We start from the raw sequence: 46,196 nt of genomic DNA on the forward strand, positions 1-46,196 counted from the left end.
GGCTCCACACCTACAATCACCACCGCGGACACACCGCGCTCAAGGGTCAACCACCCGCCAGCCGCGTCCCCAACCTCACGGGTCAGAACACCTAGGGCGGGCTGATGGACCCACTCGGTGCGGAAGACCTCGCGTAGCCGCTCGGCCTCCGGTTCGATGCCGCGCTGGCGGCCGGCCCGTCGGAGAGCCGCAGTGATCTGAGTGCGGGTCAGCCGGGCGGCCTGGGCAGGGGTGGGGGCGAGCTTGAGCAGCTCGCGGGCCTCAGGGCGGCACAGGCCGTTGGCCCACTTGGCGAAGGCCTCCAAAGCGGCCGGGTAGTACTCGCGCAGCAGGGAGCGGAGCTGGTTGGCGATCTGCTGCCGGTTCCAGACTGCGTCCTGTTGAGCGCGCGCGAGGACGGCGATGGCGCGGGCCAGGTCGCTGTCGTCGGGCAGCGGCCGGTGGGCGTGCATGTCGGTGCGCAGGATGTTCGCCAGGACCAGGGCGTCACCGCGGTCGGACTTCTTGCGGGAGACGGCGTGCCGGTCGCGGTAGCGGGCGGCGGCCAGCGGGTTGATCGCGAACACCTGGCGCCTGCCGGTCCGCAGCACGGCGACCAGCAACCCGCGGGAGGTCTCGATCGCGACCGGGATCGGGTTTTCGGCGGTGTCGCCGTACTCGGCGAGCAGGTCCAGCAGGATCTTGTAGCCGGCCGCGTCGTCGGTGATATGACGTTTAGCCAGCAACTGTGTGGGTGCCGATAAATCATCCGCCCAGGTTGTGGCCTTGACCGCCGCTTTCCGGCCTTGCCAGCCCGCCGTTTCAGAGTCTTCACGTGCACAGGGCGTTGGGAGCATCATGGTCGGTCGTGCTGCTGCGTCTGGCCTACCTCGCCGCTACCAACACCTTCGCCCTGTTGCGGCTGCTGCCGATGAGCGACAGGGAGAAAGACATCGAGATCCTGGCGCTGCGCCATCAACTGCTGCTCCTGCAGCGCCAGGTCGGCAAGCCCACCTTCATCGACACCGACCGCGCCGTCCTCGCCGGCCTGCTCCACCACCTCCCGACGGACAGATTGCGGCACCTCCTGCTGCTGGTCCGCCCCGATACCCTCCTGCGGTGGCATCGCGACCTGCTCAAGCAACGCCACGCCGCGAGCTGCGCACCGAAGCGGCGCGGGCGCCCGCCCACCGTCCGCTCGATCCGCGCCCTGATCCTGCGTCTGGCCCGCGAGAACAGTTCGTGGGGATACCGCAAGATCCACGGCGAACTCGCAGCCCTCGGCATCAAGGTCGCCGCGTCCACCGTCTGGGAGATCCTCAAGGAGCACGGCATCCCGCCCGCACCTCAGCGGCAGAGCACGACCTGGGCCGACTTCCTGCACAGCCAGGCTGAAGCCCTGCTCGCCTGCGACCTCTTCGAGACCCGCACCCTGACCGGGGCGCGCCTGTACGTCTTCGCCGTCATCGAGCACTCGACGAGGCGCATCCAAATCCTCGGTGCCACCGCACACCCGACCGTGGAGTGGATCGTGCGGCTCGGACGCAACCTCCTCATGGACCTCGAGGACGCGGGCAGCAAGGCCAGGTTTCTGATCCGGGACCGCGACTCCAAGTTCACGGCCGCTTTCGATGCCCTGATGGCCGACGCCGGGCTCGAGGTCGTCACCACCGGTGTCCGGATGCCGCGGATGAACTCCCTCATGGAGCGATGGATACAAACCTGCCGCAGGGAGCTCCTGGACCGCACCCTGGTCTGGAACCAGCGCCACCTCCTCCACGCACTCCGGGAATTCGAGACCCACTACAACGAGCACCGGCCGCACCGAGCCCTCCGACAGGCCGCACCGCTCCGCCCACTGCCCGAACCAATGGATGAACCAGCCCGGATCAGACGGCTGGAGGTCCGCCGGCGAGACCGACTCGGCGGCACCCTGCACGAGTACCAACATGCCGCGTGACCTGCATGGATGATTTATCGGCACCCGCAATGTCCGGCCCTCCGCACACGAGGTTCCCTTCCGCAGCTGCGGAAGGGAACCTCGTCGTATCCGGCCCCACTGACGCCGGACCGGATCACGGCCGTCCGGGAGGTCGTCCTACCGCACCACCCGCAGCGTGACCGACAGGCGGGCCGGGTGGTGGGGTGTGGCCGTCATCGGCCGGGTCAGGCGAGCGGTCTCCACGCAGACGAACTCCTGGTGGGCGCGCTCGCCCAGATGCGGCAGCCGTCCGTTGACGCGGGAGCCGGGATTCCACACGACCACGTCGCTGTGGTGGTCGTGGCGTGCTTCGATGGTGCGGTCGAGTCCTCGGTCCCATACCTGGTTGACCGGCGTCGGGCGGGTGTAGCGTCGGTCGATCGCCTCGCCTTCGGTCAGCGCGAGCGGACCGTCCTGGCGGCCTGGGGCATCATCGCGCAGCTCGTCCGTGTACTCGTCCCCCAGGCCCGTGATGCTCACCCGGCCCGGGCCCCCCACGCGCAGGTAGGTGTGCAGGGCCCCGACGCTCAGGTGGTAGCCGCGGGCTTCCAGTTCGACAGAGCACGTCCGTCCGATCGTGAACCGGGCGATCAGGGTGAAGGCGTGCGGCCAGAGGGCTAGGCTCTCAGGAGAACTGCGGAGCTCGAAGGTGAGTACGACGTTCTCGCTGGTCTCCGTGCACCGCGTGAGGTCCCACGGCATGGTGCGTGCGAAGCCGTGCATGGGTTCACGCCAGTCGCCGAACCAGGGCCAGCAGATGGGGATCCCGCCGCGGATGGCCACGCCCGGCGTCCATGTGTTCTCGTCGCTGAGCCAGAGGACGGAGTCCTCGCCCGCGGGTTGCCAGGCCAGCAACTGGGCGCCCAGCAGGCTTATGGCGCCGCGCGCCAAGGGGTGGGCGACCACGACGAGCGGTATCCCGCCGAGGGTGCGCAGGGTGACCATCTCGGACCGGGTCTCGCCGACGGGCAGCGTGAAGATCATTTCATCCACGCACGCACCCTAGACCCGTACTTCGCAGGTCGTTGAATCGGATCCCTCGGCCCGGGGTTGCTGGGACCGGCCGAAGAAAATCGCGCGCCCCGAACGGCTCCGCGCGGGCAGGATGCTTCGGCATGGAACGCTCCCTCATCAGCACCTTCGCCCACGTCGACCATCCAATCGCGGCGCCACTGTCCGACGGCTCCGTCCGTACGTTGCTCGACCGGGCGTTGCCCCGGGGGGACGAGCGGGTACTCGATCTCGGGTGTGCCGAGGCGGCCTGGCTGGTGTGTGCGCTGGCCGGGCGCCCCGGCCTGCGGGCGGACGGGGTCGACCTCAGCGAGTCCGCCCTGGCCAAGGGGCGCGCGGCGGCCGACGCGGCGGCCCTCGGCGACCGGCTGAGGCTGCACACCGGGGACGCGACGGCGTTCGAGGTGACGCAGCCGTACGACCAGGTGCTGTGCGTCGGGGCCACGCACGCGTTCGGCGGGCTGCTGCCGGCCCTGGAAGTGGCGCGCGGCCATCTCGCGCCCGGCGGCAGTGTGCTCGTAGGCGACGGTTTCTGGGAGCGCGAGCCGGGGCCGGGGACGCTGGCCACCGGGTTCGAGGCGGACGAGTACACCGACCTCGCCACGACCGTCGAGCGGGTCTCGGCGGCGGGTTGGACGCCGGTGTACGGGCATGTCAGCACGTTGGAGGAGTGGGACGCGTACGAGTGGTCATGGACCGGGTCGCTGTCGCGCTGGGCGCTCGACCACCCCGAACACCCGGACGCGGACGAGGCGTTGGGTATCGCCCGCACCCATCGGGACGAGTGGCTGCGCGGGTACCGGGGAACGCTCGGGTTCGTGACGTTGCAGGTCAGGGCAACGGCGTCCTAGTTCCGTACTTGGTCACCGATTCAGGTATGTGGCCAGCGGGTTTGTGTGACTTCGATGCCGAGGAGTTCGAGGAGGTGGAGTTGGACGCCTCGGGTGATCTGCACGGTCGGCGGGTCGGTGACGTTGCCGATCCGCAGGTTGAGCTCGCCGCGGTGGTAGAGGATCATCCGGCCGGTGGGCCGTACCCGGCGGTTGTCCGGGTAGAGCCCGGCCATGGTCTGCTCCGGCCCCAGGGCCCGTCTGACCTGGCGTTCGATCAGGCAGAAGACCAGCAGTGCCAGGCAAATGACCTGGATCAAGGCGGCGGCGCGGCGGTTGTGCTGAACGAAGACCGGGGTGACCGCGAGCGGGCCCTTGAAGTCAGCGTAGCGGCGCTCGACCGCGCCCTGGCCTTTGTACTGGATCAAAACCTGTGCGGGGTCGGCCTGCCCGGCCGGGAGCGGGGTGATCAGCACGTACCGGCCGTCGGCCTTGGCTTCGGCGTCGAGGACGTCCTGGTCGAAGCCCCATTCCAGGGACGGGATACCGACGTCGTCCTGGTGCACGTGCCAGCGCAGGCAGGCGGTCACGCGTCGTTTGGCGGCGATCTTCTCGGCGGTCTTGTAGTGCCGTCCGCCCGCGGCGCGGGCGAGCTTGTCCAGCTCCTCAGCCGCCTTGGCCAGGCGTTTGGCGCGGGCGGCCTGCTGGCCGGTGGCGTTCGCGGTGGAGTGGACCAGGATCCGCCGCAGCGTGGGGACCGGATCGCGCTTGCGCGGGCCCGCCAGGGTGTGGACGTCCTCAAGCACCCGGTAGACCTCCCGCTCGGCCGGGTCCTTGCCCGCATCCCGCTGCGGAACCCAGTCCACGACCACCGCCTGTTCCCGGTCAAGGGCGGCATAGACCCCGTCCTCGACCTGGGCGGCCGGCACCGGGGCAATGAACGGGACCCCGGCTTCGAGCAGGGCGGCGATGTTCGCATACGACACCAGCTTGGCGTCCGCGACCATCAAGAAATCCTGCCCGCCAGCGAGTTTCCGCAGGTCCTTCATCGCACCGACCACCTGGCGAACCTCGGCCGCCCCGCCGTCGAAGACCCGCGCGTGCACGGGGATCCCACCGTCGCCGCTGGCCGCGATCCCGGCCTGGATCTGCTTCAGGTCGGTACGGCGGTCCTTGGGATGCCCGTACTTGATGACCGGGAACTGGTCGTCCTGGTCCTCCTCCACATAGGCGCCGTGCACGGACATGCTGGTCATGTCCCAATGCAACCTGCTCACATCGATGCCGAACTCGGCGATCGCCGGCGCGCCGACCGTGCCGGCGAGCTGTTCCAGACGCGGGGCGATCGCGTCCAGGGCCCGCGCCAGCCGGTCGTCATTGAGCAGGGCCGGTTCTATCCCGAACACCTCCTCCACCGCCCAGACCCGGGCCCAGTCCCCGACCCGCAGCAGCGGCATCGGCGAGGTGAGCCGGTTCGCGACCAACGCCTCGATCACCTGCCCATGCGTCAGGTGCGCGCTCGCCGCGGAAGGGCACAGCCCGTCGACGATCCCAGCCACGTCAAGCCGGCGCAGAAACTCGGCAGCCACAGGCAGAGCGCCCAGACGCTTCTCCACCACGGACGTCACCACGCACTCCAGGCGCTGACGCTCAGACCGTGGCCGCGGGGACCGGGAAGTCATCGACACACCCAACCCAACGCGACCGGACCGGCTTCGGACACCGCTCCGACGACCAGATCATCCGAATCAACGACCCGCGAAGTACGGGCCTAGACCGGCCTGAACGCGCGGGCGTTCGTGCACCTGTGCACGCTTCCCGAGCGGGTCGGTCGCGTCAGAGCCATCCGCGGCGGGCGGCTTCGACACCTGCCTGGAAGCGGCTCTGGGAGTTCAGGCGCTTGAGGAGGTCCGCCATGAGCCGGCGGACGGTACGGATGGACACGCCCAGCTTGCGGCCGATGCCCTCGTCGGTGAGGCCGTCCTCCAGCATCTTCAGCAGCGCCAAGTCCCGCTCGCTGGGCCCGTCACCGTCGACGACGGGCGGTTCCCCCAGCGGGGCGGCACGTTCCCAGACGAGATCGAACAGCTCCTCCAGGGCCGCGACCACGCTCCCGAGCCGGATGATGAACGCGCCCTCCCGGCTCACCTGCTCGTTGACGGGGATCACGGCGACGGAGCGGTCGCACAGGATGAGCCGCATGGGCAGCGAGGGCACGGTGCGGATCTGGCCGCCCCGCGCGGTGAACCAGGTGGCGTAGTCGACCGTGGCGGCGTCGTTGCGGACGCTCTCCAGGTAGATCGTCTGCATCCGGACGCCCCGGTCCAGGTTGTGTTCATCGAGCGGGCGGCTGGCCTCGAGCGCCGCGCTGCTGAGCGCCCCTCCGGGCATGAAGGCGCGGACTTCGGAGGTCGCCTGCCGGGAGAGCTCGATCAGCCGTACCCGCACCGACTCCAGGCCGTTGAGCCGCTCCACGCCGTCGCCGCCCGCCTGGACGCGGGCGACGGTGTACTCGGTGGCCAGCGCCGCCACGGCGGCCTGGGTGCGCGAGAGCGCCGCCTGGCGCTCGACCAGCTCGACCCTGATCTCCTCGAGCATGGGCCCCAGGCTCACCTGGGGATTCATCGGTATGAGGTCCTGGGCTCGGGCGGAGGGAACCAGCAAGGACAGCTTGGTGAGCCGGTCGAGCGAGGCCCGTATCTCCTCCTCGGGCATTCCGACATGGTCCTGGATCTGCCCCAGGCCCCATTCCGGGTGGAGGAGGAGCGCCCGATATACGTCATGGTCAAGCTTTCCAAGCCCAATGCTCGAAAGCATCCCCCGGCTCCCCCTTGTACCTAGCCATCATGGTCGTTCAGCGACCAGAGCCAACCCATCATACTGAGTGGTTTGTGCAGGTCAACTGCCATGTGGGGGAGATAACGGACACGGGGACCGGGAATTCACGACGTCAGGCGACGGGCCGGAGTACGTCATCGAGGCCCCACTTGCGCAGCACCTCGGGCACGCGGACGCTGCCGTCCGGCTGCTGGCACTGCTCCAGGATCGCCGGGAGGAGCCGGCTCGTCGCCAGGCCGGAGCCGTTCAGGGTGTGCACGAAGGCGCCCTTGCCCTGCCGGGGCCGGTAGCGGATGTTGCCCCGACGAGCCTGATAGTCACGGGAGTTGGACACCGAGCTGACCTCCATGTAGGTACCGATGCTGGGCAGCCACACCTCCACGTCGACCGTCTTGGCCATCGCGCCGCTCATGTCCCCCGCGGCGAGCTTGGTCACTCGGTAGTGCAGGCCCAGGTCGGCGACCAGCCGTTCGGCCTTGGCCAGGAGCTCCTCGTGTGCGGCGTCCGAGTGGTCAGGGTGGGCGAACTGGACCATCTCCACTTTCTGGAACTGATGGCCGCGCAGTGTTCCGCGCTCCGTGGAGCGGTATCCGCCGATCTCGCTGCGGTAGCAGGGCGAGTAGGCGAAATAGCGCCGGGGAAGTTCGTCCTCGGTGAGGGTCTCGTCGCGGTGGAGACCGATCAGCGCGGTTTCCGACGTGGGAATCAAGAACCGGTCGGGGGCGTCACCGCCGGCGCCCACCGTGAAAACGTCTTCGGCGAACTTCGGGAACTGCCCTGCGGCGTAGCCGGCCTCCTGGCCGAGGATGTGCGGCGGCAGAATGAACTCGTACGAGTCCCGACGATGGGCTTCGACGAAATAGTTCAACAAGGCCCATTCCAGCATGGCGCCGTTGCCCGTATAGACCCAGAATCCGCTGCCGGACAGCTTCGTACCGCGCTCGTAATCCACGAGCCGCAGGCTCTGTGAAAGCTCCACGTGGTCCTTGGCCGGGAAGTCGAGCTGTGGTTTCTCACCGACGACACGGAGGGTCTCGTTCGCCTCTTTGCCCCCGGGCTTGACGTCCTCGTCCGGGAGGTTGGGCAGCGGATCGAGGAAGTCGTCGCGCGCGGCGGTGAGTGTGGCCAGACGGGCCTCGAGTTCCTTGATCCGTGCGCCGATTTCGAGCGACTTGGTACGCAATTCCAGCGCTTCGCTGTCCAGACCGGTGCGGGCGACCTGACCGGAGAGCTTCTTCCGTTCGGCGCGCAGCCCTTCGACCTCGCCACGCACCCTGAGGAACTCCGCGTCGAGCTCCAGGAAGGGGCCGAAGTCGACATCGACGTCCCGCTTTCGCAGGGCCTGCCGGACGGCTTCGGGGTCTTTGCGAATCAATGCGACATTCAGCATATGCGGTGAAACTCCGTACAGCACTGGCCGGATTCCGGCATCGTCCCTGGGGAGCGTGGGCGAGCAGGGAAACTCGCGGTGCCACCACGCTTTCACCGACGTAAGCGGTCTCGACTGGCCCTATGACGGGGGCGAGCCGTCAGGTCATTGGGCCGACCGGAGGCCGACCGTTCCTACCTGCACTCAGGAGTGGATTCGTCCCGGTGTACGAGGCCGCCTTCCCAGCGCCCGGCGGCTCTCTAAACTCGCATTTTCCAGGACTACTTGTCTCCGTCAACGCTTTCCAAAAGCATAGAACACGCCTTCTGGCGGGTCAACTGGCTTATGAGAGCGTGCCGTAACCGTCCGCTGCGGCCGCGAATCACCCTGCGGGCGGCTGCCCGGTCGGTAACAGGCCCGGCCGGGAAGCCGCGGCGGACGGCTCGCTACGCCGCCTCCGCCAGGTCCGCCCGCGGCCCCGTCGCCGGGGGCTCCGTCTCCGTGTCGGGGCCGGTGATGCGGCGTACCGACGGCAGCAGGCAGACCCACAGGCAGGGGACCGTGACCAGGACCGCTCCGCCGAGCAGGGTCCCGTCGGTGCCGACGGCTCCCGTGACCGGGCCGATCACGGCGTAGGCCAGCGGCATCGACATCATCGTGAGGAGGAAGTCGTAGGACGCGACCCTGGAGAGCAACTGGTCGGGGATGACCCGTTGCAAGGTGGCCTCCCACAGGGTGTTGAGCAGCACCACACAGCAGTCGGCGACCGCAGCGGCGAGCGCCAGCCACGGCGTCGCCCAGCCGGACCACAGCGCCAGCAGCGGCAGGCCGGAGACGATCAGGACCAGGTTGCCCGCCACGAGCGGCCGGCGTGGCTGCCAGCGAAGGGCCAACAGCCCTCCGGTGAACGAGCCGACGGCCATCCCCGCGCTGACCATGCCCCAGGCGGCCGACCCGCCGAAGCGCTTGTCCGTCAGTACCGGGCCGAGGACGAAGAAGACGGCCATGCCGAAGTTCCACAGGGCGTGCACGACGAGGTTCGCCGACACCCAGCGGCGCCGTACGATCTCGCTCCACCCCTGCACCAGGTCGGCGCGGAACGACTGACCGCCATCGCCGCGGGCCGCGCCGCCCGGCAGCCGCAGCAGAACGACGATGTTGACGGCGAAGGTGGCGGCGTCGATCATGTACACCGTCTGCGCGCCGGCCAGCGGGACGAGCATGCCCGCCACGGCGGGACCGACGATCATGCAGGTGCTCCGGGTGAGCGCCTGCAGAGCCACGCCCTGCTGGATCAGGTCCTTGCCCACGAGCGTCGGCATGAGGCCCTTAGACGCCGGTCCGAAGAACCCGGCGCCGATGCCGTAAAGGGCGTTGCCCACCGCGAGGACCAGCGCGGAGCCGTGGCCGGTGGCGAGCAGGACGCCCAGCGCGAACTGCACCGTGAAACGCATCGCGTCCGCAACCGCCATCAAGCGCAGCCGGGCCACCCGGTCGGCGAGCACTCCGCCGACCAGGGTGGTCACCAGCCGGCACAGCAGGCCGACGGCGAGCACGCCTCCGAGCTCGACCGCGCCGCCACCCTGGCCGATGACGGCGAAGGCGGTGACCACGGGGACCATCCCGTCTCCGAAGGAGGAGGCGGCCTGCCCGGTCCAGTACAGCCGGAAGGCGGGGATCCGCAGTGGGCGCAGATCCTTGCGCAGCAGCGTCGCCATGCTCACAGCAGCCACCTCCAAGCGTCCTCGTACTCGGCCATGAAGGCACGCTGCTGGACACCGGTGCCGAAGGTCGGTGCCACCAAGGACTGTTCGGCGAAGGCACGGCGTACGGCGTCCATCCTGTCCTCCAGCTCCGCAAGGGAGCCGGCGGAGACCAGACACATGCCCTGCCAGTGCGCCGTGGACCTGACCTCGGGCACGTCGTTCGCGCCCAGCAGGGCCGAGACCCGCACCTCGTGCACGCCGTCCGTCGCTGCGAACCGCTCCGGGTTCGGCAGCTTGACGATCGTCCCGCGGGGCAGGTGCAGCGACGTCGACGCCACGCAGCGGTCGTCGGCGGGGCCGGCCGGCCGCACCGGTTCGCCGAGGCACACGTCCACGGCCGCACCGGCCAGCGAGAAGCCGTGCTTGACCAGGACCGCCTCCTGGATCAGGCCGCCACCGACCCGGCCCGCGCACTCGCCGAAACAGAAGGTGTCGCTGTCCCGGTCCAGCAGCAACTCCATGTGGAAGACGCCGTCCTCGTAGCTGAGCGCCTGCAGTGCCTTGCCAGCGAAGGCCCGGGCCTGCTCGCACCGCTCCTCCTCACCGGTGCCGTCCGCCCGGTAGATGCACAACGGCTCGGTGTCGGTCGTGTAGGACAGGCACGGCTCGGCGTAGCGGCCCACCGAGGAGAAGACGACGGCACCGTCCTGCACCACTCCGTCGACGATCCACTCCTGCCGTACGTCGATGAGGTCCTCCACGACGAACGGGGAGGTCGCCGAGGCGGCAAGTCTCTCCAGCAGGGCCTGGTAGGCGGACTCGGTGCGCACCACCTCGGTGGCCGTCGTACCGCCCCCGGCCACCGGCTTGACGACGCAGGGGCCGGGGAACGGCGTGCTCACCAGCTCGCTGCCGGGCACCACCACGCGCGAGCGGGCCGCGGGCAGGCCCGCGGCGAGCACGGCCTGCTTCTGCAGGTGCTTGTCGCGCATGAGCACCGAGTGCGCCGGGCTGACGCCCGGCAGGTTCAGAAGCGAGGTGAGGGCCGCCACCGTGGAGACCGCGAACTCGTCGAAGGTGACGATGCCGCACACCCCGGCGTGCAGGTCGTCGCCGAGCAGCCGGGTGAGCCCGGCCCATACGTCTCCGACGTCGGTGATGTCCTCGACGACGACCTCTTCGGTCTCCGCAGGCAGCGGCACGGCGCCGCCTCGCAGGTGGGCGCGTACGTCCCGCACCATGATGGTGCGCAGACCGCGCCCGACACACGCCCGGACCAGCGGCGGGTCGTAGCCGATCACCACGACCGCACCGGTGCCATCACTCGAGACCACGGTCCCCGACCTCCCGCTCATTTGGTGTGTTTGCTTGCATGTGCCGGCTCCGCACGGGATCAGATGCGCTCGACGGCACGGTCGCGCAGCCGGTTTCGCGTGTCGAAGACATGCTGCGAGGCCGACGCGACCAGGTCGTAGTCGAAGCAGTCGTGGTCGGTGAGAAGCACCGTGATGTCGGCCGCCGCGAGCTCCTCCTCGGTGAGCGCGGCCAACTCGACATCGAGGCCGACGGGGGCGCTCGCCAGTCCAGGCTCCACGGCCCGCACGCGTGCCCCGGCCTCCACGAGCCTGTGCGCGACATCCAACGCCGGCGACTCGCGCATGTCGGAGGAATTGGCCTTGTACGACAGTCCGAGCAGCAGGACCCGGCTGTCGGCGAGCAGCCGGTCACGCTTCTTCAGCGCGTCGCCGAGGCGCTGCACCACGTAGTCGGGCATGCCGCGGTTGATGTCGTTGGCGAGGTTGACGAAGCCAAGCGAGCGACCGGTCCGTTCCCGGGACAGCCAGTCGAGGTAGATCGGGTCGATCGGCAGGCAATGGCCGCCGACACCGGGGCCGGGGGTGAAGGGCATGAAGCCGAAGGGCTTGGTGCCGGCGGCTCGGATGGCCTCCCAGATGTCGATGCCCAGGTCCGCCGCGAACATGGCGGTCTCGTTGACCAGCGCGATGTTGACGCTGCGGAAGGTGTTCTCCAAGAGCTTGGCGAGCTCGGCCTCGCGTGTGCCGCTGACGGCGACCGTGCGGTCGACGATGGCGTCGAAGAACTCCTGCACCGCGGCGCGCGAGGCGTCGTTCACGCCGGACACCAGCTTCGGAGTCTTCGCGAACGTCCAGGAGGCGTTGCCCGGGTCGATGCGCTCGGGGCTGTAGCCGAGGAGGAAGTCCACGCCGGCAGTGAGACCGGAGCCCTGCTCCAGCAGCGGGGCGACGACGTCCTCCGTGGTGCCCGGGTAGGTCGTGGACTCGAGGACGACCAGGGCTCCCGGCTTGATCAGGGGAGCCAGGGCGGCCGAGGCACCGACGACGGCCGAGAGGTCCGGCTCACCGTCGGTGAGTGGGGTCGGTACGCTGATGATCGCGACGTCGAATCCGGCCGCGTCCGCGAAGTCCGAGGTCACCCGGTAGCGACCCGAGTCGGATGCGTTCATGAGATCGAGGTCGGACACGTCCTCGACGTAGGAGTCGTTGCGGCGCAACCGCCTGACCCGCTCCTCGTCCACTTCGAGGCCGATGACCTGGAAGCCCGCCCGGACCGCTTGGAGGGCGAGCGGAAGTCCCACGTAGCCCTGGCCGATGACCGCGACGGTCCTGTGCGTTGCACGCATGATGGTCCCCCTGCCGTTTTCTCTTGATCAGACATTGGTTCGGAAGTTCGAACGATCTTGAAGGAGCGGGGCGCCCGCGCCCGGGGTGCTCACGGGTAGCTCTGCCGGGTCGGCCGGATGGAGATGTTGTCCAGGTGCACGTGGGCCGGTCGGGAGACGACGAAGTGCACGAGGTCGGCGATGTCCTCGGGCGACAGGATCGGACCGATCTCGGAGCTGAGCTTGGTGAACCAGTCCTCGTCGTAGCCGGCGTTGGCCTGGAAGGACGTTCCGACGACGCCCGGTTCGACCAGGGAGACGCGGATGCCCTGCGGGCCCAGCTCGCGGCGCAGCCCTTCCGCGGCCCCGTACACGGCGAACTTCGTCGCGCCGTACACGCTGTTGAACGGGGAGACGTTCCGGCCGACGTTGGAGCCGAGGATCACCAGGTCGAAGGCGCGAGCGGATCGATCCGCCTGGGCCTGGGCGAGCATCGCCCCCGCCAGGGTGCGCATCTGGCGCAGCGCGCCGAGGACGTTGGTCTCGAACAGCTCGGCCCACTGCGACTCGTCCGAGGTCATCACGGTGCCGGGCAGACCGCGACCCGCGTTGACCACACCGACCGTGGGAATGTCGCCGAGCTCGGCGACCGCCCTGTCGACGCACTCGGCGATGACCTCGAAGCGGCTGGCGTCACCGGCCACGGCGATCACCTGGCCCGAGAACGCCTTGAGTTCGGTGGTCACCTCGTGCAGCCGTTCGGGGTTGCGGGCGTTGACGACGAGGTCGTAGCCCTGGCCGGCCAGCTTGCGGGCGACGGCCAGCCCGATTCCGGACGTGGCGCCGGTGACGACCGCGACGCGCTGTGTTTCCTGTGACACGAAAGACCTCCGTGAAGGGAAGTAGGCGAAAGGAGCGGGAACCGCTCGGAAGGGGAATGGGGGCGGCGGGCCGGGGGCCGCGCCCCTCAGGAGGCGGCGCGGCGGACCATGGTGGCCGGGAAGAAGCCCGTGCCGGAGGCCCACGCCAGGGCGGTGTGCAGCCAGGTCTGCCGCGGTTCGGCGAAGTCGACTCCGAGCCGGTGCAGCTGGGAGACGGTCCGTGTGTGGTCGAAGGCGACGTTGCGGTCCGGCCGGTGTTCCCAGGCGCGGCTCATGTCGGCGCTCCGGGCGTCGGCGTCCGTCAGCCGGCCCAGGGCGCGGATGAACTCGCTGCGCTCCACGAGCCGCACCGGGTGGCCGAACGCGTTGATCCAGCGGACCACTTCGTCATGAGCGACGGAGTGGGGCGTCTCCACGTGGTAGACGTCCGGGAGCGCTTCCGCGTCGAGGACGAGCCGGCAGATGCCTGCGGCCACCGTGTCCACGTAGGAGAAGCCGAAGGACGACTGCGGGCTGCGGGGCGCGCATCCGGCCAGGATGTAGCCCTTGAGGGTCTGGTAGACGCGGTTGTCGCCGATGTTGCTCTGGAACGCGCCGGTCCGGCTGTGCGCGGCGACGTGGTTGGTGCGGTGGACGAAGCACCGCGTCCCCAGGTCACCGGCGGCCCGCACCAGCCGCTCCGCAGCGAACTTCGAGGCCTCATAGGGTGTGAGGAACCGCTGTCCGAGGTCGAAGTCGGCCTCCGCGAACCGGTGCGTCCCGCTCTCGTGGAAACCGGCGACGGCCAGGGTGGACACATGGTGCAACGGCAGGTCCGGCCGGGTCGTGCGGATGACGTCGAGGAGGTTGCGCACTCCTCCGACGTTCACCTTGGCGAGTTCCTCCGGGGGAGCGACGAGACGCACGTCAGCGGCCGCGTTGACGATGGCGGTCACCCCGTCGAAGGCACCCCGGGCCGCCATCTCGTGCAGGGCGGGACCGTCGGTCAGATCGCCCTCGACGATCCGTACCCGGTCCGTCGCCGCCAGCCGCTCGGCGGCGCCGCGCCCATTCGCGCCGCGGACCAGGCACACCACTTCGGCTCCCTGGCCCACGAACTGGTCGAGGAGGTGCGATCCGAGGAACCCGGTCGCGCCGGTCAGCAGCACCCGGGGCGTCTCCTTGACGAGGGCGCGTGTCCCGTTCGTGACGGGCGCGGTGCCGGTGTGTGCCGGGAGCCCGGACGTGGTCCGGTCGTGCTCATCGATCACCGGTTCCGCCCCGGTCGCCCCGGCGGCGCCCAGGACCTCTTCGACGAACCGCGCGAACACCTGCCGTGCGGCGGCGCCGGAACGCTGCGCCTCGGTGCACACGAGGTCCGCCACGAACCGGTCGTCTACCAGACGCGCCGTCAGCACCAGCGGATACAGCGGGTCGTGCTGCACGGCGCGGGCCGGCCCGCAGTACTCGGGCGCGAACATCCACGTGACCTTCCGGCCCTGCGGGGGCCGGAACCGCCCCAGGTAGTTGACCGCGATGGCCGACTCCCCGTCGGCGGTGTCCAGGCGCTGCGCGGCGGTCTGCGTCACCAGGCGCTCGACCTCGGTGACGGCGCCGTCCAGGTCGGCATGCCCGGCGTCGACCAGCAGCGGCTTGACCCCGGTGAACCATCCGACGGTGTCCAGGTAGGCGTTGCTGTCCGCTCCCTGGTCCCGGCCGTGGGTCTCCACGGTGACCCGCACCGGCCCGGCTTCCCCGCCGGCCCGGACGGCCCGCGCGGCCGACGCCACGGTCAGGGCCTCAAGCCGCAGTCCGGAGCCGAAGGCGTCGACCAGGCGCCGCGTCACGTCCGGGTCCGCGGCCCAGGTGTACGCCGCCCCGTACCGCGCCCCGCGCGCTCCGGCCGCGGGAGCGGCAGGCGCAGGCGGTTCCCCGAGGGCCGCTGCCCAGTCGTAGTACGACGGTGACGGCGGCAAGGCCGGAGCGGAACCCTCCACGGCCGCCTCGTAGGCGCGCACCAGGTCGTCCAGCAGGATGCGCCAGGAGATGGTGTCCACCACCAGGTGGTGACAGACAAGCAGGAGCCGGTCGGGCGAGTCCGGTCCGCCGCGGAACACGTGGCAGCGCAGCAGGCGGCCCGAGGCCGGGTCGAGGGAGCGGTGGAGCTCGGCGCTCGTACGGGCCACCGCGTCGGCGGCGAGCGCCGGCGTTTCGACGGACGACCAGGTGACGGCCATCGTGCCCGCCGTCGGGTAGAGGACGTCGAGCGCGCCCGTGGGACGGACACTGCCGCGCAGGGCCTCATGGCGGTCGAGTACGGCGCTCAGCGCGGTGCTCAGGGCGGCCAGGTCGAGTGCAGGGGTGCAGTGCAGCAGCATCGCCTGGTTCCAGTGCGCGCTTCCGCCGGGAACGGCGTCGAAGAACCAGCGCTGCGCGGGGCCCAGGGTGCCGCGCTGTGCCGGGCGGGCGCGTTCGGCCGGCACAGCGCTCGGGCCGTCGGCCCCGCGTGCGGCCGCCTCGGCGAGACGGGCGGCGGTCGGATGGTCGTACACGTCGGTGACGACGACCTCGTGGCCGCGCTCGCGCAGGAAGACGACGGTGCGCATGGCGAGGAGGGAGTCGCCGCCGAAGGCGAAGAGGTCCGCGTCGACGCCGAGCCCGCCGACACCGAGGCAAGTGGCCCAGTACTGCGCCAGGTCGTGCGCCAGTTCGCCGGCGGGTTCGCCGTCCGGTGCCCTGGAGGTCCGCGCGGCCTCCTCGTCGAGCCACTGGTCGACCAGCCGGTGCAGCGCGCGGTTGTCGCGCTTGCCGTTGGCGTCGACCGGCAGCGCGTCGAGGGGGACGATGGGGGCGGGGATCGCGTAGCGGGGCAGCTTGCGCGCCATGTGGCCGGGAAGGGCCGCCAGGACGGCGTCCGGTGCCAGGCGGGGCCATGGGCGGACCCCTGCCACGAGGCGCGTCTGTCCGCCCACGGTCCGGACGAGCACAGCGGCGTCCGCGACCCCGGGGCACTGCGCCAGTACCTGCTCGATCTCGGCGAGGTCCACGCGGTAGCCGTTCACCTTGGTCTGCCGGTCCGCGCGGCCGAGGAAGACGAGTGAGCCGTCGGGGCGTCTGCGGCACCGGTCGCCGGTGCGGTACACGGGACCCTCGTCCGTCGTCCGGAACCGACTTCCGGTGCCCGGTACGGCCCCGACGTAGCCGAGGGTGACCCCGGCGCCGCCGACGACCAGTTCACCCGTCTCCGCCGGGCCGTCCTCCAGCCCGTCCAGCGTGAGGATGTTGGCGCCGATGGCGGTGCCGATGGGCACGGACTGCTCGTCCCCGGGGAGATCGGTGGCGCTGGAGGCGACGAAGCAGGCCACGCCCACGGTGGTCTCGGTCGGGCCGTAGTGGTTGACGACCCGGCGCGTGACGCCGCCCTCGAACAGGGAGAGCGCGAACTGCCGGGACAGCAGTTCGCCGCCGACGATCACGGTGTCCAGCGCCGGCGCACCCGCTGGCCTGCCCGGCAGCAGTGCCGCCAGGTGGGAGGGGGTCGTCTTCAGCGCGGTCACCCCGTGGTCGGCCAGCTCCCGCCAGAAGGCATAGGGGGCGCGGGCCACTTCGTCGCCGACCACGTGCACCCGGCCCCCGGTCGCCAGCGCGAGCATCCAGGAGGTGTGGCCCAGGTCCGCGGCGAGGGTCGTCAGGTGGGCGAAGACGGGCGGCTCGTCCTCGGCGAGGTCCAGGCGCCGGGCGAGCGCACCGGCGTAGTGGGCGGCGTTGCGCTGGGCGACCGCCACGGCCTTCGGCTCACCGGACGAGCCGGAGGTGAAGGAGTAGTAGACGACGTCGTCCGGGTCCGGCTGCCAGCCCCACAGGCCGGTGACGGGGGCGGTGGCCATCATCGCGTCCACATCGACGTGGAGGGAGCGGATGCCGGAGGAATCCGCCGGGGCGCCGACGGTGTCCGTGGTCAGGACGGTGCGGGCGCCGACCGTGCGCAGTCGGCGCTCCCGGTCGCTCTCACTCCAGTCGGGGCTGACGGCGACCACCGGGTTGCCGCAGCCGAGCACGCCGTACAGCAGGGCCAGGAGCCGGGCGTCGCGCGGGCCGGCGATGGCCACCGGCTCGCCGGGGGAGATTCCCGTCAGCTTGAACTCCTCGACCAGATGGCCGACGAAGGCGCCCAGCGCGGTGTAGTTCCACGAGCGGTGTGCGTCGGAGAGGGCGAGGCGCTCGCCCGATGCGTGTACGTTCCGTTCGAGCAGGTCCCCGAGGCAGCGGTCCACGGGCTTCCTTTCTGTGAGGTCGGCGGTCCGGGTCATCCGTGTACGGCCTGAGTGCGCTGGACGAGCTGGTCCACCTTCGCGGCGTACGCGTCGAGCCAGCCGGCGACCTCGTCCTCGTGGTACCGGCTCGGGTCGAAGCCGAAGTTGACCGACAGCGCGCCGTCGAGCCGGTCGAAGACGACCACCTCCAGCTGGCGCAGCACCCGGCTGCGCGGCATCGGCAGGCCGTGCGGGCGGTCCAGTCCGGCGTCCTGGAAGTCGAGCTGGCGGTAGGTCCGGCCGTGGCCGGTGCTGGGCTGCGGCTGGTTCTGGTAGATGAAGTGGATGGCGAAGAGGTCGGCGAGGGACCTGCCGCGGAACGGCTCCACCGACTCGATGAGGTCCATGATCGGGTACAGGCGGTGTTCGGCGAAGTCCCGCATCCGCGTGCCGACCAGGGCGTGCAGCCGCTCCGGCGTGGGTGCCTCGGCCAGCGGCAGCCGCAGCGGCATGGGGCTGATGAACACACCGAGGCAGTCCTCGTCGCCGCCTTCCCGGCCGGCCGTGGAGGTGCCGATGAGGAGGTCGCCGCTGCCGGTGACCTCGGCGAGGACCTGGGCGAACGCGCTGAGCAGGACGTTGTAGACGGTAATCCGGTGGGCACTCGCGTAGGCGCGGACGGCGGCGGCGCGCTCGGGGTCGAGGACCAGGTTCGCGTAGCGGCTGGACTCTCCCGAGGCGGCGCTCGGCGGCAGGGTGGCGGGCAGCCGTGTGGGGGTGCCCGCGCCGCGGAAGACCGACCTCCAGTGGTCCCGGGCCTCCTCGATCGCGGGACCGGCCGCGTAGGCGCGCTGCCGCTCGGCGAATTCGGCGTACTGCGGGGCGGGTTCGAGGGCCGCCGGGTCCTCGCCCCGCTCCAGGGTGTGGTAGACGCGCTCCAGGTCGTCGATCAGCAGCGTGATCGACCAGCCGTCGGTGGCGATGTGATGCAGATGCCCGACGAGCAGGTGGTCCGTCGCCGACAGCGTGAGCAGTTCGAGTTCGAAGGGCACCTCGGACTCGAGGTCGAAGAAGCGCACCGACCGTGCGACCGCGGCGTGCACCGCGGCGCGCACCTCTGCCTCGTCCCGCCCGCGCAGGTCCTGCGTCCTGGTGCGGGGGCGGAAATCCGGGACGTTCTGCCGCAGGGGCGGCCGACCGGGCTCGTACGTGCTGCGCAGCACGTCGTGGCGCCGGCACACCTCCTTCAGGGCCGCCTGGAAGAGGCCGTGGTCGAGCTCGCCGGTCACCTCGAAGAACAGGTCGACGTTGCCGAGCTGCTCCTTGGCGAGCCCGAACCAGCGCTCCTGGAATAGGGAGGTGACGCCGGTTTCTGACGCGGTGGGGGCGGCGGCGGGGACCGCGGGCTTCTCGCCGCCCTCGCCGTGGGCCGCCTCGGCCCGCAGCAGTTCGCGGAAGGCGCCGAAGTCGGCCGCGTCGAACATGACGTGCGGGGAGAGCGATGTCCCGAGGGCGGCGTTGATCTCCGACAGCATCAGGATGGCCGAGATAGAGTCCCCGCCGAACTCGAAGAAGTTCGTGTCGTCGTCCACCTCGCAGCCGAGCGTCTTCTCCCAGCTCTCCTGTGCGATCTCGTCGATCCGGTCCACTGTCTTCATCCGAAGGTCCGTTTCTCGTGCCCGGCCGCCACAGCGGCCCGCGTGGGCACGTCGTCAGTGAGTCGAGTGCGTGAGGCCGGTGGTGGCACTGCCGTCGCAGCAGCGGTCCAGGGCGGCCTGGAAGTCCTTGCCGAGGTGGCGCAGCGTGTCTTCGGCGAAGAGGGCGGTCGCGTATTCGATCCGGCAGTCGTAGTCGTCGCCCGCCTCGTCCAGGTAGAGCGTGACGTCGACCTTCGAGGACCTGCTCCGGACGTCCAGCGGCACGACCCGGGTGCCGTGCAGCGAGAAGTCCGCGCCGTGGGCCTCGTCGTACGCCAGCATCACCAGCGGCGGCCGTTCGCCGTCCGCCAGGCGGGTGGCACTCGGAGCGTCATACGCCTGGTGGACCGCTTCACGTACGCCCGTGACGAGCTCGGCGAGGTCGGCGCCGGCGGGAACGTCGACATGGAGCGGGACGGTCCGCATGAAGCAGCCCACGACGTCGTCGCCTGTCTCGGGGCCGCGGCCGGAGACCGGGATGGAGATGGCGAATCGACGCCGACCGGTCCACTCGGCGAGCACCGTCGCGAACACCGCGCAGGCCACCGTGAAGGAAGTGGTGCGCAGTCGGCGTGCCTGTTCACGGACCCGCGCGGCCAGACCGGCTGGCAGATCGATCCGGAACGAGGCGCCGAGACCGTCGGCGCGCCGGGGACGGGGCCGGTCCGTGGGCAGTTGCAGCGGCGGGTACCTGCGTGCGGGCTGCCGCGTCCGCGTCTCGGGCACGGCCACGGGTGACCGGCTCGCGCGCACCCGCGGCACTTCGCCCGCCAGCCGGCTCGCGTACGCGGCGCGCAGCGACGCCAGCAGGGGACGCAGGGACTGCCCGTCGCAGACGGTGTGATGCACCGTCAGGCTGAGGACGTGGGTGTCCTCATCCGTCCTGAGCAGCAGGGCCCGCAGCAGGGCACCCTGGGCGAGGTCGAAGGGCCGGGCGCCCTCGTCGGCGAGCAGTGTGCCGATGCGGTCGGCGGTGGTCTCCACGATGTCCGGCTTCACCGAGCAGGCGCCGGGAGCACGCTCGCGCAACCGAAGGGCGCCGTCCCGGTGTTCGAATCCGATCCGCAGCGCCCGATGCCGGGTGACCACGTCGTCGAGTGCCTCCGCGAGCGCCCGGGTGTCCAGCGGACCGTGCACGCGGAACGCCAGTTGGATGTTGTACAGGCCGGGAGCCTGGGAGAACTTCTCGTGCAGCCACATCGCCTCCTGGGTGTGGGAGGCCAGGTCGATGCCCGTGCTCGTGCGCTCGGCGGTGTCGGCGGCACCGTCGTCCTCCGCCCGGCCGGCCGTCCGCCGCACGGCATGCGCCAGCGACTCGACGGTGAGGGACGGGCTGAGGTCACGGACCCACAGCCGTACCGCGAACTCGGCGTTCACGTGGGCGATCACCCGCATCAGCGCGAGGGAGTGGCCGCCCAGTTCGTAGAAGTCGTCCCGAAGTCCGACACGTCCTGTGCCCAGGACCTCGCGCCAGATCGCGGCGACGGCCTCCTCGGTCGCGTCGCGTGGTCCCTCCGTGCCGGACCGCGCCGGGCGCCGGTCCGGTTCGGGCAGAAGCTTGTAGTCGACCTTGCCGCTGGCCGTGCGCGGGAATGCGGGGAGCACGGTGAAGGAAGCCGGGATCGCGTGGGAGGGCAGGTGGTCGAGCATCCGGGCGCGCAGCTCGCCGACGTCGGGCGCACCGGCCGGCGTCCCCGGAACCACGTACGCGGCCAGTTCCGGCTCCTCGCCGCGTGACCACACACGGACCGCGGCGTCCCCCACTCCCGGGCACTCCTTGAGGACGGCCTCGACGCCCTCGGGTTCGACCCGGAAGCCACGGATCTTGACCTGCCGGTCGCGGCGCCCGAGGTGGTGCAGGACGCCGTCGGTGGTCTTCCTGACGAGGTCACCGGTGCGGAAGAACGTGACGCCGTCGCCCAGGACGTCCGCGAGGAACCGGTCATTCGTCAGCTCCGGGGCGTTCGCGTAGCCGTTGGCCAGCGCGGGACCGCCGAGGAGCAGTTCCCCCACCTCGCCGTCGGCCACCGGCCGCAGCTCCTCGTCGACGACGACGATCCGGGTGTCCCGGATCGGCCGGCCGACCGGGACCCGCGCGTCGTCGGCGCCGTCGGCGAGGTCGGCGGTGTCGTAGGTGGTGACGTCCGCGCAGGACTCGGTCAGCCCGTACTGGTTCAGCAGCCGCCGTCCGGGCATGGTGGTGTGGAAGGCCGTCGCCAGGTCGCGGTCGAGGGTCTCGCCGCTGCAGGTCCACGTCTTCAGGCGGGGCAGACGGTCGCCGAGATCAGCCAAGGCGCCGAGCAGGGCGCGCAGCAGGGAGGGCACCAAGCAGATCCGGGTGACCGCGTTCTCGCTCAGGATCTGCACGAGCAGGTCGAGGTCGAGTGACGCATGGGCGGGGGGCACCGTCACGGGCACGCCCTGGGCGAGGGCGCCCCACACCTCCCAGACGGAGTCGACGACCGAGGGCGCGGTGTTCTGGACACACACGTCCAGTTCGTCGAAGGGCTGTTCACGCCACATCCACCGGCACCGGTCAAGCGACGCCCCGTGCGAGCCGATCACGCCCTTCGGGCGCCCGGTGGAGCCGGAGGTGTACAGCACCCAGGCGGGGTCTGCGGGGGCGAGGGGCACGGAGGCGAAATCCGCGGCGGCCACCGAGCGCGCCCACTCCAGGTCGCCGACCAGGCAGACCCGGCGGCCTGTGGCGCGTCCAGCGGCCTCGTCGTCGGTGATCACCGTGCGGACGCCGCTGTTGTCCAGGACGAATGCGCGATGCTGCTCCGGTGCGTTCGGGTCCAGGGGGGTGTAGGCGGCTCCCGCTTTCCAGACGGCGAGGACGGCGACCACGAACTCGACGGAGCGCGGCAGCAGCAGGCCCACCACATCGCCCGGTCCGACGCCCTGCCGGGCCAGCCGACCGGCCAGGTCACCGGCCGCCCGGTCCAGCTGGCCGGTCGTCAGCCAGCCGACGCCGTCGCGCCCCACCGCGCGGGCATCCGGGTGGGACAGGGCGCGGGCTTCTACGAGATCCCGCAGACAAGCGGCAGTCTCGCGCATGACTAAACCTCGATTCGAGGACGTGTACGGTCAGGGGGTATCCGGGCACCGAGTCCGGGCGGATCGGCGGCGTCACGAGCGACTGCGCGGGCGAGTGGACCGCCGGGTCGGCCGGCCGCGCGGCGCCCGCTGCTCAGCGCAAGGGACTGTCGGCCGTGTCCAGGAGCGCTTCCAGGCTGCGTACGCAGGCGTCGACGCTTTCCCTGAGCGCCCTGCCTTCCTCGCACGTGATGCCCAGGTGTGGCTGGACCAGGAGATGCGGTTCGAGGCTCAGGGTCATGTCGGGCCAGGCCCGCAGGACGGTGGCGAGCGTGTCGGCGACCCGGCCGCTGCCCAGCCCCGGCAGACAGGGTTCGGCGCCGTCCGCGCGCGGCTCGGCGTCCTTGATGTGGACGTGGCGGATGTGGGGCAGGATCGCCTCCGCCATGGCGACGGAGTCGTAGCCGTACCAGACGCCGTTGCCCGTGTCCATGAGGAAGCCCAGGTGCTCGCCGCCGGCCTCGTGCATGAGCCGACGCGCCGACGCACCGTCACGGCCGCCCCAGCCGACGCAGTTCTCGTGCAGGAGCCGGCGGCCGTACCGGGCGGCCAGCTCGCTCAGGGCGAGCAGGCGCCGCACCGCCTCGGCGTGCCACGCGTCCTGCGGCAGGGCACCTTGCGCGTACGACATCACGCGCACCGAAGGGGAATCGAGGCGGCAGGCCAGCTCCAGCCACCGTTCGGCCGTGGCCAGGTCCTCCGCCAGGGTCGTGCCGTCGATGCGGCCGGCGGCGACGGGGCTGTCGAGAGCAACGACCGTCAGTCCCGCATCCGCGATTCCCCGGGCCATGGCCTCGACGTCCGGTTGCGGCAGTTCGCCCAGCGACCGCCCGGCGATCGAGCGCAGCTCGATGCCGGACAGACCCAGGGACCGGGTGTTGGCGACCTGTTCCTGCCAGGTGTAACCGCATTCGTCGCCTATGACGGCGAGCCGGTCACGCCAGCCGCCCGTACTGTTCACGCTCACGGCTGTGCTCCGTTCCTTGTTCGTCATGGATTACGGCACGCCCGCCTTGCTGCGCGCGGCGTCGAGGACATCGACGCAGTGCAGGTGCAGGTCCGTGCTGAACGCGGCCCGGGTCTCCGCGGCGCCCACCGCGCCGTAGGCGGCGACCAGGCACTCGGTCAGGGGGCGGTCCGGGATGACGGTGACCGCCCCGGATCCGTCCCGGTAGAGGCTCGACGTCTCGTCCTTGGATCGCGGCAGGCTCACCTCCAGGTCGCCGTCGGCGCACACGACCCGCAGTCGTCTGGTCCGGCGTTCCTTGTCGAGGTGACCGACCAGGGTGCCGAGCAGTCCGCTGCGGTGCCTGACCACGACATGGGCGCCGCCCGCGTGGGCGATCTCCCGTCCGGCGTGCCGCAAGGGTCTGGACTCGGCGTGCACCACGTCCTCGATGTCGCCGAACAGCCAGATCGCCGCGAGCACCTGGTGGGGCAGTTCCACCTCGAAGGCGCTGGTGTGAGCGGTGTTGCTCAACGTGCGGCCGATACGGTTCTTGGACTGCTCGAACTCGTAGTGCAGCACCCGGCGACCGGCCTCGATGTCCCGCTTGACGCGCTGGATGCCGGACGAGAAGTTCCAGACACCGACCGGGTAGAGCGCCGCCCCGGCGTCCGCGCAGGCCTTGAGGAGCCGACGGGCGCTCGGCCCGTCCGTCGCCGGGGGCTTCTCGACGATGATGTGCCGGCCGCCGGCCGCGATGACCTCCTCGACCACGCCGACGTGGTCGGCGGGCGGCACCGTCACATGGAACACGTCGGACGCGCTCACGTCGGGAAGCCCCCGGAGATCCGGGTAGACCGGCAGGTCCGCGTCCTCGGGGCACACCGGATCGACGGCCACCATGGCGTGGACGAGCTGCCCGACGACGGACTCCTCGATCGCCGCCCGGTGCAGGTTCCGCGCGGCATGGCCGTATCCGACCAGTACGGTCCTCATACGTCCGCCTCAGCCGGCCGGGCGCTCGCCGAGCGGCAGAGCGCAGAAGAAGCCGCCCACGTAACGCCGGCCGAGATCGGCCGCCGCGTCGCCCGCGGCCTTGGCCTCCATCTCTGCGGCGAACCGCTCGGCGTCGTCCTGCGGCACGTAGCCGATCTCCCTGCCCTCCTCGAGCGACCACCAGCGACGCGTGTTGTCGGACACGCCCCACACGATGCCGAATCCCCGGGCGTCGAGGGCCGCGTCGACCAGGCGTACGGCGTCCCCGGGAGAGAGCCAGGTGGACAGGCCTCGGACGTCGAACGGCTTCTCGTAGCAGGTTCCGATGCGCAGGCAGACGACGTTCATGCCGAACCTGTCGTGGTACAGGGCGCCGAGCGACTCCGAGGCGGCCTTGCTGAAGCCGTAGTAGGTGTCCGGCCGGGCCCGTACGTCGGCCGGCAGCTCGGCCGGACCCCTTTCCTGGAACCCCGCGGCGTGGTTGCTGGACGCCAGCACCACCTGTGTGACGCCCTCCAGACGGGCCGCCTCCAGCACGGTCCGCGTCCCGTTGACGTTGACGTTGACGATCCGCTCCCAGCTGTCCTCTTCGGTGATGCCCGCGAGGTGCACGACGGCGGTGGCTCCGCGCATCGCCGTGCGCATGGCGTCCAGATCGGTCACGGACGCCTGCGCACAGCCCTCGTCGGGCGCACTGTCGATCAGCCGCAGGGGACGCTGAAGACCGCGGCGCAGCATGCGGCCCATGTTCCCGGCGGCGCCGGTGACCAGCACCAGTTCAGCCATGCTTTCCAAACCCACTTCGCTGTGTCGGGTGAATGGCGATGAGGTGTACGGGGCGAAGGGGGGCCGCCCGCGCACCTGCCCTCAGTCCAGGACTGTGTGCGCCTGGAACCACTCGTTGATCTCGTGCAGCCTCTTGAGGACCTGGTCTTCGTCGGCGCCGCGCACCACGACCTCGCCCACGTGCACGTCAGAGGCCGCGGTGGGCGCCTCGACCGGGTAGCCCGGGCCGACCATGGGGCGCCCGAAGACGACCCCGTCCTGGGCCCGGATCTCCTCGGCACTCGGAATGCCGCGCACGGTGCCGGCTCCCGGCGCCATCAGCAGGGCGTAGCCGTGCACCTCATCGGACGGCACTGCGGTGACCGGGTCGGTCCCGCCGAACGCCGCCTTGGCCCACTCGAGGTGCAGGTCCACGCCGAAGTGCGCGCTGACCAGCTGGTCGATGGGACCGCCGCCCACCCGTCCCGCGCACTCGCTGAAGGTGACCCGGTCACCGTGGACGAACACTTCCATGTGGAAGACGCCGTCCCGGTGGCCGAGGGCGTCGAGCGAGGCCCGTGCGAGGGAGCGGACCTTCTCGTACAGCGGCGCGTACCGCGCCGGGTCGAGGGCGATGCTCCCGGACACGACGCCGGACCGCAGTTCGATCACATTCTGCAGGTACCGGCTGATGCCGAGGAAGGCGATGTCGCCGTCGCGCAGGATTCCGTCGACGTGGTGCTCGGCACCGGTGACGAACTCCTCCACGAGAAAAGGCCCGTTGAAGCCAGAGGCACGGTACTCGGTGACGGCAGCGTCGAACTCGACGCCGTCCCGGGCGACGAACGTGTGGGCGCACGAGGCACCCAGAATCGGCTTGATGACGACAGGGCAGTCGGCCCGGGCGCTCTGCAGCGCGTCAGCGTCCGGGAGGACCCGGCACCGGGCGACCGGCAGGCCGGCCTTCGCGATCCGCTCCTTCTGCAGGTATTTGTCGCGCAGCAGGACCGCGGTCTCGGGCCGGATCGGGCTGGCCTCCCCGCCGATGAGCGCGGTTGCCACCAGCGAGAACTCCTGCTGGCTGCAGACCGTGTCGAAGTCGGAGGGGCTGAGGCCTTCGCGCCGCAGCGCGCACAGGATCTCCTCCACGTCGGCGCAGTCCGACACCAGCACCGCCCGTTCGATGTCCGCCTGGCCGCCGAAGCGGGCGTGGACGTCCGGAGTGGTCACGCACCAGACCTGCGCGCCGAGCTCCCGCAGGGCGTTGAGTGTGGTGATCCTCCACCCGATGAGCAAGACCTTGCGGCGTGTTGCGGCTTCCATGTGTATTCCCCGGTGTGTGAGGTGTGTTGCCGTCTTCCGGTTTCGCCGGGACGGATCAGTCCCACGCCCAGTTGCTGAGCGTCTGCTCCTGCGCGGCCTGTGGGGCGGGCGTTGCCACGGGGGCTTGGAGTGCCGGAGCGGCAGATACCACGGAAAGGACCAGGAGTGCCGAGAAGAGCGTCGCTTGAATGATCTTCTTCATGCTGCGATATCCCCTGTTTCTCGTATCTTGAAAAAAGTCGCGCATACGGCTTTCCGCCTGTCGCCGTTCCCGGGGCGACGCCGTCAATCCTGGCCCGCCGCCAGGGACTCAGTCACCCGTTTTCGCTGGCCCCTCCCGGACATGGCCGCCAGATGCCAAACGCCGAAGCCGGCCGCCCTACGGTGCTGGCCCGTCCCTGCCATGGCCTATAAGTGCCACCCAAAACTGATGGATCTGCCCGCTGAAAGGGACAGGATCGGTGACCGATGAAATCGGCTGCCGAGTTTGGAGGCGCGCGGAGGAATTCCGTCCGGACATGTCCGGATGCCCCCCGTCCGCGGACTTCGAGATCTGCTGTGCGCCGCGGAAGCCGTTCAGCCCCACCGCACCGTTGATTTATCCCGTCCCGCCGAGGAGCCCCGCACAGGCTCCGACGGCCCCATCCCGTGAGGACGCCTCGTGAGCAACGTCCCTGAACTCGAACTGGCCGGCCAGGAATTCCCGCGGCAGATGGAGTTCTGGCAGCAGTGCCGGACCGCCTGGGCCGAGCCCACGGCCTTGGTCCGCGACCATCTGCGCGAGCACAACGGCAACCGTCCCGACGTCACCGTTTCGGTCCCGGAGCGCGTGGAACGGGCCGTCCGGTCCCTGACCGGCGGGTGCCCGCTGCACACGCGTGCACTCGGCGGCTCGGTGCTCGCCCTCCTGGCCGCCAAGGCCACGGACCGGGACCAGGTGACCGTGTTCCTGCCAGTGACCACCGAGGGGCGACCCCAGGACGGCGGCGCGGTCCCGGTCCCGGTCACCGCGACGATGTCGCACGAGGCCGGCGGACAGGACCTGCTCGACGCTGTCCGCGACGCCAGTCTGGCGGCTCGCGCGAACCTGGATGTGCCGCTGCACGCGCTGCTGGACGCGGAGGGGATCCGGCCCACCGATCTCATGCTGGCCGTCGACACGGATCTCACCGCCGCGGACGCGGAGGCGCGCGGCTGCCCGCTCCTCTTCGACCTGCGACTGGCCCCGGAGGGCGAGCCGGCACAGGTACGCCTGGCGTACGACGCCCGGCTGTTCTCACCGGCCACCGCCCGGCGCCTGGCCGAATCCTTCGTGGACCTGCTGGACCTGCTGCTGAAGGATCCGGCCCAGTCCCTCCGCTCGCTCCTCGCCGTGTCCGACGTCGAACGTTCCCGGGTCCTGGGCGAGTTCAATTCCACGGCGGCGGACTTCCCCGACGACACCCTGCACGGCTTCCTCGAGGAGCAGGCCGCGGTACGGCCCGGAGCGGTGGCCGTGACCGACAACGCAATGACCTACGCCGAGCTGAACGCCGCGGCCAACCGGCTGGCCCGAACCCTGCGCGCCCGGGGGGTCGGCGCAGGTGACGTGGTCGGCGTCTGCGTACCGCGTTCCCCGGACATGCTCGTGGCGGTCTATGCCGTGCTCAAGGCGGGCGGCGCGTACCTGCCGGTGGACCCGTCCCTGCCGGCCAACCGGATCGAGTACATCCTCGACCATAGTGGCACCCCGCTGGTCCTGGTCACCGACGACACCGCGCACGTGGCCGCGGGACGGCAGACCGTCAGTGTGACCGACCCGGAGAACTGGGCAGCGGACGGCACCGACCTGCCCGCCGTCAGCGGACCCGGGGATCTGGCCTACGTCATCTACACCTCCGGTTCCACGGGCCGCCCCAAGGGGGTCATGATCGAGCACCGTGCCATCGTGAACCGGCTGTGGTGGATGCAGCGTGCCTATCCGCTGGGGGAGGACGACGTCATCCTTCACAAGACGCCCTTCACCTTCGACGTGTCCGTCTGGGAGATCTTCTGGTGGTCGCTGGCCGGTGCCTCGGTCGCCACGCTGCCCAGCGGGGACGAGCGCGATCCCCAGCGGCTCGCCCGGCGGATCTCCGAGGCGGGAGTCACGACGATGCACTTCGTGCCGTCGATGCTGCACGCCTTCCTGCAGTACACAGCGGCGACGACCGATCCGGCGGACCTGTCCTCGCTGCGGCGGGTGTTCGCCAGCGGAGAGGCGCTCGCGGTGAACCACACCAGGACGTTCACGCAGCATCTTGGTTCCTTCGCCGAACTGGTCAACCTCTACGGCCCGACCGAGGCCGCCGTCGACGTCACGTACCACCCGTGCTCGGACGTCGACACCACGCGGTCCGTCCCGATCGGGCGCCCCATCGACAACATCCGCCTCTACGTCCGGACCCGGTCCGGCGCCCTGGCACCGGTGGGCACCCCAGGCGAACTGTGCATCGCCGGGACCGGTCTGGCCCGCGGCTACCTCAACGCACCCGACCTCACCCGGGAACGGTTCGTCCCGAACCCCTTCGAGCGCGGCGGGCTCCTGTACACGACCGGCGACCTGGCCCGGTGGCTGGACGACGGCACCATCGAATACCTCGGCCGGCTGGACACCCAGGTGAAGATCCGCGGCTACCGCATCGAACTGGGCGAGATCGAGCACGTCGCCGCCGCCTGCGCCGGCGTCACCGACTGCGCCGTCACGACCACCACCACGCGGGTGGGCCTCCAGACCCTCGTCGCCTACGTCGTCGCCGGCCCGGACTATGCGCGGAACCGGCTGCGCGAGGCACTCGCGGCGGAGCTGCCCTCCTACATGGTGCCGCAGCACATCATCGAGGTGGACGCGATTCCCACCACCCATAACGGCAAGCGGGACCTCAAGAGTCTGCCCGACCCGATGGCCCGCGCCCGCGCGGCCTCGCGTGGACGGAACTGACGACCGCGCAGCGGGTCACACAGCAGGAATGCCGCACCGCCGGGCCCCCAACGGGAGCCGGCGGTGCGGCACTTGTCGTACGCCGACAGTCAGCGGGGATTGCGTACCGGGCGCCGTTCCCCTTCGCCTGCGGATCGGGCACCCCGCCCGATCCGCAGCGCGATCCGCCGGCCTCACCGGCCTCTGTCCGGCCTCCCCTGGCGGACCCGTCAGGCGTCAGCGGCTAGACGCATCCGCGGGGTTGCCGGGATCGTCGTCCGGGAAGTACCACTCCATCGCGGCCAGGACCCCGAGTTGCAGGTCCCCCGCACACGAGACCAGCCGCCACTGCCTGGGCCATGCGCGTGTCAGCCAGCGGGCCCAGGCCGTCACGGCCGCGCGTTCCGCCGCCAGGAGATCGTCGGCCACGACGAACGTCATGGCCGTGACGCCCGGCGGTGTCGAGACGAGAGTGACGTGTTCCACCCCCGACTGAGGGCTGCGCAGTAGCCGGGGAGCCGTCACATCACAGAGGTTCTGCTCCATGCCTGGAACTCCTTCTTTCGGCTCCAGGACTACCTTGATGGCGTACACGCAAGCACCCTAGGGGTCCGACGGTCCACGGGCGCCCCGACAGACCGGGCAGTGTGCTGCCATGTCAGAAGGCGGCCAGCGAGGGTACCGGCGGAGCCCTCCAAGGGCCCGCCCAGACCGGGCCTCATCATCGGTCCTCCCGCCGGAAGACAAGCGTACCGGCGACGATGGTGTTCCGCACCCGGAAGTCTTCGTCGACGATCACCACATCCGCCGCGGCCCCGGCGCGCAGCGACCCGCGGTCGGCGAGCCCTGCGACGCGCGCGGGGTTCTCGGTGGCGAGGGCGACCACGTCCGCGTCGCCGAACGCGGTGGAGTCACGCGTGAAGCGGACGCAGTCCGCCAGCGACGCGCCGGAGCCGGCGAGCAGTCCGCTGTCCCCGAAAAGGAGCCGGCCGTCCTCGGCGACCGTGACCTCACCGCCCACATCGGTGGCGTACCGGCCGGGCACGGAACCGGCCAGCGTCACCGAGTCGCTGACCAGAAAGGACCGTGCCACTCCCTTGGCCCGGATCATCGCGGTGAGCGCGTCCGCCGGGAGGTGGTGGCCGTCCGCGATGAATCCCGCGGACAGGCGATCGTCCGCGAGTTGGGCCCAGATCTGGTTCGGATGACGGGGCAGCATCGGCTGGATGCCGTTGCCCAGATGCGTGCACAGCGAGGCGCCGGCGTCCGCCGCCCGGCGGATGTCCTCGGGCGCGGCCGCGCTGTGGCCGACGGACACCAGGACTCCGGCGCGCATGGCCGCCTCGACATAGGCGCCCGTACCCGGCAGTTCCGGCGCCAGGGTGACGATCCGCAGCAGTCCGCCGGAAGCCTCCAGCCAGCTCGCCAGTTCGGCCGGGTCGGGATGACGCAGATGCGCCGGGTCGTGGACCCCGCGAGCACCGTGCGCGGCGGACAGATACGGTCCCTCGACGTGGATACCGGCGATGGAGTGGGCGAGGAGCGGATCGTCGCGGACGGCCGTCGCGATGACCTCCAGCGCGTGGACGATCTTGCTCTGGGAGGCCGTGATCACCGTGGGGAAGTAGGTGGTCGTGCCCACGGCCCACAGCGCGCGCGTCAAGGCGCGGACGGTGTCCACGGAGACGTCGTCGGCGTTGATGTCGTACCCGGCGTAACCGTTGACCTGGAGATCCACCAGACCGGGGAGCAGCAGGGGGCCGTCGGCGGCCCCGGCCGGGGCGTGCGTGACGGTGCCGATGCTCGGCCCAGCCAGCAGGAGCCGGGCCGACCGCCCGTCAGGCGTCCGGCCCTCGATGACGCGGTTCTCTGTCACGGCCTCACCTCGGCACGGTCCGCGAGGTCCACAGGGTGCCCCGTGCGGGCGGACTCGTACACGGCCAGGACCACGGCGAGGGTGAGACGCCCGGCCTCCAGGGGTACGGCGGGACTCCGGCCGTCACGGACCGCCGTCACGAAGTCGCGGTACTGGGCGAGCTGCGCGTGGTCGACCGCGCTCCAGCCCGGCCGGTCGGGGTCGGCGGGCAGCGGCAGCAGGCCGGCGGCGTTCGGATCCGCCACCTCGGCGGACTGGAAGAAGGCCAGCCGGTCGTCCGCCATCACGGCAGTGCCCCTGTCGCCGTGGACCGTGAGCCTGATGGGCCGGTCGGGATAGGCCGCGGTGCTCGCCAGCAGCACGCCTATGGCGCCGTTCTCGAAGCGGATCGTGGCCGCGGCGACGTCCTCCACCTCGATCCCCTCGTGGGCCACCTGGCCGGTCTGGGCAGTGACCGTGACGGGCCGGCCCAGCATCCAGATCAGCAGGTCCAGGGCGTGGATGCCCTGGTTCATCAGGGCGCCACCGCCGTCGCACGCAAGCGTGCCGCGCCAGCCGCCGGAGTCGTAGTACGACTGCGGGCGGAAGAACGGGGATTCGGCGATACCCGAGGTGACACGGCCCAGTCGCCCGGACGTCACCGCTTCCTTGATGAAAGCGGCGGGGGGCTGGAAGCGGCGCTGACTGACGACCGCCACCGTGCGGCCGGCCGACCGTCGGGCTTCGGCGATGCTGTCCGCCGCCTCGAGGGAGATTTCCACCGGCTTCTCCACGAGCACGTGCTTTCCCGCCCGCAGGGCCTCGACCGTCACCTCGGAGTGCAGCCAGCTCGGAACGCACACGGAGACCGCGTCGATCTCCTCGTGGGCGTAGGCCTCGGCAGCGCTGGTGTAGGGACGGCCGCCGTATCGTTCGGTGATGAGCTTCGCCCGTTCGAGGTTCGTGTTCACCACCGCCGTGAGTCTCACCCCCTCATCGGCGAGCGCGCCGATCAGGCGGGCGTGCACGGCGCCGATGGTTCCGGCGCCGACTATGGCGAAGTGCATGGTGCTCCCAGGGATTCGGGGAAGGGGGCAGATGCGGAACGCCGCGGAAGCCGGGTCTGCGGCTCGAGTCCGGCGCCGCGGGAAACCGGCTGCGGCCCACCCTGGCCGGTCCGGGCCCGCACGTCACCCGGTGCCGGCTGGCATCTACCGGACATGACACTCACGGGCCACCGGACAGTCCGAACGACGGCGCACGGCGGGTCGGGGTCCCAGCAGGAGCGGAACAGAGAGCCGGAGCCAAGTGCTTTAATATTCAACTAGCATAATTCCTGAACCGGTGTCACCTCGATGGTGCTCAACGTTGTTGCTCACAAGGGAAGTTGAAAACGTCAGAAATGATCTGCGCTAGGGCGTCGCGCCGATCGCATCTAGCCGGACTGGCGCCAGACTTATGCAGCAGCGTCCGTTTTCACCCACGGGCGCTCATCGGCGCTCACGACGGCTGGTCCCCAAGTGGTCCCCAGGGCTACTGACTGCCTCCAGTCACGGCGAGTAGCAGCAATCTGACCCTGCTTCAGTCAGCACCGCCTGCGGCACCCCACATTCCCCCAGATGTCGGCCGCCCATCGCACCCATTCCGGCGCGCATCAGGCTCGACTACCCACCGACTACCGAACGTGATCTTCCCGGCGGCGTGTCGCCCCGAGCGTGTCCCGCCCGCCCGACCCCGACGTGCACCAGGCCCCGCCCCGCACGCTCTGCCGACACACCCGACCACCCCGCGACCCTTGGACCAAGAACCACTCACTCCAAGGAAGGGCCACCCATGGCGCAGCGTCTGAGTAGGGGCCGGGTGTATCGGCGGTGCGGATGCGTTGACGGGAGTAAGAAGCAGCTCGGTCCGTGGTGTCCGCGACTGATCACGGACACCAAGCACGGGAAGTGGACGTACTGCGTCGATCTCGCTCGTGAGGAAGGGCGGCGGCGTACCCGCCGGCGTGGCGGCTTCGCCAGCCGTGCCGAGGCGGCCCGTGAGATGGCGGCGGTCCTGGACGGGGAGCTGCGTGGCGTGTACGAGAACCGCCGGACGACCGTCGCGAGCTACCTGCGCGAGTGGCTCGCCGTGCAGAAGACGCGGCTGGCGCCGAACACCTACGCCGGCTACGCGGACTGCGTCGAGCGTGATCTCATCCCCGCCTTCGGTCGCCGCCGCCTCCTCGATCTGCGCCCCGAGCACATCGATGCCTGGATCATCGCCCAGCAGAACGCCGGGCGCGGCCGGGTGACCGTCTACCGTGTCGTGTCCACCCTGCGTATCGCGCTCAACGCCGCCGTGCGGTCCTGGCGGCTGCGCTACAACCCGGCCAAGCACTCCGTCCCACCCAAGCCCCGCGCCGCCGAGCGCACCTGCTGGACCCCCGATGAGGCCGCCGCGTTCCTGCGGCACAACGCCGAGCACTACGCCGACCGGCTCACCGACCTGTTCGAGGTCATGCTCGGCACCGGCCTGCGCCGCGGCGAGATCCTCGCCCTGCACTGGTCGGACGTCCACCTCATGGACCGCAAGCTCTTCGTCCGCTGGAACCTCGCCGCCGTCAACAACGGCAAACTCCACCTCGGCGAACCCAAAACCGAAGCCAGCCGCGCCTGGATCAGCCTCTCCCCCAGAGTCATGACCGCCCTCCACCGCCAAGCCGCCTTCCAGATGGCCGCCCACCCCGACGGCCGCCTCGAAGGGCTCGTCTTCGCCCGCCCCGACGGCCTGCCCCTGCGCCCCCAGTGGGTCCTGAACCAGCTCCGCAAGCGCACCGCCGAACTCGGACTGCCCCGCATCGGCCTGCACGACCTGAGGCACACCGCGGCCAGCATCATGATCGCCGCCGGCGTCCCCATCGCCGTAGTCTCCAAGACCCTGCCACTCCACCCTCGCCATCACCATCAACCTCTACGGCCACCTCCTCAAAGACTCCGCCGACGAAGCCGTCAAGGCTCTTTCCGCCGCACTCGATTCGGCGGACGGCACGTCAACCCGTTCGGACGGCGACGCTGGGGCTGGTCGCCTGAAGCACGCGGCGGCGTAGCCATCCTGGTTCCACAACGCAGGCTGCACCGTCCGGCCTCTTGATGCGCAGCAGATCGGTGCGGTGCGTCAAGAGGGGCGTACAGCATGCGGTCGGGCCGGCCACGCTGCTCGACGGCTTCGTCGAGGGCGGTCCAGACCTCGCGGGTGGTGCTGACCTGGCGTTCGACAGCCTGGGGCTGCTGGTGGTGGGCGCGCAGACAGAACCGCGCCCACGCCGGTGGGTCCCGCTCGGGGTCCGGATCGGGCCGCCGTCGTCACTCCGGGTCGGTGGCCAGGCGGGCATGCAGGTGCTCGTCCTGGTAGCCGTCGGTGTAGCGATAGGAGGCCCGCAGGGTGCCCTCGTACGGGAAGCCGGCGCGGGTGGCGACCCTGCAGGAGGCGTCGTTGCGGACGGCGTGGTAGAGCTCGATGCGGCGGGCGTCGGCGGTCTCGACGGCCCAGCGGGTGATGGCGGTGGTGGCGCGGGTGGCGAGGCCCCGGCCGCGGGCGGCGGTGAGCAACCAGTAGCCGACCATGGCGATGCCGTCGGCCTGGTTACTCCACTGCAGGAAGGCGTTGCCGCAGAGGGTGCCGTCGGCGCTGTCGGTGATGGCGAAGCCGGCCGTGGTGCCTTCGGCCCAGCGGGCGTCCGCGCGGTCGAGGTAGGCCTCGGCGGCGGCCGGATCGGTGGTGCTGAGCGGGTTCCATCGGGCGATGTCCGGGTCTGCCGACGCCGCGACGAGCGCGGGGACGATGCCGCCGGGCACGTCGAGGGTCCGGCCCCACGGGCGCAGCAGGGCGTCGCCGAGGTCGAGGACGGTGGGGCGCAGGATGCGCCGGTCGACGAGGGCCTCGGTGGGGTTGTCGCTTACGGTCATCCGGTCTTCCTACCGCTCGTGCGCCCGTGCCCGCCAGTGAATAGTCCGGTTCCACGTGGCCCGCCGGGGTTCGAGGATTCGGTCCCTGATCGAGCTGGTGACGGCCCACACGGCCGGGTCGGACCTCGCCGTGCTCGGCAGGGCACAGGCTCTGCCGGCCAAGGTGTTGGATGGCGGGCGGACCTCGCTGAGGACGACCTGGGAGTGGTTCCCCTAAAGCGAGCTCCACGGGTACGCCTGACGTTGGCATGAGATCACTGGGCTTGATTAGGTGGACGGCACGTCAATCCGTTCGGTTGGCGACGCTGGGGCTGGTCGCCTGAAGCACGTGGCGGTGTAGTCGTCCTGGTTCCACATCGCGGGTGGTACCGTCCGGCTTCTTGATGCGCAGCAGCGGCGTGAACGTACGAATGCTCTCGCGCTATGTCTTCCGGCAGGTTGGAGCTTCCGATGTGTGGAACGGCTTCGAGCCTCGCTGGTGCGGCGGGCCGTGTCAGCGGACGAGCTCCAAGTGCGGCCGGCCTTGCGACGTGCCGCTGGCTGGCCGCTCGCTGTCACCGTTCCTTCCTGTGACGATCAGGCCGAAGACCCAACTGCTTAGCTCCTTGGGCGTGACGTGCAGTTCCCTGGCAACGTCCGGGATGCTTGACCCCTTGGCCTTGAGGCTGCGGAAGACCTTGTCTAGGAGCTGGGAGCTCTCTCGGGTGGGCATGCCCTTGGGTTCGCCGGTGCGGTAGCCCCGCTCGCCGAGGTCGATGAGTGTGCGCCGATATTGCCAGTCGGTCAGGAGTCCGAGGTCGTGCAGGCGGTAGGTGAGGGAGAGGGCGGACACGTTCCAGATCGCCTTGGCTTGAAGGATCTGTGAGACGAGGGGCGCTCGCGGCACGTGGTCCAGCACGCCGGTGTGTGGCATCAGGAAAGCGCTGGCGAACGCATTGGCCTCTTGTTCGGCTTGGGGTCCGGCAAGCGGTCGGTCCTCTCCGTGGAGCACGAGGTGGCCGAGCTCATGCGCTGCGTCGAATCGGCCTCGCTCTGGCGTCTTGAGTGTGCTCAGGAAGACGAAGGGCGTGCCGTTTCGCCAAGTGGCAAAGGCGTCAACGTCCGTGTACTCCGGGGGCAGGGAGAAGACGCGGACTCCGTGGGCTTCCAGGAGGTGGACCATGTTGCCGACTGGGGTGTGTCCGAGACCCCAGCGGGCGCGCACCATCTCAGCTGCGGTTTCGGGGTCGGGCTTTCCCAGTGTGGGCACATCTGTGACGGGAAGCCTGAAGCGGTCTTCGATCCAGTCGTGGAGTTCCAGGGCGAGTCGGCTGGCGGCCAGAGCTCCATCGCGTGGGCCTGCAGCAAGCTTGCTGCGGGCTCGAAAGGACACTGCCTCGAGCGGAATGGGGTCGAGGTCGGGCTGGTAGAAGAACGACTCCGGGAAGTCGAGGGCGGAGGCCAGCTGCGCGAGGCTGTCGGCGGCTGGCTCGGTCCGCCCACGCTCATAGTTCGACAGGCTTTGGAGGCTGACTCCCGCGCGAGTGGACAACTCGTTGAGGGTGTAGCCGCGCCGCTTGCGAGCGGCGACGATGCGCGAGGAATTGATCATGGTTCCTCGTCGTCCTTAGCTGGTCGATGTGCAGGCTGTCACCGCTCTTGGACGTCTACGACGTAAGCTGCGGGTTGATCGCCAGTGTAGTCCTGGATCTTGGGGATTCGAACGGGGGGAAGGATGATTCGGGCCCTCCAGTTGTCGATTCGCCCCATTGGCCCCACTCTGTCGGGGAGCGAGAGCTCGTTGCGGATCTCGACAGTGTTCGATTTGCGCCCCTCGAAGCGATAGGTCAGCAGGTACCAGGTGGCCAGGCTGGCGTACTCGTCGTCGTCGAGGTGCACCTCGTCAGGTTCGACCGAAGGCGCGAACAGGGGGAGCTGCAGGCCCTGGTTGCGGACGACTGCAGCCTCCTTCGTCACGCCAGCGGGCCGGTGGCTGCGCGGCTGCGGGTTCCCGGGAAGGCCTGTACGCGCGTCCCCCAGCAGTACTCCGATGCCGATCGTCTTGTCAGGGTTGACGATCAGGGGCGCTTGCTTGGGGTCGTAGCGCTTCCAGTTCAGTTCGGTGCGCAGGGTGAACCGGAGCTCCCGCACACGGGTCAGGTAGTCCTGGGTGCCAGGGGCGTTCTTGGCGTCGTCCTTGGTGCACTGTTCGCGGGACCGCTCTCCCATACGGATGGCACGGTCGAAGTACTCGGGGCGCAGCCCCATGTCGGCCAGCAGCCGTGCGCTGTCGTTCGGGTTGCCGAGAGCAGCGTTGAGGAGCACGAAGCCTCCGGGTCTTATGAGAATCGCACCGCATCTGCGGGCGCTTTTTTATAAGAGTAGCGCGTGACTGTGACTCAAGTTCCCCTCCTCTGGGCATGGTTACTTGATCACTATCTCCTTGTCCGTTTGACCTGCACCTTCGCCTGGGAAGGCTTCACGGCCCGAACGGGATGGTGCGGGTCAGCGGCGCGCCGAGCTGGTGGCGGTCAGTGCGAGCGCGGCCAGCCCGAGCACCGGTCGTCGAGCAGACGCCGGACGTCCGTTTCACCGACGTCTGTGTACCCGGCTATGGCCAGGTCACCACGCGTACCTACAACGGGACGCTCCCGGGGCCGACCCTGCGCGTGCGCGACGGGGACGCCCTGCGGCTGACACGTCACCGGCCTGCCGCCCAATCCGCCCCACGGCGGCGACCACAACGCGCTGCACCACCTGAACACCTTCAACCTGCACACCCACGGGATGCACGTCTTCCTGTTCGGACACGCCGACAACGTCCTGCACGAGTTCACCCGGCGGACGGCGGAGAAGGCCGCCGCCGATGCCGCGGTACACGACGACCTTCCACGCCCCGACCGGCCCCCCGCCGGCACCTATTGGTACCACCCACATCTGCACGGAGCCATCGCCGAGCAGGTCGTTGGAGGAATGGCTAGGTGATCACCCTCGAAGGCAACGTCGATGACGGACCACAGGTCAAGTCGGCCAGCGACATCGTCGTCTGCATCAACGAACTCAAACTCAAGGACGGTAAGCTCCCCACCTTCACCTCGGGCGTGTCCCGCAGCCTGGGCCGCTGCGGGGCGGGCCCAGGGCGAACCTTCACTTGGGGCTTGGAGTTGACCGTGCTGGCCCGAATCCGGTTTGCGAACGGGCTTGTGAGCGTTCGGGCTGGTGGGACGGCCGACGGCGTTGAGCGACGGTGGCTGGGGACGGACGGGGTGTCCCGGCAGTCGGAGGTGGTGAAGCCTGGTGCGACGGGGCTGGGGAGGCGGTGGCGGCCAGGTCGTTGAGCGTCGCGTTGACGACAGGCCAGCACATGTCGACGGTGTCGCGGTTAGGACTGTGCCCGCTTTCACGCTCCGCAAGTGGGTGCACCAGATTGCGGTAGTGCCTTACGAGCTCCGACGCGAGCTTGGCATCGTGTTCGATCCACCCGTTGGTGTGGGCGAAGACCACGAGATCCTTCAAACCCATGTCCCGCAGCGGCCTTCGTGGCCTGGTGGTACCTGCTCGTGTCTGGGCGGCGTGCGCGAGGACGCCTTCCAGAAGGCTGCCCAGCATGATCACGGCGGACGTGTACGCTCCGTGCTCGTAGCAGGTGCGTGCCTCGTCGAGCCTGAGCTGGACGGCCGCTGCCAGCGCTGGATCTCGGACCACCTCCGAGACGGAGACGCGTAGTTCGACCTTCGTCATCTGCAGTCGCGCGTCGGTGTCCGCCTTGATCGGGACGAGCATCGGTCGACCCTCGGCATGGCTAATGCGCAGGCCCTCCAGTGCGAGGATGTCGCCGAGCCGGGCTACGGTCGCCTCGTACTCGCGCTGCTGGTTGAAATACTCGCGCCGGTCGGCCAGCCGCAGCACCGCCAACAGGGCGTCGTCGGTGCCCTGCGCTTGGCGTTCGCAGAGCAGTTCGAGCATCCACTGGTGCCGTGGCGTGCCGTCGTGGTCGGGGACATCCTCCCAGGTCGCGCGCCGGAGGAACTCCACGATCTCGTAGCCCTTTCGGTACGGCAGCGGGGGATCGTCGCCGCAGATCAGATGGGCGATTTCGATGAGGACACTCTCGTCGAACGGCTGGTTCACGTCAGGACCCCTTCGAGGTCGTCGGTGGTCGGGTCTTCGTCGTCTTCCCCGTCCTGTGGCTCGTCGTGGAGCTCGACCGGGCTCCAGGTGCTCGCCTCGCTCGGGGTAAGCGGTTCGGGGTCGGCCGCGCCCGGGTGGATGTCGAGAGCGGTGAGCTTGCGCCACAGGGGCACGAGGGCTTCGTCGGGCGCCAAGGCGAACTCGCTGCTGCGAACACGCCAGAACGTCCATCCGGCACGCCGAAGGTCCCGCTCGCGCTCGTAGTCGTCCCGGATCTGCTCGCTGGTGGAGTGGTAGGGGCTGCCGTCGCATTCCACGGCCAGCCTGGTGTTCTCTCCGACCACAACCAGGTCGATGGACTTGCCCGCTACCTTCCACTGGGGGATCACGTGGTACCCGCGTCCCCTGATTGCCAGGAAAACCCGCTGTTCGAACAGCGACTGGAATGGGTCGCATTGTTCGTCGGGAGAGACTGCCGCCAGGGCCGGCGGTGTGGTGTGCAGGACCGGCGGCTTGAGCATGTGGGTGAGTAGGGAGTGCCGCAGGTCGTCGTGACTCAGTTGGTCCGTGGTCACGGACGTGAACAGCCACATCTGGTCGCGGGCACGGCTCGCTGCGACGTTGAAGCGCCTGCCGTCGTTCAAGCCGGTCAGTGCCCGGTTGTGGTCGCCGTCGATCACCATGGACAGCAGGACCACGTCTCGCTCGTCACCTTGGAACTGCTCGGCGGTTCCGACCCGGATCCGGTGTCGCTCCCGTGCCGGGAGGTCGATCTGTGTGTCGATCAGATTCTCCAGCAGGCGCGTCTGCGCACCGGAGCGCAGGACGATGACACCGATGCTCCGCGAGGCGTACGCGGGATCGCTGATCAGTTCCCGCAGCGTGCCGACCAGGCGCTCGGCCTCGGGCCGGTTGACGAGGTGCTCGCGCAGGCCCTCGCAGTGCCCTTCGCGGACATGTACGACCTTCAGGGGCGGTAGCCGGTCAGCGCCGTACTGACGTAGCGGAACCAGCTCGTTGTCCGGGTAGAACTGCTGCGAGGACCACTTGATGATCTCCGGCATGCAGCGGAAGTGCTCGGTCAGGCGAATGACCTCGGGGAAACGGGCGGACAGCAGCTCGTAGAGGTTCGACTTCGGGTTGAAGCCGTCTCGCTGCCATGCCGTGAAGCCGGCGAGCCGGTCGTCGATCTTCTGATTGATCTTGTCGTGCTTGCTGCCGGTGTAGAACGGCGCGCACTGCTTGTCGTCGCCGACGACGATCACACGGGGTGCCAGCCACAGCAGCAAGAGGCCGGACAGGCCGACCTGGCTGGCTTCGTCCACGATGACGACGTCGAATGCATCGGGCTCCGGGTCGATCATCTCGACCACCTGCCGCAACGGCATGACCCATGCGGGAACCGCTCCCCGGGCGTCGCGCATCGCCGATCGGGCTGCTGCCAGATGCCGCTTGCCCTGGGCCGTCATTCCGCGCCCGGCGTGCGACATCGAGGTGGCGTAGGCGCTCAGCGCCTGCTTCTGACCGATCGTCATACGCTTCATGCACTGAAGCAGTGCACGGTCTGCGGCGAGCTGCTCCTTGGCGTTCTTCAGCTGCGCCTCGACCTCGGCGAGTTTGCCCTCCAGCTGCGGTGCGCGGCCCGGGGCGAGCATGCGGTCCATGAAGCGCCGGGCCAGGCGCCAGGCCCATGCCTGGTCGAGAAGGGCGAACCGGGCCTCCCACCGGGGGTCAGCGGGTGAGGCCGCGAACCTGCGTCCAAGCTCGGGCGCGCCTTCGCTCAGCCGTGCCAGCAGTTCCTCGGCCTGCCTGCGGTCGGCTTCGCGCTGGTAGGCCGCAGCCACACCGGCGACCGCCGCGGCATACGCGTCCGCATTGCGGCTGGACGCCGCACGGTGCACTTCGGCGAGTTCTGGCACGTCGGCGCTACTGGGCTGGGGGAGGGTCGCGATCAGCTGCGCCAGTTCGTGTTCCGCCTGCCGGGCGGTCACCACCAGCCTGGCACGCTCGGCGGTGTGCCGCACTTCGTTCCACTGTTGTGGGGACCGGACCGTAGCCTTCACCCGGGCCCGCACCAGCGCATCGTGGACCGTCCGGACAGCTTTGGTGAACGTGTCCACTGCCTGCAAGCGCGTGTAGCGGTCCAGCAGCTCGGACAGCGCCACCTCGGGGTCGCCTCCGGCCTTCGGCGCCTGCACGACTCGCCACCGGTCGTCGAGCTGCCGTACGCACTCACGCAGTTCGAGATGCACGACTACGGCCTCCACCTCGTCAGCCGTTCGCGGGACGCGGTCGTTGACCAGGCACTTCTCCAGCAGGGGGCGGGCCTGCTTGTGGAAGGGCTTCTTCGGGGCCCATCTGCTGGGCTGGCCGTGTTTCCGCAGGTAGCTTGCGAACTCCCGGGCAGCCGCCCTCTGGTGGGGCTCGTCGGTCTGCGACACTTGCTGCGGTAGCACCACATTCACCAACGACATGCGGAGCAGACGGTCGCGTACTTCTTCGGCGTGGACGGAGTAGCGGCGCACCGCGTCCCACAACTGCTGGCGTTTGTCGGACATTCCGTCAGTCAGCGCGGTGGTCTCCCATTCACTCGGCGACCATGTTGTCGGGTCCGCTGCCAAGCCTTCCTGTTGGAGCGCCTGTTCGGCCGTGTCTAGGAGGTCGATGAGCGTGTCGATCAGCTCCGTTCCCTGATCAGCCATTTCCAGCACCGACTGCGATGGCTCGGCACTGGATTCCCGCAAGGCGGTGTCTAGCCGCCGCACGAGTCCCTCGAATCGGGCCGGAGCGGGCAGGCTCTGCGGGGCCGGGCACAGGAACGTCTGCGGGGTGAGGGCCTCGAACCCGTGGCGGCTCACCAGCCCCAGAAGGCGCTGGGCTTGCTCCGCGGCGATCGGCGGGTGGGTGGGGGCATTGCTCGGCGGCACAGGCAGCCACTCGTACAGTGCGGTGCCCTTCGAGACCAGTTCAACGATCTCGGCGAGCCGGCCGGAGTACCCAGGTGCCACGTCGGATTCGGGGTGCGCACGCCATTCCGCCTCGCGTAGATCGCGCAGGTCAGCGCGCAGTTGTGCCTGCTGATTCTCCAGATCCGACCGTTCCTGTTCGTGGAGCCTGATGCGGTCGGTGAGCTGATCGGTTGTCACTGAGGCGCTGAGCTGGGACAAGGCGCGAACAGATCGCCCGAGGTCGTCGCCGCCCTCGTGCCGACGGTCTCCTTGCAGGACACACAGCTGGCGCAGCCTCGGGGGGATCTGGTCCCGGAGCACCTTGAGCGCCTGGGCCTTCTCGCTCGTCACCAGGACCCGCTTGCCATCGGCCAGAAGCGCCGAGACCAGATTGGCGATCGTGTGAGTCTTGCCCGTCCCGGGCGGACCCTGGACCACGACACCGGTGTCCTTCTGCAGCCGGCGCAACACCTCGCGTTGGGCATGGTTGACGGGAAGCGGGAACAACGGGTCCGGACCGAGAGCCGGCGCGACGGAACCCGAGCCCCCGGACCCCCAACCCGTGCGCTCCTCCGGTTCTAGCTGGAACAGCAGCTGCGCCAGACCGAGCGGGCTCACCGCGCCGGGCTGGGCCAGTCGCCGCGCGATGCTGTCATAGAACGTCACCATCGATCCCTGGCCACGCTCACGCAGGACGATCGCAGGGGCGAAGGAGACCTGGGGGCCGTCCGAAGACACTGCATCCTGCCCCGGACGGCTCCATGACCCGTCGAACCAGGCGGCGTGCTCCATCCCGAAAGCTCGCTCACACCACGACCGCAGCACCTCCACCACGTCCTCGGACAACGGATGGAACGCGCCATCGTCCACGCGCGACCGCAACGCGCTCAACAGTTGCACGGTGTAGCCGTCGGCCTCGTCCAGGAAGTCGCCGTCCTCCAGACGTGGGCTGTCGCCAGCCGACAGCGAGACCGTGATGTTCACCGTGTCGGGATCAACTGTCAATACCAGTGGCATGGTCAGGACGTGCCGAAATACCCGCTCGCCCTTGCGACCGCGGTCCAGTGCAAGCAGCCCCGTGCCCAGGACGACCTCGAAGACTTCGCCCTCCTGCTGGACCCGGGTTGCCATGCGGTAGAGCCGGCGGTGAAGCTGCCGATGTGGTTCGGCCGCTCGCTCGCGTTCCGCCCAACGCTGCCACTCGGGAAGCCAGCGACTGTAGGCGTTCAACACCTCCAGTGCGTCCTGCCGGGCCACCTCGTCGGTCTCGTGGACGTTTCCCTGGTCATCCTGGACCCATCCCTGGCCCGGACCGACCTCCGCCAGCAACGGATCCCCGGCCGCCGCAGAGACGACGGCCTGAGGGTCGATCCAGCCGTGCAGGACGCCAGGCAGCGGCGGCGCCGGCCGTACGGGAAGGTGCTTAGCCCTGAACAGCACCCCGTTGGTCCCGGGTTTCGTGGGAACGGTCCCGTCGGGACACTCCGCCAGCCAAAGCACCTGCTGGTACTTCGAGCAGTCGCGCACCGGCCGGTAGGAGCTTCGTACGAACTCCCGTAGGTACTCGACCAGGTCCCGTGTGCGCTTGACGACCTGCGGGTCGTCCGCACGCAGCGCTGGCTGCTTCAAGGCTCATCCTCTCAACTGGCGCTTGCAAGAAAGCTTTTCAGAATCGACGGAGAAAGCTCACTCGGCAAACGCGACCTGCTGGTAACTGATGGATCTGGTCATGATCACTAAGGCCTGCTACGGGGAGGCGCGCCGGAGCTCAGTGGCCGGCGAGATCTCGTCGGCCTGCGGAGGAGTCCGCCACGCTGGGCACTGTTCCACCGAGCACGAACGGCGTGCGGGCTGCGTACTTTGGCCGAAGACCGTTCTGTGGTGTCCGACGAGCCCGGTATGACGAATGTCCTGGGACGGCCCGGCCACCGCATGACTCGTATTCCATTGGCATGGTGCCTTCAGGGGCTGCTCGTGCGTACCTGGGAGCCGCAGTCGCACCAGGGACCTGGCTGTGCGTTTGCCTCGACGGTCTTCTCTGTGGGGAATGCGACGGGATGGTGGGCCGACGGGGCGCTGCCGTTCGCCGACGCCATCCAGACCGTATTGCCGCCGCCCCCGCCGCCGAGACCGTCCTCCCGCCGGGACTCGCTCGCCGGTCGCCGTAGTGGCGCGTGATGAGTTGTATAACAAGCGCACACGGGGAGTGATCAACATGGGATAGTCGTCGGAAGTCGTTGTTGTGTCCAGGTGAGCCAGGTGGGGGAACGTTGGCGCAGTGGATCGAGCAGCTGGTCCAGGCGGTGGACGAGGTGCTGGCCGGAGAGGGCCGCGCCGGTGGTCGCGCGGAGTCCCCGGGGCACACGAGGGTCGGGGACGTGCACTACCTGGAGGACGGCTGGTACGGGCTGCCCACCTATACGAGCCGGATCGATCCGGACGACCTCCAGGACATGCGGCTGGCCACCGGGGCCGGGCCTGGCGATCGGCGCGGTCGGTCGTTTACGGTCCTCGGCTGGCGGGTTGAGTCGGAGCGGGTACGCCTCCAGGTGGCGGCCCACGCGCCCCGGAGCGGGTTGGCGTTGTGGGCGGTGCGGCGCCCGCCCGATTTCCTGCTTCGCTCACTGCGCGAGGCGCTGGCGGCCTTGTCGGACACCGGACTCGTGGAGCGGCTGGTAGGCGGCCGGATCGACGCGATCGCGCCCGCGGAGTCCTCGGCCTGCAGTGGTGTGCTGAAGGGTGGCCAGGCACAGGCGTACCTGGCCTGCACCTCGCCGGGCCTGCGGCTGGTGTGGGGGCCGCCCGGTACCGGGAAGACCACCGTGCTGACCCGGGCGCTCAGTGACCTGGCGCTGCGGGGCAAGCGGGTCCTGCTGGTCTCCGGCACGAACGTGGCGGTGGACAATGCGTTGGAGGGTGTGCTCAAGGACCGCTCTTCGCTGTCACCTGGCCTGATGGTCCGGGTCGGCTCTCCCGCGCTCCGCCAGGTGGCCGAGGACCCGCGGGTTTCGCTGCCCCTGCTGGTGCGGGCGAAGGTGGCGGAGGCCGAGCAGGCAGTGGAAGGGATCGCCGAGCAACTCGCGGCCCTGGCAAGCGAACCAGCGCTGACCGAGCTGCGTGAGACGGAGACCCGACTCGCCGGCTTCGATCCCGTCACATACGAGCAGGCCAAAACACGTCTTGCCCACGGCGTCCTGGTGGAGCGCCTCGCGATCGAACTGGAGGCAGCCGAAGCGGGCGAGGCGGACGCCCGGATCCGGAGTGAGCAGGCCTCCAGCGAGCATCGGGAGGCGCGGGGGCGTTGGGAGAGCTGGGCGCCTCAGCGGGAACTGCTGGAGCAGGTGGCGCAGTGGCTGACCGAGATCGAGAAGGGGGAGCAGAGCCAGCAGCACCTGCGGGCCGCGCTGTTCGACGCCGAGGCCGCGCTGGCCGCGCTGGACACGGAGGAACGCGAACTCGACGGGCGGGGCCGCCTGCGGACCAGGCGGCGGCGTGGCGAGATCCAGCGCGAACGAGCTGAGCAGACCCAACGCCGAGTCGCCCTCCAACAGCAGGTCGCCCAAGCTGCCGAGACTTACTCCGCCCACCATGAGGTACTGCGTCGGCACATCGCCGTGGCGCAGGCTGAGGCTCATCCCGTCGATGAGACCGCGCTGCGCCTGCAATTGGCCCTGATCGATTCGACCGCCGTGGCCCAGGCCAAGGTGGACCAGGATCTCGCGTTCGCTCAGCAGACGGCGCAGGCTGCCAGGCACCGGCTGCGGACGGCCCAGCAGGACCACCGTCCCCAGCCCGAGGACGCCGATCTGGTGGCGACCTCAGACAGTGCCGGACTCCCCCAGCTGGCTGTCCGGCTCCGCGAACTGCAGGCATCCTGTACCGGACTGCTCTCCAGGCAGGGCGAGTTGGAGCGCGAACACGAGCGACTCGTGCGAGAGCTGGCGCGCCGGCGCTCCCAGGCCGAGCCCGAGCTGATCCGCGGGGGGGGGGGGGGGGGGCCCCCCCGCCCCCCGCCGGGGGGGGGCCCCCCCCGGGGCGGGGGGGGCCCCCCCGGCGGGGGGGGGCGGGGGGGGCGGGGGGCCCGGGGGGGGGCCCCGCCCCGGG

30 protein-coding genes and 1 pseudogene are annotated in these 46,196 nt (G+C 69.9%); 6 read left to right on the plus strand and 25 right to left on the minus strand.

The features are described from left to right. Positions 1-371: 371 nt before the first annotated feature. Positions 372-839 (minus strand): annotated as a pseudogene (locus ACIGXM_RS29525) (transposase); the annotation flags it as partial. 8 nt (positions 840-847) lie between these two features. Between ACIGXM_RS29525 and ACIGXM_RS29530 the strand changes: the two are divergent. After that, positions 848-1,939 carry an integrase core domain-containing protein gene (locus tag ACIGXM_RS29530; protein ID WP_396566168.1) on the plus strand — a complete coding sequence of 364 codons (1,092 nt, stop codon included), beginning with the start codon at positions 848-850 and terminating at the stop codon, positions 1,937-1,939. 138 nt (positions 1,940-2,077) lie between these two features. On the opposite strand, the gene ACIGXM_RS29535 is transcribed toward ACIGXM_RS29530, so the two are convergent. Then, positions 2,078-2,944 (minus strand): D-hexose-6-phosphate mutarotase, encoded by an 867-nt coding sequence (locus ACIGXM_RS29535; RefSeq protein WP_396566328.1) that lies wholly within the window; start codon positions 2,942-2,944, stop codon positions 2,078-2,080. A 131-nt stretch (positions 2,945-3,075) separates the two neighbouring features. Here ACIGXM_RS29535 and ACIGXM_RS29540 point away from each other — a divergent pair, with 131 nt between their 5' ends. Continuing rightward, positions 3,076-3,822 carry an SAM-dependent methyltransferase gene (locus ACIGXM_RS29540; RefSeq protein ID WP_396566169.1) on the plus strand — a complete coding sequence of 249 codons (747 nt, stop codon included), beginning with the start codon at positions 3,076-3,078 and terminating at the stop codon, positions 3,820-3,822. A gap of 20 nt (positions 3,823-3,842) precedes the next feature. Here ACIGXM_RS29540 and ACIGXM_RS29545 read toward each other — a convergent pair whose 3' ends face one another. The 15 genes from ACIGXM_RS29545 to ACIGXM_RS29615 all read right to left on the minus strand — a co-directional run bounded on the left by ACIGXM_RS29545 (position 3,843) and on the right by ACIGXM_RS29615 (position 26,496). After that, positions 3,843-5,483, minus strand: coding sequence for an IS1634 family transposase (locus ACIGXM_RS29545; protein ID WP_396566171.1), 1,641 nt, complete (start codon positions 5,481-5,483; stop codon positions 3,843-3,845). Positions 5,484-5,637: 154 nt separating this feature from the next. Continuing rightward, on the minus strand, positions 5,638-6,516 hold the full coding sequence (locus ACIGXM_RS29550) for a LuxR C-terminal-related transcriptional regulator (RefSeq protein ID WP_396566173.1): 879 nt from the start codon (positions 6,514-6,516) through the stop codon (positions 5,638-5,640). 235 nt (positions 6,517-6,751) lie between these two features. Then, the gene (gene serS, locus ACIGXM_RS29555) at positions 6,752-8,029 is read right to left on the minus strand and encodes a serine--tRNA ligase (protein ID WP_396566175.1); all 1,278 of its coding nucleotides are present in this window, start codon (positions 8,027-8,029) and stop codon (positions 6,752-6,754) included. 425 nt (positions 8,030-8,454) lie between these two features. After that, the gene (locus ACIGXM_RS29560; protein ID WP_396566177.1) at positions 8,455-9,741 is read right to left on the minus strand and encodes an MFS transporter; all 1,287 of its coding nucleotides are present in this window, start codon (positions 9,739-9,741) and stop codon (positions 8,455-8,457) included. Continuing rightward, positions 9,729-11,048, minus strand: a complete 1,320-nt coding sequence (locus ACIGXM_RS29565; RefSeq protein WP_396566179.1) for a hypothetical protein — start codon at positions 11,046-11,048, stop codon at positions 9,729-9,731. Before ACIGXM_RS29565 ends, ACIGXM_RS29560 begins: the two co-directional genes overlap by 13 nt. Before the next feature lie 59 nt (positions 11,049-11,107). Continuing rightward, a complete protein-coding gene (locus ACIGXM_RS29570) occupies positions 11,108-12,376 on the minus strand; it encodes a nucleotide sugar dehydrogenase (protein WP_396566181.1) in 1,269 nt (422 codons plus the stop codon). Positions 12,377-12,465: 89 nt separating this feature from the next. Further along, complete coding sequence (locus ACIGXM_RS29575) at positions 12,466-13,236, minus strand: SDR family oxidoreductase (RefSeq protein WP_396566183.1); 771 nt, start codon at positions 13,234-13,236, stop codon at positions 12,466-12,468. 86 nt (positions 13,237-13,322) lie between these two features. Then, positions 13,323-17,489, minus strand: a complete 4,167-nt coding sequence (locus ACIGXM_RS29580) for an AMP-binding protein (protein ID WP_396566185.1) — start codon at positions 17,487-17,489, stop codon at positions 13,323-13,325. Between the two features lie 32 nt (positions 17,490-17,521). Continuing rightward, the gene (locus ACIGXM_RS29585; RefSeq protein ID WP_396566187.1) at positions 17,522-19,126 is read right to left on the minus strand and encodes a condensation domain-containing protein; all 1,605 of its coding nucleotides are present in this window, start codon (positions 19,124-19,126) and stop codon (positions 17,522-17,524) included. Between the two features lie 54 nt (positions 19,127-19,180). Continuing rightward, on the minus strand, positions 19,181-22,225 hold the full coding sequence (locus ACIGXM_RS29590) for an amino acid adenylation domain-containing protein (RefSeq protein ID WP_396566189.1): 3,045 nt from the start codon (positions 22,223-22,225) through the stop codon (positions 19,181-19,183). Positions 22,226-22,358: 133 nt separating this feature from the next. Next, positions 22,359-23,231 carry a sugar phosphate isomerase/epimerase family protein gene (locus ACIGXM_RS29595; protein ID WP_396566191.1) on the minus strand — a complete coding sequence of 291 codons (873 nt, stop codon included), beginning with the start codon at positions 23,229-23,231 and terminating at the stop codon, positions 22,359-22,361. Between the two features lie 30 nt (positions 23,232-23,261). Continuing rightward, a complete protein-coding gene (locus ACIGXM_RS29600; RefSeq protein ID WP_396566193.1) occupies positions 23,262-24,206 on the minus strand; it encodes a Gfo/Idh/MocA family protein in 945 nt (314 codons plus the stop codon). A 9-nt stretch (positions 24,207-24,215) separates the two neighbouring features. Continuing rightward, on the minus strand, positions 24,216-24,992 hold the full coding sequence (locus tag ACIGXM_RS29605; protein ID WP_396566195.1) for an NAD-dependent epimerase/dehydratase family protein: 777 nt from the start codon (positions 24,990-24,992) through the stop codon (positions 24,216-24,218). Between the two features lie 81 nt (positions 24,993-25,073). Then, entirely contained in the window at positions 25,074-26,294 is a 1,221-nt protein-coding gene (locus ACIGXM_RS29610) for an ATP-grasp domain-containing protein (protein WP_396566197.1), read from the minus strand. A 55-nt stretch (positions 26,295-26,349) separates the two neighbouring features. Further along, the gene (locus tag ACIGXM_RS29615; protein WP_396566199.1) at positions 26,350-26,496 is read right to left on the minus strand and encodes a hypothetical protein; all 147 of its coding nucleotides are present in this window, start codon (positions 26,494-26,496) and stop codon (positions 26,350-26,352) included. Positions 26,497-26,955: 459 nt separating this feature from the next. Between ACIGXM_RS29615 and ACIGXM_RS29620 the strand changes: the two genes are divergently transcribed. Continuing rightward, positions 26,956-29,253 carry an amino acid adenylation domain-containing protein gene (locus tag ACIGXM_RS29620; RefSeq protein WP_396566201.1) on the plus strand — a complete coding sequence of 766 codons (2,298 nt, stop codon included), beginning with the start codon at positions 26,956-26,958 and terminating at the stop codon, positions 29,251-29,253. A 216-nt stretch (positions 29,254-29,469) separates the two neighbouring features. On the opposite strand, the gene ACIGXM_RS29625 is transcribed toward ACIGXM_RS29620, so the two are convergent. The 3 genes from ACIGXM_RS29625 to ACIGXM_RS29635 form a co-directional block, all read right to left on the minus strand. Then, positions 29,470-29,778: a hypothetical protein gene (locus ACIGXM_RS29625; RefSeq protein WP_396566203.1), complete on the minus strand. Its 309-nt coding sequence runs from the start codon at positions 29,776-29,778 to the stop codon at positions 29,470-29,472. Between the two features lie 175 nt (positions 29,779-29,953). Further along, positions 29,954-31,108, minus strand: coding sequence for an N-acetylglucosamine-6-phosphate deacetylase (nagA, locus tag ACIGXM_RS29630; RefSeq protein ID WP_396566205.1), 1,155 nt, complete (start codon positions 31,106-31,108; stop codon positions 29,954-29,956). Next, the gene (locus ACIGXM_RS29635; RefSeq protein WP_396566207.1) at positions 31,105-32,154 is read right to left on the minus strand and encodes a Gfo/Idh/MocA family protein; all 1,050 of its coding nucleotides are present in this window, start codon (positions 32,152-32,154) and stop codon (positions 31,105-31,107) included. The genes nagA and ACIGXM_RS29635 overlap by 4 nt, the downstream gene beginning before the upstream one ends. 976 nt (positions 32,155-33,130) lie before the next feature. Here ACIGXM_RS29635 and xerC point away from each other — a divergent pair. Then, positions 33,131-34,219 (plus strand): tyrosine recombinase XerC, encoded by a 1,089-nt coding sequence (xerC, locus tag ACIGXM_RS29640; RefSeq protein WP_396566209.1) that lies wholly within the window; start codon positions 33,131-33,133, stop codon positions 34,217-34,219. A 212-nt stretch (positions 34,220-34,431) separates the two neighbouring features. Here the strand turns inward: xerC and ACIGXM_RS29645 are convergent, their stop codons facing one another. From ACIGXM_RS29645 to ACIGXM_RS29655, 3 genes are all read right to left on the minus strand, one after another. Next, positions 34,432-35,034 (minus strand): GNAT family N-acetyltransferase, encoded by a 603-nt coding sequence (locus tag ACIGXM_RS29645; RefSeq protein WP_396566211.1) that lies wholly within the window; start codon positions 35,032-35,034, stop codon positions 34,432-34,434. Positions 35,035-35,527: 493 nt separating this feature from the next. Next, the gene (locus ACIGXM_RS29650; protein WP_396566213.1) at positions 35,528-36,625 is read right to left on the minus strand and encodes a helix-turn-helix domain-containing protein; all 1,098 of its coding nucleotides are present in this window, start codon (positions 36,623-36,625) and stop codon (positions 35,528-35,530) included. 38 nt (positions 36,626-36,663) lie between these two features. Then, positions 36,664-37,338 (minus strand): hypothetical protein, encoded by a 675-nt coding sequence (locus tag ACIGXM_RS29655; RefSeq protein ID WP_396566215.1) that lies wholly within the window; start codon positions 37,336-37,338, stop codon positions 36,664-36,666. A 462-nt stretch (positions 37,339-37,800) separates the two neighbouring features. On the opposite strand from ACIGXM_RS29655, the gene ACIGXM_RS29660 reads away from it, so the two are divergent. Further along, entirely contained in the window at positions 37,801-37,998 is a 198-nt protein-coding gene (locus ACIGXM_RS29660; protein WP_396566217.1) for a hypothetical protein, read from the plus strand. A 162-nt stretch (positions 37,999-38,160) separates the two neighbouring features. On the opposite strand, the gene ACIGXM_RS29665 is transcribed toward ACIGXM_RS29660, so the two are convergent. Together ACIGXM_RS29665 and ACIGXM_RS29670 are read right to left on the minus strand one after the other, a co-directional pair. Beyond that, positions 38,161-39,144, minus strand: a complete 984-nt coding sequence (locus tag ACIGXM_RS29665) for a hypothetical protein (protein WP_396566219.1) — start codon at positions 39,142-39,144, stop codon at positions 38,161-38,163. Then, complete coding sequence (locus ACIGXM_RS29670; RefSeq protein ID WP_396566221.1) at positions 39,141-43,721, minus strand: AAA domain-containing protein; 4,581 nt, start codon at positions 43,719-43,721, stop codon at positions 39,141-39,143. Before ACIGXM_RS29670 ends, ACIGXM_RS29665 begins: the two co-directional genes overlap by 4 nt. A gap of 641 nt (positions 43,722-44,362) precedes the next feature. Here ACIGXM_RS29670 and ACIGXM_RS29675 point away from each other — a divergent pair. Further along, positions 44,363-46,196 (plus strand): AAA domain-containing protein (locus ACIGXM_RS29675; RefSeq protein WP_396566223.1); only part of this gene is annotated, 1,834 nt, incomplete at its 3' end.

This window comes from Kitasatospora sp. NPDC052896 (assembly GCF_044547075.1).
In the GTDB taxonomy this organism is placed as follows: Bacteria; Actinomycetota; Actinomycetes; order Streptomycetales; family Streptomycetaceae; genus Kitasatospora.

Coding starts and splice junctions, on each gene's coding strand:
- serS (WP_396566175.1), bottom strand. CDS start 8,029: ATGCTGAATGTCGCATTGATTCGCAAAGACCCCGAAGCCGTCCGGCAG.
- ACIGXM_RS29550 (WP_396566173.1), bottom strand. CDS start 6,516: ATGCCCGAGGAGGAGATACGGGCCTCGCTCGACCGGCTCACCAAGCTG.
- ACIGXM_RS29605 (WP_396566195.1), bottom strand. CDS start 24,992: ATGGCTGAACTGGTGCTGGTCACCGGCGCCGCCGGGAACATGGGCCGC.
- ACIGXM_RS29650 (WP_396566213.1), bottom strand. CDS start 36,625: ATGATCAATTCCTCGCGCATCGTCGCCGCTCGCAAGCGGCGCGGCTAC.
- ACIGXM_RS29635 (WP_396566207.1), bottom strand. CDS start 32,154: ATGCACTTCGCCATAGTCGGCGCCGGAACCATCGGCGCCGTGCACGCC.
- xerC (WP_396566209.1), top strand. CDS start 33,131: ATGGCGGCGGTCCTGGACGGGGAGCTGCGTGGCGTGTACGAGAACCGC.
- ACIGXM_RS29545 (WP_396566171.1), bottom strand. CDS start 5,483: ATGACTTCCCGGTCCCCGCGGCCACGGTCTGAGCGTCAGCGCCTGGAG.
- ACIGXM_RS29660 (WP_396566217.1), top strand. CDS start 37,801: ATGCACGTCTTCCTGTTCGGACACGCCGACAACGTCCTGCACGAGTTC.
- ACIGXM_RS29590 (WP_396566189.1), bottom strand. CDS start 22,225: ATGCGCGAGACTGCCGCTTGTCTGCGGGATCTCGTAGAAGCCCGCGCC.
- ACIGXM_RS29585 (WP_396566187.1), bottom strand. CDS start 19,126: ATGAAGACAGTGGACCGGATCGACGAGATCGCACAGGAGAGCTGGGAG.
- ACIGXM_RS29610 (WP_396566197.1), bottom strand. CDS start 26,294: ATGGAAGCCGCAACACGCCGCAAGGTCTTGCTCATCGGGTGGAGGATC.
- ACIGXM_RS29600 (WP_396566193.1), bottom strand. CDS start 24,206: ATGAGGACCGTACTGGTCGGATACGGCCATGCCGCGCGGAACCTGCAC.
- ACIGXM_RS29535 (WP_396566328.1), bottom strand. CDS start 2,944: ATGATCTTCACGCTGCCCGTCGGCGAGACCCGGTCCGAGATGGTCACC.
- ACIGXM_RS29540 (WP_396566169.1), top strand. CDS start 3,076: ATGGAACGCTCCCTCATCAGCACCTTCGCCCACGTCGACCATCCAATC.
- ACIGXM_RS29570 (WP_396566181.1), bottom strand. CDS start 12,376: ATGCGTGCAACGCACAGGACCGTCGCGGTCATCGGCCAGGGCTACGTG.
- ACIGXM_RS29615 (WP_396566199.1), bottom strand. CDS start 26,496: ATGAAGAAGATCATTCAAGCGACGCTCTTCTCGGCACTCCTGGTCCTT.
- ACIGXM_RS29625 (WP_396566203.1), bottom strand. CDS start 29,778: ATGGAGCAGAACCTCTGTGATGTGACGGCTCCCCGGCTACTGCGCAGC.
- ACIGXM_RS29645 (WP_396566211.1), bottom strand. CDS start 35,034: ATGACCGTAAGCGACAACCCCACCGAGGCCCTCGTCGACCGGCGCATC.